Below are 47,951 nucleotides of genomic sequence, written 5' to 3'. Positions count from 1 at the left end.
AAGCCCTAACCCCTGACCCCCGCCCTTCACCCCTCCCCTCCGACAGGCTATCTCCACCCCCATGACCTCCGCCCCGCTTCCAGACGCCGGTTCGAACTGGGTGGACCGCCATGCGCCGGAACCCCTCAAACCCTGGCTCAAGCTCGGCCGCTTCGACCGTCCCGTCGGCATCTGGCTGCTGCTCCTCCCCGGCTGGCAGGGCATCGCCCTGGCCTGGGCGTCGGCCGCCGCTGGTCCGGCGGAAGCGGACGTCCTGCTGCGGCACGCCGTCACCCTCGCCGTGCTCTTCGCCCTGGGCGCCTGCCTGATGCGCGCGGCCGGCTGCGCCTTCAACGACATCGTCGACCGCAAGATCGACCGGCAGGTCGCGCGCACCGCCTCGCGGCCCGTCGCCTCCGGCCGGATCAGCGCCAGCCACGCCGGCATCTTCGTCGTCGTCTGCAGCTTCATCAGCCTGCAGATCCTGCTGGCGATGAACTGGACCACGGTGATGCTGGGCATTGGTTCGCTCGGGCTGGTCGCCGCCTACCCCTTCATGAAGCGGATCACATGGTGGCCCCAGGCTTGGCTCGGCCTGACCTTCAACTGGGGCGCCCTGATGGGCTTCGCGGCCTTCACCAGCGCCTTCCCCTGGGCCGGCATGCCCGCCTTCTGGCGCACCGGCGACCTGGTCCTGCAGACCCACGCCGGCCTGCCCGGACACCTCACGCTGGCCGCCCTTCTGCTCTACCTCGGCGGCGTCTTCTGGACGCTCGGCTATGACACCGTCTACGCCCTGCAGGACATCGAGGACGACGCCATGGTCGGGGTCAAATCCTCGGCCCGCAGGCTCGGCGACAAGGTTCCGCGCGGCGTCGCCGTCTTCTACGCCCTTGCGGTCGCCTGCGCCGCGGCGGCCGGCGGACTGGCCCGGCTCGGGCCGCTGTTCTGGATCGGCCTGGCCGGCTACGCCCTGCACCTGCTGTGGCAGGCCCGGCGCGTCCGCACCGGCGATTCCGCCCTCGCCCTGCGTCTGTTCAAATCCAACCGCGACGCCGGCTTCATCCTGCTTTCCGCCATCATCCTCGGCGCTGTATCGTGGCCGTTCTGAAGGAGTCCCGCATGACCGTTCTTCGCGCCCTGCTGCTGACCGCCGCCATCGCCGCGACCCTGTCCGCCTGCAACCGCGAGCGCGAACCCGCCGCGCCCCCGCCGGCCGCCCCGGGCGTGGCCGCCGTCGTCACCCCGGCGGCGGCCGCCGCCCCCATGGCCTTCGAGAGCAAGACGCCCTGGGCCGACGTCCGCCTGACCCTGCCCGACGCCGTCAGGGCCCAGACCGATCTCCATGCCCGCCTCTATGCCGAGGAGGTGCGCCGCCTGCGGCAGTTCACCGAGGGCGCCCAGGGCGAGCTGACCGAGGCCGGCGCCGACGCCGACCGGCCCAAATACCAGAAGACCATCACCATCACCGCCGCCGCCGAGACCGGCAAGCTGCTCAGCCTCAAGCGGACGGATTTCGACTATTCCGGCGGCGCCCACCCCAACACCCTCATGGACGGCCTGCTGTGGGACAAGGCGTTGAAGCGCCGGGTGGGGATCGCCGATCTCTTCGGCAAGGGCACGGATCTGACCGCCCTGGACCAGGCCCTGTGCTCCGCCATCAACACGGCCAAGCGCGCCCGCGTGCCCGACGGCGCCGGCGTCACCCTGGGCGGCAAGGACTTCTCCTGCCCCCGCGCCGCCGACACCCCCTTCGTCCTCACGCCGGGCGACACGCCGGGCAAGGCGGCGGGCCTGACCTTCCTGATCGGCCCCTATCAGGTCGGGCCCTATGTCGAGGGCGCCTATGAGATCGCCATCCCGGCCGCCGTCTTCCGCTCCCTGCTGGCCGTCGCCTACAGCGGCGAATTCGGCGGCCGGTTGATCAGGACCGGCGACGTCACCCCCGTGGCTCTGGCCCAGGGCTAGTCGGCCAGGAACTGGTCGACGATGGCGGCGAACCGCTCCGGCTGGTCGGCCATGATGAAATGCCGGCTGTCGTCGACCCGGATCAGGCGCACCCCGGGCAGGCCGGCGTATTCGCGGATCCACAGCGCATCGGCCATCGCCGCCGGAGCGCCGCCGTCCGCGTCCGCAGCGTAGATCGCCCAGACCGGCGTCGTCATGGCCGCCAGACCCGGCCGCAGGTCGGTCGTCATCACCTCGCGGATCGCCGAAGCCATCGCCCGCCGGTCCGAGGTCATGGACCACTCGACCATGGCGGCGCGGGTCGCCGGCGTCCGCGAATAGCCGATCGCCCCCCGCTCCTGGCCGGCGCGATAAGCCGCGTCGTCCGTCGCCATGATCCCCGCCGCCGCCTGATCCGCGAACGGCCGCGCGGTCTCGACCGTCGCCGTCGGCCCGAACAGGGCCGGAAAGAACGGCAGGCTGTCGACGCTCATCACCCGCCCGACCAGCCCGGGATGACGCTGGGCCAGCATCACCGCGCTCATCCCGCCCATCGAATGGCCGATGACCGCGGGCTGCTTCAGACCGGCCTCCCGGACATAGCGGGCCAGGTCCTCGACCGCCGGTTCGACGAACGGCCCGTCGCCATGGGTCCACGGCTCTCCGGCGAAGCCCGCCAGCTGCACCAGATGCACCCGATGCGTCGCCTTCAGCCGCTCCGCCTCGGCGCGCCAGACCTCCCGCCCCGAGGCGAAGCCGGGGATCAGGATCACGTCGGGTCCGCTCCCCGTGACCTCGACCGACAGGCGGTCCGAGGCGAAGGCGGGTGAGGCCTGGGCCACGGGCGCGGCCTCCACATGCGAGGCCAGCAGCAGCCCCCCTGCGACCGCAAATGACGCAGAGGCCAGCAACAAGGCGCGCAGGGTCGAACGCCCGACGAAGTGACGGAGGTGCAGCATGACGATGTCCTTTGAACGACGCCTGACGAGGTCAGCCGTGCGGGTTGTCGAAGATCTCTTCCACGGGCCGCGCGAACAGCACGGCGATGCGATAGGCCAGGTCCAGCGAGGGGTCGTGTTTCTCGGTCTCCAGCGCGTTCACGGCCTGCCGGGAGACCCCCAGCGCCTGCCCCAGTTGCTCCTGCGTCCAGCCGCGCTCGACGCGGAGCAGTTTCAGCCGGTTTTTCATCAGTTCGACGCCCGGATGAAGGGGGCCACGCATCCCATGATGCCCCAGAAGGCGGCGTAGACCAGCCAGCCCGGCAGATGCGGCGCCTCGGCGAAGGTCTCGGCGAATCCCCAGAACGTCGCCAACGCCATGGCCAGGCCGGCCGAGACGATGAACTGTTTGGCGGTCACGGCGCGGACGAACTCGTCGCTTTCCCGGATCAGGCTGAGGGTGGCCCAGAGCTGTCCGATCACCGGGGCGGAGACGGCGGCGGCCAGAATCCATCCCGCGGGCTTGCCGATCACTTCGTCGAAGACGTCCGTCACCATCATGGAGATGCAGATCAGCATATAGGGGACCATGAAGGCGAAGGTGCGAAGGACGTAGCGCCTGTGCGCCGCCGTTCCGGTCTTCCAGACGTTCAACATGACAAGTCCTCCTGACGCGATGTCATGCTTACCTTACATCGGGAATATGTCATGTCAACCTGACTTTTTGTCAGCTCCGACGGACATCGCTTCCGGCCGGCCCCTCCGGTTGGCGAGGCCCGGCGGCAGGCGTATCCTGCGGCCCATGCCCGCCGCTCCCCGCGTTCGCCCGACTGATCTGTTCACCCCCGATGAGTGGACGCCGTTCCAGACGCGCGCCGCCTGGGTCGGCCCGCTGCTGGTCCTCCATTGCTGGGCGGTGATCCTGCTCGCGACCCTCGCGGGCGTCCTCTGGCCGATCCTGATCCCGATCTGCGTCGCCGTCATCGGCACGCGTCAGCTCGGTCTCGCCATCCTGATGCACGAGGCCGCGCACGGCGGCCTGTCGTCGAACCGCCGGCTCAACGACGTCCTCGGCCACTGGCTGTGCGCCGTGCCGGTCGGCGCCTCCCTGCCCCTCTATCGGCCCTACCACCTGTCGCATCACAAATACGCCCAGCAGGCCGAGGACCCCGACCTCGTCCTGTCCGCCCCCTTCCCGGTCACCCGCGCCTCGCTGCGCCGCAAGATCATCCGCGACCTGACCGGCCAGACCTTCTTCAAGCAGCGCGTCCTCTACCTCTTCGAAGCCTTTCGCACCGGCCGCGACGAGGACATCGCCGAGGGGGCCGCGGTGACGGGCCGCAGCGTCGCTCCCTTCCTGCTGGTCAACGCGGCCCTCCTGGCGGCGGCCGCCCTCGCCGGCGTCTGGTGGGCGTATTTCGCCCTCTGGCTGCTGCCGCTCGCCACCTGGTTCCCGATGGTCACCCGCCTGAGGAACATCGCCGAACACGCCTGTGTCGAGGGCTCGGCGGACGACCCGTTCCGCGCCGCCCGCACCACCCGCGCCTCCTGGTGGGAGCGCGCCTTCATCGCCCCCTACTGGGTCAATTTCCACGCCGAGCACCACCTGTTCATGCACGTCCCCTGCTGGAAGCTTCCCGCCCTGCACCGGGCGGTGCGCGCCAGGCCGCAGGGCCAAGGCATGGAGGTGGCCGACGGCTATCTGGCGGTGCTGGCCAGGGCGTCGGCGAAGGCGTGATCCCCGCCCCGAGCCGGACAAGGGGAGCGGCCTTCCGGCCGCTCCCCTCCCTTCAGGCCGCCAGCGACCAGGTCGCCGCGTCGTCGGTGTCGGCGGAATAGGCCGCCATCTGCCGGGCGAAGGCCGCCGTGACCGCCGAGGTCAGCTCGTCCGCCCCCAGGCCGCCATCGCCGTCCGCATCCAGGGCGGCGAAGGCGTCGGACAGGGACGTTTGATCGTCCTCGCCGAGGGCTGTCGAGATCTCGTCGAGGCTCAGGGCCCCGCTCTCGTCCTTGTCGGCCGAGGCAAGGACGTCGGCGGCGATGTCCCCGGCCGATGGCGGCGGACCATGGGGGCGACCGGAACCAGGGGGAGCGAGGGACTTCAGTCCCGCGTCCAGTTCGTCCTGGTTGATCTGGCCATCGGCGTCTGCGTCCACCCGGGTGAAGGCCTGGCTCAGCGAGGCCTCGTCCGTGCGCAGGGACGCCGCCAATTCGGCGAGGCTGACCGTGCCGTCGCCGTTGGTGTCGGCCTCGTCGATGACGGCCGAGGCGGCGTCAGAGCCCTCCTCCTGGGTCTTCAACAGGGCCGACATTGTGTCAGCGCTGAAACCTCCGCCGCTCCCGGCGCCGGGCGGCGGACCGGGCGGCGGACCCGACGGTGGCCCCTTTGCGCTCCCGGACGCCGGACCGGCCGGCGGATTTTGCCCGGTCGGCTCCGTGGATCGGGTCTGAAACAGATCGCGCAGGGCGCTGAGCGCCATGCTCGATGTTGCAGCAGACGATGATGATATCTGCATCTCGGCTCCTTGGAAGGAAACGTCGGCGTCCCGCGACCTTATCAGGCCCCGTCCCGACACCCCGAAGGCGTGCAATATCGTCGCCGGAAACAGGGCGGACGGCCCCCGCTTGACCCCGACATTTCAGCCTTGAAACAAGTCCGCCCTGAACCTGCCCCGGGCCTTTCCGAAAGATGAAGATCGCTGACGCCGGTCGGGGCGCCGACTGCGGCGCAGGGAGATTTCCGGGAACGGCAGCGCTTGGCCCGGACGGGGTTCGCCCCCATCTTGTCGGCATGACCCGGATCCTCGCCGTCACCACCGCCGTGGCTGCCCTCGCCCTGCCGGCCATGGCCCAGGTCGCGCCCACAGCCCATCAACTCCCGCCCGGCCACGCCCGCTACCAGGCCGACCAGCACCGCTTCGAAATGGACCGGCTGCGCGCCCGGGCCGATCAGCGGGAAGCCTTCGCGCGACAGCTGGAGCTGGAAACCCGGCTGAACCGTCTCGAAATCGAGGCAGCCCGGCAGCCGGAGCCGGTCCAGCCCCCCGCCTGGCGGACCCTGCGCACCCCGGAGGATGAACGCGCCGCCCGCGAAGCGGCCACCCGCCGGCTTCGGGCCGCCACCGCCGGCGTCGGCCAGATCGACGCCTGGCTCGACCGGCCGGCCAACTAGGTCTGGCGCCACTGCATCCCTTCCCCTCCGTCCGCGTTCCGGCCTAGCTTGGATCAAAGGGACGGGAGAACGGTATGCGGTGGCAAGGCGGACGGCGTGGCGGCAATATCGAGGACAGGCGCGGCATGGGCGGCGGCGCGATCGCCGGGGGCGGCATCGGGGCTCTGGTGCTCGCGGCCATCGGCTATTTCGTCTTTGGCATTGATCCCTCCACCACGACGCAGCTGGCCAGCCAGTTCGGGGGCGTCGGCGCGGCTGAGGCGGGCAAGCAGGGCAGCCCGACCGATCAGGCCGGCGCCTTCGTCGATGTGATCGGCGCCAATATCGACGACGTCTGGAAGACAAAGCTCCAGGGCTACCAGCCGCCGACCGTCACCCTGTACGAACAGGGCACGTCGACCGGTTGCGGCTTCGGCCAGTCGGCGATGGGTCCCTTCTACTGCCCCACCGACCGCAAGGTGTATCTGGATCTCTCGTTCTGGCAGCAGCTGGAAACCGAACTGGGCGCCTCCAGCGCCGACTTCGCCCGCGCCTATGTCATCGCCCATGAATACGGCCACCACGTCCAGACCCTGACCGGCGCCTCACAGCAGGTGCAGGAGGCCCAGCAGCGCGCCTCGGGCCAGGCGGAAGCCAACCGCTATTCGGTGGCGCTGGAGCTGCAGGCCGACTGTTACGCCGGGGTCTGGGCCGCCAACGCCGCCGCCGTGTCGAACGGCGAGGTGGCGCTGGACGCCGGCGATCTGGAAGCCGGCATGCAGACGGCCTCGGCCATCGGCGACGACACCCTGCAGCGCCGTCAGGGCGGTCGCGTCCAGCCGGACGGCTTCACCCACGGCTCCTCGGCCCAGCGGGTCGAATGGCTGCGGCGGGGTTATGAATCGGGCGATCCAGCCGCCTGCGACACCTTCCAGTCGCTCTAGCCGACCGTCAGATCCAGCGGCCGGGACACGTGCAGCGTCCCGGCCCCCAGATCCAGCGCCACACGCCGGCCCGCGAACGCTTCCATGCCGACCAGCCCACCCGGAAAATTGGGCAACGGCGGCTGATCGAACACGCCGACGGGCACGCGCCGGTAGAGATGGTCCGCGAAGGTCACGGTCCGGGCTTCGACGATGGCGGTGCGGGCCGCGCCGCCCAGCACCAGATTCACCCCGCTGGTCTGGGGGCGCCCGTCCAGCAGGCCGGCCACCGTCGCCGTCTCGCGACTCAGTCCCAGCAGGGACGAGGCTCCGGTGTCGACCACGGCCTCGATCAGCGAGCCTTCGACCGTGACCTCCGCGATCAGGGCCGTGCCTGCGCGCCGCACTGGCGCCTCGCCGAGGTCCGACGGACGCAGGAAGGCCTCGCGCGACACCAGACGCGTGTGCCGCCGCGCCGGATCCAGCGCCAGCACGGCCTCGCCCAACACATCCTGTCCCAGGATCAGCGGCGTTCTCAGTCCCCGGTCTGACGCCAGCGGCCCCAGGTCGAGGATCGCCGCTCTCAGACCGCTGACCGTCAGGCCGGCCAGCTCCACATCCAGGGTCGTGCCCCGCCCCACCTGGGCGCCGCCGCCCACGCCATAGGCGACCAGGGGCATGTCGAACAGCGACCGCCCGGCGTCCGGCAGATCGGCGTGGAGGGCGCGGTCGATGACGGAATACTGGGCGCCGCTGTCGATCAGGGCGGCGGCCTGGCGCCCGCCCAGCCGCACCATGACGGTCGGCGCCACGCCGGGCCGCGCATAGGGCATCCAGGGCGTCGCCCCGCCGCTCGCAAAGGCCAGGGCGGGATCCGGCCACAACAGATGCTCGCGCGCCCACCAGGCGCCGCCCAGAACGGACGCGAGACCGGCCGTGCGGATCAGGAGGGAGCGGCGGTTCATCCCGGTGAAGATGGCGTGCAGGCCGCCCGGACGCCAGCGGCGCCGTTGTCGCGGTGGTGGGAGACGGCCCGGCCCGCGCCCCCCGACGCAGACCGGACCGCCACCGCGCGCCCATCCCCCGAAGGACGCGGTGCTGGCGGGGTCCCGAAGGACGCACCCGCTCGCTGCCCGCATCTGGCCCGGGGATTGGACGGGAGTCGATACGGTTCCCCGGCCGGGCGAACCGATGACGATCTACCTGTGGCCGAAGGGAACCACCTTGTTGTCGCGGTCGTGGCCGATGTCGGCCGGACCCAGATACGGAATCCCCGATCGCTGGCACCAGTACCGGACGATCTCCTCCGGCGTCAGGCCGAAGTCGGGCTCGTTGTAGGTGATGTCCGACACCCGCCCCATCCGTATGCCGGCCACCCGGCGGATCGACGCCTGGCCGGTCAGGTGGAACATCATCCGGTCGATCCGGTACAGCGGCTCGGAAACGTCCTCCAGCATCAGGACATGGTCCGTCAGGTCGGGCTCCAGGGCGGTTCCGACCAGGGCGTCGAGGATGCTGAGGTTGAAGGCGGCGGCCGGACGCGAATCCTCCGCCAGCGACGGCTCCCACGACGAAGGATCCCCTGACTTCAGCCAATTGATCGCCCGCCACGCCGTCGCGTCGTTGCGCACCGCGTCCGAGGCCATCGGCCCGTGCGCCAGATGCGGGAACCCGGCCTTGTAGAGCAGGGCCAGGATGCTGCCGGCGTCGGAATAGCCGAGATACCGCTTCTTGCGCGCGACCGGCTCCAGCCGCGGCAGCACCGCCTCGGCGATCCGGCACGAACCATAGCCGCCGCGCGCGAACCAGACGGCGTCCAGCCGTGGATCATTGGCGTATTCGACGAAGGCGGCGGCCCGGCTGGCGTCGTCGCCGCCGAAATGACCGTGCTTGCCGAAGCTGGCCGGGTGGAACACGACCTTGACCGACCCGTCCGGAATATTCGCTTCGAACCAGGCGTGCACCGCGTCGGCGCGCTCCCGGTTGAAGCGCGAACTGGCGTTGACGATGCCGATCTTCATGGACGTGTCTGGCCTCAGGCGTCGCCCGTGCTAGTCAGGCCGCCGGACATTCCCCGGTTTCGCCCTCATGAATCAAGACGACTATTTCTTCTGCGGCATCGGCGGGTCCGGAATGCTGCCCCTGGCCCTGATCGTTCAGGCGCAGGGAGGGCGGATAGAAGGCTCCGACCGCTCCCGCGACCAGGGCCGCACGCCCGAGAAATTCGCCTGGCTGGAGGCGCACGGCGTCACCCTGCATCCCCAGGACGGCTCGGGCGTCACCCGCGCCGGCCAGACCGTCGTCGCCACCGGGGCCATCGAGGACACGGTCCCCGACATCGGCGCAGCGAAGCGCGCCGGCGCCCGCATCGTCACCCGGCCGGAACTGCTGTCGCAGCTGTTCAACGCCGCCCCGGCGTCGATCGGCGTGGCCGGCACCAGCGGCAAGTCGACCATCACCGGCATGATCGCCTGGATCCTGCACCGGGCCGGCCGCGAGCCCACGGTCATGAACGGCGCGGTGATGAAGAATTTCGCCGACGCCGACCACCCCTTCGCCAGCGCCCTGATCGGCGGACCCGGGCTGTTCGTCTCCGAGGTCGACGAGTCCGACGGCTCCATCGCCCGCTACGATCCCACCGTCGCCGTGGTCTCCAACATCTCGCTGGACCACAAGTCGATGGAGGAACTGCGCGAGCTGTTCGGCGGCTTCACCGGCCGCGCGGCGAAGGCCGTGCTCAACCTCGACAACGTCGAGACCCAGGCGCTGGCCCAGTCCCTGTCCGCCGGCACGGTGATCACCTTCGCTCTCGGCGAGGAGTCCGCCACCCTGAACGCCCACGACCTGGAGCCCCTGCCCGCCGGCATGCGCTTCACCCTGACCGAACTCGGCGGCGAAAAACACGCCGTCGTCCTCAACGTCCCCGGGGCCCACAATGTCGCCAACGCCCTGGCCGCCCTCGGCGCCGTGCGCGCCATCGGCGTGCCGCTGGCGCAGGCGGTCGAGGCGCTGGAGGCCTTCGCCGGCATCCGCCGCCGCATGGAGGTGGTCGGGACCGCGAACGGCGTCACAGTCATCGACGACTTCGCCCATAACCCCGACAAGATCGCCGCCACCCTGAAGACCCTGCACGCCTTCGACGGCCGCCTGCTGATCCTGTTCCAGCCGCACGGCTTTGGCCCCCTGCGGCTGATGAAGGACGAATTCATCGACGGCTTCGCCGGCCTGCTGCGCGCGGAGGACGTCCTGCTGATGCCCGAGCCCGTCTATTTCGGCGGCACGACCGACCGCAGCGTCGGCTCGGAAGACATCGCCTCGGGCGTCCGCGCCGCCGGCCGCAGCGCCGAGGCCCTGCCCACGCGCGAGGCCTGCGGCGACCGGCTGGTCGCCCTCGCCCGCCCCGGCGACCGCATCGTCGTCATGGGGGCCCGGGACGACACCCTGTCGACCTTCGCCGCCGGCCTGGTCGACCGCCTGAGTCGTCCGCTTACAGATTGATTTTCAAGACAATCTCGCAAAACATTCATATACGGCAAAGCTCGCGTTAAGGGCTGCCCCCTATCCGTTCCGGCCAGGCAGGAGTTGCATATGGCCCGGATCGGAGACTTCGCGAGCGCCCCGGACCCCATCGGTCCGGACACGCCCGGCGCTGACGTTTTCGACCGTTTCCAGCGCGAGCCCGACACCCTCGTCATCGCCGTCGTCGACGCCGACCGGCGGCCCGTCGGGCTGATCGAGCGCAACACCTTCACCCTGCGGATGGCCGCCGAGTTCGGCCGCGCCCTCTACGCCAAACGGCCGGCGGCGACCTTCATGGACGCGGCCCCGCGCGTGCTCGACGCCGACGCCGACGCGGACATCCTGTTCCAGAGCGTCGACGCCGCCAATCTGGGCGCCCTGCTGAACGGCTTCGTGGTCACCTCGAACGGACGCTACGTCGGCGTCTGCGCCGGCGTGCACGTGCTCCAGGCCGGCAGCGCCATCCACCGCCGCCGGGCCGAGGAGATGGGCGCCCTGGCCCGGGACCTCGCCCGGGCCGAGGCCGAGGCCCGCGCCTCCAGCCGGGCCAAGTCCGAATTCCTCGCGGTGATGAGCCATGAGATCCGCACGCCGCTGAACGGCGTGCTGGGCGTCGCCGCCCTGATGGAGCGCGAACTGACCCAGAAGGCGATGAAGCCCTATGTCCGCACCATCCTGGACTCGGGCCAGAATTTGTTGCGGCTGCTGACCGACGCGCTCGACATGTCGCGGGCCGAGGCCGGGCAGATGGGGCTGGAGCCCGCCCCCGTCCATCTGGATACGGTCGCCGCCGACCTGCTGGCCCTGTGGAGCCCCCGCGCCCAGGAGAAGGCCCTGGCCCTGACCGTCGTACATGAGACCGACGGCCCCGACTGGGTTCTGGCCGACGAGATGCGGCTGAAACAGCTGCTCAACAACCTCATCGGCAACGCCCTGAAATTCACCCCGTCCGGCGGGGTCGACGTCGTCATCTCCAGCCGCTGGCAGGACGGCGCGGTCGCCATCACGGGCCGGATCGACGACAGCGGTCCGGGCATCGCCGACGACGTCGCCGAGACCGTCTTCCAGCCCTTCAACACCGGCCGCCCGGGCCGCGAGGGCGCCGGCGCCGGCCTGGGCCTCGCGATCTGCCGTCAGATCGTCGAGCGGATGGACGGCGACATCGGCGTCGAGCGTTCGCCCCGGGGCGGGGCGCGGTTCCAGTTCACCCTGTGCCTGCCCGGCGCGGGTCCCGAGGTGCTCGCCGCCTCGGCCAGGGCCGCCGAGCCCACGCCGCACGAGACCCTGCATGTCCTGGTGGTCGACGACAATGCGACCAACCGGTTCGTCGCCGAACGGGTCCTGACGCTGTTCGGCTGCACCTCCGACAGCGCCGAGAACGGCCTCGAGGCGGTCCGGAAGGTCCAGTCCCGGCCGTACGATCTGGTGCTGATGGACATCAAGATGCCGGTGATGGACGGGGTCGAGGCGACCCGGGCCATCCGGGCCCTGCAGGATCCCGTCAGCCGCATCCCGATCCTGGCCCTGACCGCCAACGCCGATCCCCGGGACGAGATCGAATATATCGCCGCCGGCATGGACGGCGTGTCGCAAAAGCCGATCCAGCCCGACGCCCTGCTCAACGCCATCCGTCTGGTGTTCAGCGACGTCGCGGCGCGGGCCGTGGTGTCGCAGGCCGCTTGAACCCGACGACGCCGTCTGGCCTAGGGTGGCGGCGATGCAGATCCCTCCTCCAGCCCCGCTTCCCGATATCGTCGTCACCGCCGCCCGCCTGCCGCCCGCGGCGGGAGAGGCGGCCTTCTCGGTCATCCGCCTCGACGCCGATGACCTGCGTCCGCAGCAGCGGCTGGACGAGGCCCTCGCCTCCGTGCCGGCCGTCTCGCTGTTCCGCCGCAACTCCAGCCTGGCGGCGAATCCGACGACCCAGGGGATCAGCCTGCGCGCCATCGCCCCTTCGGGCGCGGGCCGCACCCTGGTCACGCTGGACGGCGCGCCGCTGAACGATCCCTTCGGCGGCTGGGTGATCTGGTCCCAGGTTCCGACCGAGAGCCTGTCCGGCCTCGACATCGTCCGCGGCTCGGGCGCGGGCCCGTACGGCGCCGGCGCCCTGACCGGCGTCATCGCCCTGCGCGAACGGGATTCGGGCTCCGTGCTGGACGCCTCGGTCGCCGAAAGGGGCGGCGTCCGCCTCGCCGGCTCCGGCGCGACGACGCTGGGCCCGGTCCGGATCGTCGCCTCGGGCCTGTACGAGACCGGCGACGGCTACGTCCCCGTGCGCGGCTCCGTCGCCGGCGCCGCCGATGCGCCGCTGGACCTCGAGGTCCGCAGCGCCGCCCTGCGCGCCGACCTCCCGCTCGCCGAGGCCGTCGTCTCCCTCCGCGCCGCCGCCTTCGAGGAGGATCGCGGCTCCGGCCTCGACGGCGCCCGCGCCGCCGCCAGCGGGAACAGCCTGTCGGCCACGGCCGCCCTGCAGCCCCGCGCCGACCGCGCGGGCTGGCGGCTCCAGGCCTGGCGGCGCGAGAGCGATCTGGCCAACACCTCCGTCGCCGTGGCCGCCGATCGCGCCTCAACCACGCCCGCCAATGACCAGTACGAAACTCCGGCGACCGGCTGGGGCGTCAACGCCGCCCTGCGCCGCATCGCCGTCACCGGCGTCGCCCGGGTGGAACTGGAGCTGGGCGCCGACGCCCGCTTCAACGAGGGCGAGACGCGCGAGCGCTTCCGCTACATGGCGGGCGCCTTCACCCGCGACCGCGTCGCCGGGGGCGAGACCTCGGTCGCCGGAGTCTATGCCGAGGGCTCGTGGGACAGCGGCCCGTGGCTGGTCGCGGGCGGTCTGCGCTACGACGGCTGGCGCAACGGGAACGGCCGCCGTCGCGAACGCGATCTCGCCACCGGCCTGCCGACCCTGGACGAAGGCGATCCCGACCGCTCGGGTCAGGTGGTCAGCGCCCGTCTCGCCGCCCGCAGGGACATCGGAGGCGGCCAGGCCCTGCGCCTCGCCGCCTACACCGGCTTCCGCCCCGCCACCCTGAACGAGCTCCACCGCCCGTTCCGCGTCGGCAATGACCTGACCGAGGCCAACGCCGCTCTCGAGCCCGAACGGCTGGCCGGCGTCGAAGCCGGCTGGGCCTGGACCCGCGACCGCGCCTCCCTGACCGCGACCGCCTTCTGGACCCGGATCGAGGACGCCATCGTCAACGTCACCATCGGCCAGGGGCCGGGGACCTTCCCCCGCGCCGGCTTCGTGCCGGCGGGCGGCGTCCTGCGCCAACGCCAGAACGCCGGGACGATCGAGGCCACCGGGATCGAACTGGACGGCCGGGTCGAGCTGACCGGGGCCCTGTCCCTGCGCGCGGCCCTGTCCGCCACCGACGCCCGCGTCGACGGCGGAGCCCAGGCTCCGCAGCTCACCGGCCTGCGTCCGGCCCAGGCCCCGATCTGGAGCGCCGTCGCCGGCGCCGACTGGCGACCCGTCGAGCGGCTGACCCTGACCGCCGACCTGCGCTGGGAGAGCCGCCGGTTCGAGGATGACCTGAACAGCCGCGTCCTCGACGCCGCCCTGACGGCCGACGTCCGGGCCGAGTGGGCGCTGTCCCCGTCCGCCGCCGTCTGGATCGCCGCCGACAACCTGTTCGACGCCGGGATCGAGACGGGCGAGACCGGAACGGGCGTCGCCTCCTTCGGCCCGCCGCGCACCCTGTCCATCGGCGTCAGGCTGTCGCGCTGAACGGCCCGGCCAAAGTCATTGCAAATCGTTCGCAACTTCGGCACAAGCCGGGAGTGACCGAAACCGCCGCCCCGACCAAGCCCAAGCCGGCCCTGAACGCCAAGCGGTCGTTCTGGCTGAAGCAGTTGCATCAGTGGCACTGGATCTCGGCCGCCGTCAGCCTGATCGGCCTGCTGCTGTTCGCGGTCACCGGCATCACCCTGAACCACGCCGCCCAGATTCCCGCGACGCCCGATACGATCGAGCAGACGGGCCAGCTGCCCGCCCCCCTGCTGGCGCGCCTGTCCACCCTGCCCGAGGACACCACAGCCCCCGTCCCAGACGCGGTCGCGCGCTGGGCCTCGGACGCCTTCAAGGTCCGGATCGCCGGCCGCCCCACCGAGACCACGGCCGACGAGGTCTATGTCTCCCTGCCGGAGCCCGGCGGCGACGGCTGGCTGACCATCGACCGCGCCACCGGCGAGGCCCTGCGCGAGCGCACCACCCGCGGCGCCATCGCCTGGCTGAACGACCTGCACAAGGGTCGGAACACGGGCGTGGTCTGGTACTGGTTCATCGACGTCTTCGCCGCCGCCTGCATCGTCTTCGCCGTCACCGGTTTCGGCCTGACCTGGCTGCACGCCCGCCAGCGCCCCTCGACCTGGCCCCTGCTCGGCCTCGGTCTGCTGATACCCGCCGTCATCGCCCTTCTGTTCATTCACTGAGTTCCAGATGCGCCAGCTTCCCCTGATCCTGACCACCGCCGCGGCCGCCGCCATCGCCGGCCCCGCCCTGGCCGCGGACATCACCGTCGCGGTCGAGATTCCGCGCCTGTCGGTCGCCGCCTATCATCGCCCCTATGTCGCCGTCTGGATCGAGCGTCCCGACAACACCGCCGTCCGCACCCTCGCCGTCTGGTACGAAGTCTCCAACGTCGCCGAGGGCAAGGACTGGCTCAAGGACATGCGCACCTGGTGGCGCCGCGGCGGCCGCGCCCTGACCCTGCCCATGGACGGCGTCTCCAGCGCCACCAAGGCCCCGGGCCGCCATGCCGTGACCGTCCCCGCCGCCCGCCTGCGCGGCCTGCCCGCGGGCGACTACGTCATGGTGGTCGAGGCCGCCCGCGAACTGGGCGGCCGCGAGGCCGTCCGCGTGCCCTTCCGCTGGGGCGCCGCCAACACCGCCCGCGCCTCGGGCTCCACCGAACTGGGCGCCGTCAGCGTCACTGTCACCCGCTAAGGACTCCGCACCATGAAGAAGCGCATCGCCCTCCTCGCCGCTCTCGCCGCCTTCGCCCTGCCGATGTCGGCCCAGGCCCACCGCGCCTGGCTGGCCCCGACCTCGACCGTTCTGTCGGGAACCGAGGCCTGGGTCGGCTTTGACGCCGCCATGTCGAACGGCGTCTTCATCCCGGACCACGCCGCCATGCGGCTGGACGGTCTGACCATCACCGCGCCGGACGGATCCACCGCCGCGCCCGTCAACACCATGGTCGGCAAATACCGTTCGACCTTCGACCTGCATCTCACCCAGGCCGGCACATACCGGATCGCCAACGTCTCGGGCGGCGTCATGGTCAGCTACAAGCAGGGCGGCGAGAGCAAGCGCTGGCGCGGCGCCGAGGCCGACATGGCCGCCAATATTCCGGCCGACGCCACCGAGGTGGTCGCCACCCGCTCGAACAGCCGCACCGAGACCTTCGTCACCCTGGGCGCGCCTTCGGACATCATCCTGACCAACCAGGGCCTCGAACTGGCGCCCGTCACCCACCCCAACGACCTGGTCGCGGGCGAGGCCGCCACCTTCAAACTGGTCCGCGACGGCCAGCCGGCCGCCGATCTGGAAGTGACCATCGCCCGCGGCGGCACGCGCTATCGCGACAACCCCGAAGAGATGACGGTCCGCACCGGCGCGGACGGCTCCTTCACCGTCACCTGGCCCGAAGCCGGCATGTACTGGATGAACGCCTCGATCCGCACGCCCGCCTCGGGTTCGCAGCTGGCCGCGAGCGCCGCATACAACGGCGTCGTGGAAGTGCTGCCCTGACCGGAACACCACGAGACCCGCGGGGCGCGCCGCCGCCGGTCGCCATCGGCGAGCCGGCGGCGCAGCCGGACAACCGCGTCCTGATCCCGACCCACGGCCGGACGCCCGTCCTGCCGACGGGCGATGTTCTCTGGGACTTCGCCGGCGAGACCATGGGCACGGACTGGGCCGTGCGGCTGGTTCCGCCCGAAGGGCTGGACCGCACGGCGTTCCAGACGGCGATCGAGGACGAACTGACGGCCATCATCGCCCTGTTCAGCCATTGGGACCCGACCTCCGAACTGGCCCGCTTCAACGCGGCGCCGGCCGGTTTCTGGGCCGTGTCCGAGCCGTTCTGGGCGCTGCTGAACACCGCCCTCGATCTGGCTGACGACACCAACGGCGCCGTCGATCCGACGCTCGGGGCCCTGGTCGACCTGTGGGGTTTCGGCCCGCCCGGTCCGCGCCCCGACGTCCCGTCCGACGAGGCTGTCGCCGCCGCCCGCGCCCTCAGCGGCTGGGGCGTCCTGCGCCTCAACCGCGAGGCCCGCGCGGTCCAGCAGCTGGGCGGCGTCAAACTGGACCTGTCAGGCATCGCCAAGGGCCACGCCGTCGACCGCGTCTCGGACCGCCTGACCGCCCTCGGCGCCGTCCATCACCTGGTCGAGATCGGCGGCGAATTGCGCGGCGCCGGGGTCAAGCCGGGCGGCCACCCGTGGTGGGTCGAACTGCAACAGGCCCCCGGCACGCCCGCGCCGCGCACCGCCGCCGCCCTGTTCGACATGGCCGTCGCCACCTCGGGCGACTGGGTCCGGCGGTTCGAGGTCGCCGGCCAGTCGTACAGCCACACCCTCGACGGCCGCACCGGCCGGCCCGTCGACCACGGCGTGGCCTCCGTCACAGTCCTCGCCGACACCGCCCTCTACGCCGACGCCATGGCCACCGCCCTGACCGTCATGGGCCCCGAGGAGGGCCCGGCTTACGCCGAGGCGCTGAACATCGCCGCCGCCTTCGTCATCCGTACGGACACCGGCGTGACCGAGGTCGTCTCGCCCGCCTTCGCCGCCATGGCCGCCGAGGGCGCGTGACCGCCGATCCCGTTCGCTGGCTGTGGACCGGCGTCGCGGTCGGCCTCTGGCTGCTGGTCGTAGCCGCCGTCGCCTGGAGCGGAGCCCGCGCCCGCCGCGCCGCCGCGTCCCGCGCGGGGGCCTTGGACTCCTCCGGCTCGGACGCGGCCACCGTCGCCTTCGCCAGCCAGACCGGACTTGCGGAGGAACTGGCCTGGATGACCGCGCGCAGCCTGTCCGACGCCGGGACCAGCGTCCGCGTCATGCCGCTGGGCGACCTCGACGCGGCCGCGCTCAAGGCCGCGGGCCGGCTGCTGGTCGTCGCCTCCACCACCGGAGAAGGCGATGCGCCGGACGGCGTCTCGCGCTTCGTGCGTCAGACCATGGGCGCCCCCGTCGATCTTTCCGGCCTGGGCTACGGCCTGCTGGCGCTCGGCGACCACACCTACAACGACTTCTGTGGCTTCGGCCGCGCTCTGGACGGCTGGCTGCAGCGGTCAGGGGCTGAGCCCCTGTTCGACCGGGTCGAGGTCGATAACGGCGACGCCGGCGCCATCCGGGACTGGCAGCATCAGCTGGGCCTGCTGACGGGCTCCACCATCCAGCCCGACTGGACGCCGCCGGCTTTTGATCGCTGGACCCTGGTCGAGCGCCGCCACCTCAATCCGGGCAGCCCGGGCGGCGAGGCATGGCTGTTGGCCTTCGCGCCTGACGGTCACGCCCCGGACTGGGTCGCGGGCGACATCGCCGAGATCGGCCTGCCGGCGCGCGCCGACGGGACCGACCCCGGCAGCCGCGAATACTCCGTCGCCTCCCTGCCGGGCGACGGCCGCGCCGAGTTCATCGTCCGCCGCCTGACCCGCCCCGACGGCTCGCCCGGCCTTGCCTCGGGCTGGCTGACGCATCACCTCGCGATCGGCGACGCCATCGACATGCGCATCCGCCCCAACCGGAGCTTCCACGGCCCCGCGCCCGAAACCCCGCTGATCCTGATCGGCAACGGCACGGGTCTGGCCGGGCTCCGCGCTCACTGGAAAGCCCGCGCCGGCCGGCCGCACGGCGGCGTCTGGCTGATGTTCGGAGAACGCACCCGCGCCCATGACGCCTTCCTCGACGACGAGCTTCAGGCAGCCCTCAGGACCCGCGACCTGACCCGTCTCGACCGTGTCTTCTCGCGCGACGCCGCGGACGGCCGCTACGTCCAGCGCCTGATCGCTCAGCACGCGGACGAACTCGTTTCCTGGGTGGATCGCGGCGCGGTCATCCTCGTCTGCGGCAGTCTCGAGGGGATGTCCCGCGGCGTGCACGCGGCGCTCGAATCCGCCCTCGGAGCCGAACGCCTTCCCGTCCTGACCGAAACCGGCCGCTACCGTCGCGATGTCTATTAGGCGCGTGTCGCGGATGTCGCGGATGTCACGACCCGATGTGTCGGACGTGTCATCGATGTACCGGCGGATTGTGTCGCATGTCTCGCCGGATTGTCGCGCATATCCCGGCCCGTAGTGGTCGAAATAGCCGGTTTTCGCGCCCCGGGCGTTGTCGAAATGGTCAGGCCTCGGCCCAGCGCCGCAGCAGGTTGTGATAGACGGCCGTCAGCTCCAGCACCGCGGCGTCCTGCGGCCCCTTGTCGGCGCTGATCCGCTGGATGGCCACGTCCAGCCGGAACAGGGTCTCGCGATCCGCGTCGTCGCGCACCAGGCTCTGGATCCAGAAGAAGCTCGAGACCCGCGCGCCCCGCGTCACCGGCGTGACCTGGTGCAGGCTCTTGGACGGATAGAGGACCATGTCCCCGGCCGGCAGTTTGACGCTCTGCGGGCCGTACATCTCCTCGACGATCAGCTCGCCGCCGTCGTAATCCTCCGGCTCCGACAGGAACAGGGTCGCCGACAGGTCGCTGCGGATCCGGACAGGGCCCCGCTGGCGAATGGCGTTGTCGACGTGCAGGCCGAACCGTTCCCCGCCCTCATAGCGGTTGAACAGCGGCGGAAAGACCGTGTGCGGCAGGGCCGCCGAGACGAACATCGGATTGGCGTTCAGCGCCTGCTGGATCAGCGCCCCCACCTCGCGCGCCTCGGCGCTGTCCTCGGGCAGTTGCCGGTTGACCTTGGCCCCGGCCGACTGGTGGCCCGAGGTGACGTTGCCGTCGACCCACGGCCCGGCGTCCAGCCGCGCCCGCAGGGTTGCGACCTCGTCCTTGGTGAAGACGCCGGGGATGTGCAGCAGCATGGGCGGATCAGTACCTCAGATTCAGCGTCAGGATAGCCTGCCGCGCCGGCGCCACATCGGCGTGGTGCACGCCGTTGGTGCGCAGGATGTATTCCTCGTCGCCCGCGTTCTGGACGTTCAGCTGCAGCGAGGCGGTGTCGTTCAGGTCGTAAGACGCGAACAGGTCGACCCGGGTCCAGGCCGGGGCATAGACGCGGTTGGTCCCGCCGCCCGCGCCGCCCTGATTGCCCCCGAAGCTGTCCGACACATGGTAGACGCCGCCACCCAGGCTCAGTTTCGGCGTCACGCGGTAGGTCGAGAACAGGCTGAACGAATGCTCGGGCGTATTGGCCAGCGGGTCGCCGACATTGACGTTGCTGTAGGCGCCCGAAACCAGCTCGCTGTCCATCCAGGTATAGCCGCCGAACACCTGCCACTGGCGGGTGACATTGCCGGACACGCCCAGTTCGATCCCCTTCACCTCGGCCTCTCCGGCCTGTTCGAAGACGCCGGGCGAGACCTGGATCTGGGCGTTCTCGCGCGTCAGCAGGAAGGCCGCCGCCGAGACCGAGAGGCGGTCGCCGAACAGATTGGCCTTGGCCCCGACCTCATAGCTGATGGTCTCTTCCGGATCGAGCACGGCGCCGGCCAGGTTGCCCGAACCGGTTCCGTTGCCGCCGGTGCTCTGATCTCCGCCCGCGGTGATCGGCGGCGTGGCGGAGGTGGCGTAGGAGACGTAAAGGCTCGAACCGGCCGTCGGCTTGTAGACCAGCCCGACCTGGTAGTTGAGGAAGTCCCAGTCGCCGCCGACCGGCGTATAGACCGGAGCCGCCGCATTGCCCGACGCGCTCAGGCCTTCGACCGAATAGCCGTCATGGCGCAGACCCAGATTGACCACGAACCGCTCGCCGAGCTCGATCGAGTCGAGGGCGTAAAGACCGACCGTGTCGGTGGTCGCGTCGCTGATCAGGCCCCGGACAATGGCGCCCGTCCACGGATCCTGAGGGTTCGGGGCGTACACCGGCGTGCAGTCAAAACCGGTCAGGGGTGCAGGACAGGCCGAGCCGCTCGTCGTGGTGACAGTGTAGGACGCATTCTTGTTGGTCTCGCTCGCCAGCTCCAGGCCGATGTCGAAGCTGTGGCGCAGGCCGCCGGTCGAGAACCGCCCGGTCAGGTCGGTGACGTTGGCGATGGTCTGGGTCGGGTTCCAGCGCGACTTGGTCCCGCGCTTCATCCACCAGGTCCCGCCGATCAGGGCCGCGCCGCCGTTGGCGACATTGCCGCCGTCGCCGGGGTTGGTCACCACATAGTCGTTCAGGGTTTCGGACCAGCGGCTGACGTTGCGAAGCGTCAGATTGTCATTGAACGCATGCTCGAAATCGAAGGTGAAGGTGTCGACCGTATTGGTCAGATAGTCCCGCGCCTCCAGGCCGTAGAAGCTGTCATGGGGCACATCCAGAATGCCGCTGTCGGTCGTGCGCACGCCGATCTTGGTGAACAGCGGGACGCCGTAGTCGGGCATCTGGTTCGAGGTCAGGTGATAGTAGCTGAAGGTCGCGGTCGAGCCCGTGCCCAGACCCGCCGCCAGCGACAGGCCGACGCCCCATTTGTCGTAGTCGACGCTGTCCCGCCCGGGCACGTCGCCCTCCGAACCCATCAGATTGATCCGCAGGCCGGCCGTCTCGCCGAGGTTCCAGTTCTGATCGACCGTCGCCCGCAGATAGCCGTCGGTCCCGGCGCCGAGGCCGAAGCGGGTGAAGTCGGTCAGCCGCGGGGCCTTGGACCCAAGGTTGATGCTGCCGCCGCCCGAACCCCGGCCGGAATAGACCGCGTCCGGCCCCTTGATGACCTCGACCTGCTCGAGGTTGAAGACCTCCCGCTGCTGGCCGCCGCTGTCGCGAATGCCGTCGACGAAGATGTTGTTGCCCGAGGACTGGCCCCGGATGAACGGCCGGTCGGCCAGCGGCTGGCCGCCTTCGCCGGCGCCGAAGGTGATGCCCGGCGAGGTGCGCAGGATGTCCTGCAGCGAGGTCGCTCCCGTTTGTTCGATGATCTGCTGGGGAATAATGGTGACCGAGCGCGGGGTGTCGACCAGGGGCGCCACGAATTCGGAACCCGTCGGTTCACGCCTCACCGGGCGACCATCGACGGTGACGGTCTCCAGCGTCGTCGCCTCCTGAGGTTCTCCGTCCGGTCCCGGTTCGGCCAGGACCGGGCCCGCCATCAACATTCCAGCGGCGCTGGAGGCGAACAGAAGGGCGCGAAGCGCGTCGGCGCGGGAGGTCATGGGGCGATCCGGGAGGCTTGAAGTTGCGATCAGCTCGCAATATCAGCTTCACCGGACCACGCAATCAAAATTGCGAATAAGTCGCAATATTATTCGCTGACGCTACCGCGTGACGATGTCCCGGCGCATCGGAGCCAGCCTGGCCAGGAACCGGTTCTGGGTCCGGAAGGGTATGTTCTCCGCATCCATGGCGTTCTGCAGGTGCTCGATCAGGGCCCCCATGTCAGCGGGTTGCAGGCCCAGGTCGTCGTGCGCATCGACCATCGACCGCCCGGTGTAGCCACAGTCGCCGCCCAGCACGTAACAGAACTGTTCCTTGAGCGTCCGCCGCAGCCGGACCATGTCGGTGGCGACGAAGATGCCCGCCGTCCGGGGATCGGCTTTCGCCCCGTCCAGCATGCTGTCGACCATCCGGTCGATGCCGGCCCGCCCGTGGAAGGCCTCGAACATGGCCGTGCCGGTGAAAGGGGTTGCGCCCGCGTTCGCATCGGCGACGGCATAGGCGTCGACGGCTTCCTCGCCCGGGCCATGCGCCGGGTCCTGGGCGACGGCGGCGCCCGCGGCGAGGACGGAACCGACGAGGACCGCCATGAACAGGGATCGGCCGATCATCTCAGAACCCCGCCTGTAGCGAAACATAGAGGCCCCGCTGGTCGTCGAAGGTGGCGATGGAGCCCAGATCCGCCCACGCCGCCGTCACCGACAAATGCTTGTTGATCGCATACGCCGCATAGACGTCGAACCAGTCGTCCTCCGCGGCGAAGGACAGATTGTCCGGCTTGGTCCGGTATTCCGCCCCCACCACCAGATTGCGGCTCAGCAGCCAGCCGACCGATCCCTCGAACTGGGCCTCGCGGTCGTCATTGGCGTCCCCGCCAAAGCCCAGCAGGCCCGTCTGGTTGGCGTTGGTCAGCCGCACTGTCCCGGACACCAGCACGCTTTGAGCCAGAAACAGTTTTGACGCCGCGATATAGAATTCCGTGCCCTGATCGTCCTGTCCGCCGACCGCCGCGATGACCGCGCCCTGGTCGTTCGTCTTGTGCTGCACGCCCACCGCGATCTGCGGCGCCCAGCGGTCCTGGTCATAGACCGCGTCGCCCGTCAGCCGGACCTTTACCCCGATCACGTCCTGGGTGAAGGTGAAGCCCTGACCCAGCCCCAGCAGGGCGCCGGCGGCGCCGGTGTCGAACGCCTGTCGCGCCGCCGACAGCTCGACCCGGTCCCACAGGCCGACAGCGAAACCCGCCGTACGAAACTGGTAGTCCGGCAGATCGACGAACGTGGCATGGACGTTCGCGCCGATCCCGTCCTCCTCGCCATAGCCGGTCACCGTGGCCCAGGTCGCTATGCCGCCGCCGCCCGACCCCTCGATGCTCGAAACTCCGCCGGTCAGCAGCAATTTGCCCCCGGCCCGCGCTTCCGGAATGAAAGACTGGGCCTCGGCGCCGCCGGTCACGGCCGAGACAAGCAGCGTCAATGCAATCACTCGTCGGTCCACGCCCTGATCTCCACCCGTGACATCGCCGATACGGAAACGTGGTTAAGGCCGAGTAAAATCCAACAAGCTTGACTGTATGTGCATTCGAAAAATATGTAATGAGAATCAGGGATCTCGCAGATCAATGTGATTTACCTCGATTTCATCTTGAGTTTGTACAAGCTGACGGATGCGTCTCCTCCTCACCCTTCTCGCTGCGCTCTCGTTCGCGGCTCCGGCTGTCGCGGGGGACCTGACGGTGAGCGTGCGCGACGCCGCCGGACGGCCGGTCCGGGACGCCGTCGTGACCGTGCACCCGGCCGCGGGGGTTCCCCGCGGACCGATCCGCTTCCCCTGGGCCTCACGCATGGCGCAGCAGGATGTCCGGTTCCTGCCCTATGTGCTGATCGCGCCCGTCGGCGGGGCCGTCGCCTTTCCCAACCTCGATCGGGTCCGGCACCACGTCTATTCCTTCTCGCGCGGCGCCCGCTTTGAGCTTGAGCTCTACGGACGTGACGAAACCCGCAGCCATACCTTCACCACCCCGGGTGTGGCCGCCTTGGGCTGCAACATCCACGACGAAATGCTGGCCTACATCAAGGTGGTCGACACGCCGTGGGCGATGAAGACCGACACGGCCGGCGACGCGATACTGCGCGGCGTTCCTGCGGGCGGGGCCACGCTGCGGGTCTGGCATCCGCGGCTGGCGGGCCGCGGAAACGAGCTCGCCCGGCCCCTGACCGTTTCCGCCGCCCCCGCGCGCCACACGATCTTCGGCGACTTCACGGCGCGCGCGGTCGTGAGATGACCCTTTCCGGCCTGTTCCATCGCTTTTCGACGTTCCGCAATCTGCGGACGCGTCTGACCTTGCTCTACATGGGACTGTTCGGGCTGGCCCTGACCCTCAGCGGCATCGCCGTCGTCACCGCCGTGACCAGCAGCGCGCGCCACATGGTCCGCGATGAAATGGCTGCGGCGGGCGCCGTCTATGGACAGCTCTGGGAAGCCCGCTCATCGCAACTGCGGCAGGGGGCGAGCGTCCTGGCCCGGGACTACGGCTTCCGTGAAGCCGTCGCCACCGACGACGCGCCGACGGTGCGTTCGGCGCTGGATAATCTGCGGACTCGCCAGGGCGTCGACGGCGCATTGATCCTGGGCATCGACGGCCACGCAACCCAGGTCGGCGTCCAGCCCGACGCCGCCGCTCTGGATCTGCTGCTCAGGGGCCTCGATTCCGGCCTGGAAACGGGCGTGCTGACGATCGACGGTCAGCCGTTCCAGGTGGTGGCCGCACCGGTCAACGCCCCCGTGCTGATGGGCTGGGTCGTCTTCGCGGAGCGGCTGGACGCCGGGCAGATGCGCAATCTGGAGCGTCTCTCCGCCATTCCCCTGTCCGCTGCGGTGGTCCTCAACCCTTCACAGGCTTCAACGGACCGGCCGGTCACCATCGACACGCCCGAGGGGCCGTCGATGCAGCTGGCGCGCGCGCTTCCCGACTTCGACCCCACGGCGAAGGCGGCTCTGCTGCTGACCTATCCGCTGCACCGGGCGATGAAACCCTATGAATCCCTGTTCCTGTGGCTGGCGGCCATCGGGGCCGCCGGTCTCGCGCTTCTGCTGGGCGGGACCTGGGTGCTGTCGCGGGGCCTGACCCGGCCCATCACCGCCCTGGACGAGGCCGTCCATCGCCTGCAGCACGGCGAATATGTGCAGGCCCCGGTCACCTCCGCCGACGAGATCGGCCGTCTCGCCGCCAGCTTCAACGCCATGGTCGGCGACCTGAAGGATCGCGAGGCGAAACTGACCCACATGGCGCTGCACGATCAGGAGACGGGCCTTCCCAACCGTCTCTCCCTCGAACGCCAGGCCGGGGCCCATACCGACGCCTGGGTGGTCCTGTTCGGCGTCGATCGCTTCGAGGTCGTGCGCAACGCCATCGGCTACGATTCCATGGGCCGCTTGCTGGCCGTGCTCGGAGCCCGGCTCTCCGCCCTCGCCGACGGCGCGCCGATGGCCCGGGTCGGCGCGGGCTCCGTGGGTCTGGTCATCATCGCCAGGAACAAGGCCGAAGCGCTCGAGGCGGCCGAACATCTGGCCGGTACGGCCCAGGCCCCGATCAACGTCAACGGCGCGCCGGTCGACATCACCCTGACCGCCGGCGTGGCGGGCCACGGCGCGGCCGGTTCCGCCCTGACCTCGCCGGTCGACCGCGCCGCCATCGCCCTCGATCAGGCGCGCGCGGCCCGCCGCGCCGCCGCCGCCTTCGACGAGATCGCCTACGGCGACCCGGGCGGCAACCTGTCGCTGATCTCGGAGCTGATGACCGCGCTCAGCGAGGGCGAGGTCTCCCTCGCCTATCAGCCGAAATACGATTTCCGGGCCGAGGGGATCACCGGCGTCGAAGCCCTGATGCGCTGGACCCATCCGCGCCGGGGCGTCGTCTCGCCCGACCTGTTCATCGGCATGGCCGAGGAGACGGGCCACATCCGCCCCCTGACCGAATGGGCGATCCGTCGCGCGATCGAGGACCAGAAGACCATGGCCGCCGCCGGTCACGTCCTGACCGTGGCGGTCAACATCTCGGGCCGCCTGCTGTCCGACGAAAGCTTCGCTGACTTCGCCGTCAACGAGGTCGCGACCTCCGGCGCCGACCTCTGCTTCGAGATCACCGAGACGGCGGTGATGGACAATCCCGAGACGGCCCTGCGCATCGTCGACCGGTTCGCCGACGCCGGTATTTCCGTCTCGCTGGACGACTATGGCTCGGGTCTGTCGTCCCTGACCTATCTGAAGCGAATTCGCGCCGACGAACTGAAGATCGACAAGAGCTTCATCCTCGGCCTCGACGACTCGGCGCGCGACGGCCTGCTGGTCAAGTCGACCATCGATCTGGCGCACGGTCTCGGGCTGAAGGTGACGGCCGAAGGGGTCGAGACGCCCACCGCCCTCGCCCTGCTGCGCGGCATGGGTTGCGACCTGGCGCAGGGCTATCTGATCGGCCGCCCCGTGCCGATGGCCGCCCTGCTGGAGCGGCTGGCCGCGCCGGCCGACGCGGCCAAGGCCGTCATCCGCTAGCCGGCGGCCACCATCTTCATCGACACCGACTGATCGGCCAGCTTCTCCGCATCCACCGGCGTGGCCTTGCCGATCATCATCCGCCCCGCCATGAATTCGGCCGGCGCATTGACAGCCTCGACACAGAGAATCCGGTCGCCCGCCAGATGGAAGACGGCGAACGACGCCCCCGCTCCGATCACGCCCGGATCGCCGCGCACGATCTGGCGATCGGCGCCGTCGGGCAGGCCGGCGATCTGAAGCTTGAGGTCGTACTGATCCGACCAGAACCACGGGACCTCCGGCGCCGGCGCCGGCCGCCCGACGATGGCCGCGGCCGCCTGTTTCGCCTGCTCCAACGCATTGGGCACGCTCTCCAGACGATGCCGCCGCCCGCCGTGCGCGGCGACCGGACGGAAGGTCGCGTCGCCGATGGCCCAGATGGCCGGGTCCGAGGTCCGCGCGTGTTCATCCACGACCACGCCGTTCTCGCAGGCCAGACCCGCCGCCCGCGCCAGCGCATCGCAGGCCAGGGCCCCGACGCCGACCAGCACCGCATCGGCCTCGATCAGCCGCCCGTCCGCCAGCCGCACCCCCGCCTCCTCGAACGCCGTGACCTCGGCCCCGGTCAGGATCTCCACACCCTCCGCGCGATGGCGGGCGGTGAAGAAGGCCGACAGGGTCTCCGACGCGACCCGGGCCAGCACCCGGTCCATCCGTTCGATCACCACCGCTTCGGCCCCCAGCGCCCGGGCCGAGGCCGCGGCCTCCAGGCCGACATAGCCGCCGCCGACGATGACCAGCCGCCGTCCGGGGGCCAGCGCCGCCTTCAACCGCCCGGCGTCGGCCAGGGTCCGCAGTTCCAGCAGCCCGGGCCGGTCCGCGCCCGGAATCGTCAGCCGCCGGGCGGTCGAGCCGGTCGCCAGGATCAGGGCGTCATAGGGTTCCACGGTCCCGTCGGCGAAGGTCACGGTCCGCGCCGCCGCATCGATCGCCGTGGCCGTGACGCCGGTGCGCAGGTCAATGTCGTGCTCGGCGTAGAAGACCTCGGGCCGCAGCAGCAGCGCCTCGAGATCGGCCTCGCCCTTCAGCCACGCCTTGGACAGCGGCGGCCTCTGATAGGGCGGCGCCGGCTCCTCGCCCGCCAGCACGATCGGGCCGTCATGCCCGTACTGCCGCAGCAAGGCCGCCGCCGTCCCGCCCGCATGGCCCGCGCCGATGATCACAACCCTGGTCATGGCGTTCAGATAGAGGGCTCGGAGGCGGGGGGCTAGGGGCCGGGGATGAGGGATGAGGGATGAGGGACTAGGGATCAGGTAGGAAAGAATGGCGGCGCTGTCTGGTCCCTGCCCGGAACCTCATCCCTCATCCCTCATCCCTCGCTTGACTGTTCCATTGTTACAGCATAGTGGAACGCGCCATGGCCGACACCCTCTCCCGCGAAACGCTCGCCAAGGCAGCCGACGACCGCATCGCGCTCTATGACGCGCTGCTGTCGCTACGGTCGCGCGAAGAGCTCGACGCGTTTCTCGCCGATCTCTGCACCCCGGCGGAACTGCGCGCCTTCGCCGAGCGCTGGGCGGTGGCGCGCCTGCTCGACGCCGGCGGCAAATCCTATCGCGAGATCGCGGCCGAAGCCCGGGCCAGCCCCACCACCGTCGTCCGGGTCGCCCGGTTCCTGAAAGAGATGCCGCACCAGGGCTATCGCCTCGTCCTCGACCGCATCAAAACCTGAGTAGAAAACATGAGCACCGTCCAGGGCCGGCTTCGCATCGCCGTCCAGAAATCCGGCCGCCTGTCCGATCGCAGCCTCGACCTCGTCCGTGACGCGGGCCTGCGCGTGGTCAAGGGGAACAACGACCTCCTGTACCGGGTCGAAAACTATCCCATCGACCTGCTGCGGGTGCGCGACGACGACATCCCGACCTTCGTCGCCGACGGCGTCTGCGACCTGGGCATCGTCGGCGAGAATGTGCTGGAGGAGGTCCGCAATGGCGGCCCCGTGGCTGAAGTCCTGATGCCGCTCGGCTTCGGCCGCTGCACCCTGAAGATCGCCACGCCCCCGACCCTGGCCTATGACGGCCCGGCCTCGCTGGACGGCCTGAGGATCGCCACCTCCTATCCGAAGATCCTGCGCCGCTGGCTCGACGCCCAAGGGGTCCAGGCCGACATCGTCACCATGCGCGGCGCCGTCGAGGTGGCCCCGCGGCTGAAGCTGGCCTCGGCCATCTGCGACCTCGTCTCCACGGGCGCGACGCTCGAGGCGAACGGCCTGTCGGCCAAGGACACGGTTCTCGAAAGCCAGGCGGTGCTGATCAGGTCTCCGGTCGCGCCCGAACCCGGCCTGCAACACCTGCTGGACAGCATCATCGAACGCATGTCCGGCGTCGTCTCTTCCCAGGGCGCCAAATACGTCATGCTGAACGCGCCGCGTTCGGCCCTCGACGAGATCACCGCCATCCTCCCCGGCGCCGGCGCTCCCACCGTCATGCCCCTGTCCGGACGCGACGACGCCGTGGCCGTGCACGCCGTCTGTCAGGAGGCCGTCTTCTGGGAAACCCTGGAACGGCTCAAGGCCGCCGGCGCCTCGGCCATCCTCGTCCTCCCGATCGAGAAGATGATGTGATGAAGCGTTTCGACTGGAGCACGCTGGACGCCGCCGGCCGCGCCGCCGCCCTCGCCCGCCCGCGCCAACGCACCGAGGCCCGCGTCACCGACACGGTGCGCGACATCCTCGAGGATGTGGCCACGCGCGGCGGTCAGGCCGTCACCGACTGGAGCGTCAAACTGGACGGCGCCCCGCCGCGTCGCATCGCCCTGACCGCCGACGTCGTCGCCGCCGCCCGCGATCAGCTGCGGCCCGCCGACACCCGCTCCATCCGCATCGCCGCCGAGAACGTCCGCATCTTCCACGAGGCGACCCGCCCCGCGGACAGCGACTGGGTCGAGATCACGCCCGGCGTCCGCTCGCGTCTGGTCTGGCGACCGCTGCGGTCCGCGGGCCTCTATGTCCCCGGCGGCTCGGCCCCCCTGTTCTCGTCCCTGCTGATGATGGCCATCCCCGCCGCCGTCGCGGGCGTCGATCGCCGCGTCGCCGTCACCCCGCCCTCGAAGTCGGGCGCGCCGCACCCGGCCATGATCTACGCCGCCGCCGAGGCCGGGCTGGAGGAACTCTGGCTCATCGGCGGGGCCCAGGCCATCGCCGCCCTGACCTTCGGCGCCACGCTGGAAGACGGCGTCATCGCGCCTTGCGACAAGCTGTTCGGTCCCGGCAACGCCTGGGTCGCCGAGGCCAAGAAACAGGCGGCCGCCCGCCCCGGCGGTCCGGCCGTCGACATGCCCGCCGGCCCGTCCGAGCTGCTGGTCATCGCCGACCGCCGGGCTGATCCTGTGCTGGCCGCCGCCGACCTGCTCAGCCAGGCCGAGCACGACCCCGACGCCCAGGTCGTTCTGGTCTGCGACAGCGAGCGGATGATCGACGAAATCCTCGCCGAAGTGGACGCCCAGCTGCCCTCCCTGCCCCGCGCCGCCATCGCCCGCGCCTCCCTGGCCGAGGGCTGCGCCATCCGCGTGCCCGATCTCGACACGGCCTGCGCCGTCGCCAACGCCTACGCCCCCGAACACCTCGCCCTCCAGACCGAGGACGCCGAGCACCGCGTGGCGAAGATCACCGCCGCCGGGGCCGTCTTCCTGGGCGCCTTCGCGGCCGAGACCCTGGGCGACTACGCCGCCGGTCCCAGCCACGTCCTGCCCACCGACGGCGCCGCCCGCACCCTGGGCGGCCTGACCACGGCCAGCTTCATGACCTCCATGTCGGTCCAGAGCGTCACCGAGGCCGGCGCCGCCGAACTGGCCCCCATCGCCGCCCGTCTCGCCCGGCTGGAGGGCCTCGAGGCCCACGCCCGCGCCGCCGATCTGAGGACGGGCGAATGAACAACCTCCCCGCCCCTTTCGCACCGCTGGTCGCCGGCGGCGACGGCCTCGACCGCTACCCGGCCGAGCCCCGCGCCCTCGCGGCCCGCATGGCCGGGATCTATGGCGTGGCTGCCGATCAGGTCCTGCCGGTGCGCGGCCTGACCCACGGTCTGGAGCTGGTCTTCCGCCTCGCCGCCCGCGACGGTCAGGCGGTCGAGGCCCCCGACGCCGAGCCGTACCGCGCGCTCGCCGGACTCTACGCCGTCCCGCCCGTCGGCGCCCCCGTCGCCGTCGTCGTCCTGCGCGCCCTCGGCTCGCCCGAGGCCGTGGCCGAAATGGCCGAACGCGTCGCGCCGGCCCTGCTGGTCATCGACGAGGGCATGGCCGAGTTCGCCGACGCCGCCTCCGCCGCGACCGTCGTCGCCGACCACGCCAATCTGATCGTTCTGCGCAGTCTGTCGCTCGCCTACGGGCTCGCGGGCGCCCGGGTCGGCGCCGCCCTCGCCCAGCCCGCCAGCCTCGCCCGGCTGACCTCCGTGCTCGAGCCCTACGCCCTGCCCGAGGTCTCCATTCGGTTGGCCCTGCAGGCGCTCGACCCGTCGCGGATGATGGAGAGCGGCGAACGCGTCGCCGCTGTCCGCCGCGAGCGCGAGCGACTGGTCAAGGCGTTGAGCCGTGACATGCCCGTCGAGCCCGGCTTCGGCCCGGTCATCATGGCCCGCCCGTCGGACCCGGACGCGGTCACCGCCGCCCTCGCCCGCCTCGGCGTCGCCGCCGAACGCGCCGGCGAGCGCATCCGCCTCCCGGTCTCCGCCACGGTCGAGGTCAACGACCGGCTTCTGGCCGCCCTCGGCCTCGGCTCCACGTTCGGCCGCCCACACCGCACCGGTCAGGCCGTCCGCGACACGAAGGAGACCCGCATCGTCTGCGCCGTCGACCTCGACGCCACGGGCCCCGTATCCATCGTCACCGGCGTCGGCTTCTTCGACCACATGCTCGAACAGGTCGCGACCCACGGCGGCTTCTCCCTGCGTCTCGCCTGCGAGGGCGATCTGCACACCGATCCGCACCACACCATCGAGGACTCCGCCATCGCCCTGGGCCAGGCGCTGAAACAGGCGCTGGGCGATCGCAAGGGCATCGCCCGCTACGGCTTCACCGTGCCGATGGACGAGGCCAACGCCTCGGTCTCGATCGACCTGTCGGGCCGGCCCTACCCCGTGTTCGAAGGCACGTTCTCGACGCCCTTCATCGGCGACTACCGCACCGATCTGACCGCCCACGTCTTCCGCTCCCTCGCCGAGGCCATGGGGGCGGCGGTCCACGTCTCGGTCACCGGCGTCGACGATCACCACAAGACCGAGGCCGTCTACAAGGCCTTCGGCCGCGCCCTGCGCCAGGCCATCCGCATCGAGGGCGACGCCATCCCCTCGACCAAGGGCGTCCTGTGAGCGAGGTCGCCATTCTCGCCTATGGCGCGGGCAACGTCGCCTCCGTCCAGTTCGCGCTGGAGCGTCTCGGCGCCACCGTTCGCCTGACCGCCGACCCGGCCGCGGTCGCGGACGCCGAGCGGCTGATCCTGCCCGGCGTCGGGGCGGCCGGCTTCGCCATGTCCCGCCTCCGCGACCTTTCGCTGATAGAGCCGATCCGGGCGTTCGAGCGGCCGTTGCTCGGAGTCTGCCTTGGTCAGCAATTGCTGTTTGACTCCAGTGATGAAGACGGATCGACCGACCTGCTCGGCTTGATCCCCGGTCGGGTCCGGCCCCTTTCGCCCGGCCCCGGACTTCCTGTCCCACATATGGGATGGTCGCGGCTGTCCCGGCTCAGGGACGACCCGCTTCTGGACGGCGTCGAGGACGGCGCCTGGGCCTATTTCGTCCATGCGTTCGTCTGCCCGGACGGTCCGGCGACTCTCGCCCGCGCCGATTACGGCGGGCCGGTTCCGGCGGTGGTCCGCGCCGGGAACCGCTGGGGCTGCCAGTTTCACCCCGAGCGCTCGGCGGCGGCCGGAGCCCGCATCCTGAAGAATTTCCTGGAGCTTCCCGCGTGATCGTCTACCCCGCCATCGACCTGCGTCAGGGCGTCTGCGTGCGGCTGATGCACGGCCGGTTTGACGCCGTCACCCGCTATGACGACAAGCCGCCCGCGCGCCTCGCCGCCTTCGCCGCCAGCGGCGCCGCATGGGCTCACATCGTCGACCTCGACGGCGCCGAGGCCGGGCGCCCCATGCAGCACGCCCTGATCGGGGAGCTGGCCGGGGCGGTCGATATCCGTATCCAGTCGGGCGGCGGGGTCCGCTCCGCCGACGACGTCCAGACCCTGCTCGACGCCGGCGTGGCCCGGGTCGTGGTCGGCTCCCTGGCGGTGTCGCAACCCGCGACCGTCGCCGACTGGCTGATCCGGTTCGGCCCCGAACGCCTCACCCTCGCCATCGACGTCAAGGCCGACGGCGACCGCTGGATCCCCGCCCTCAAGGGCTGGACCGAGGCCGCCGAGGTCGATCTGTGGGCCGCTCTGGATCGCTATCCCCCCGGCCTGGCCCGCCATCTGCTGGTCACCGATGTCGGCCGCGACGGCGCCCTGACCGGTCCCAATATCGAGCTGCTGGGCGAGATCGTCCGCCGCCGTCCCGACCTGAAGGTCCAGGCCTCGGGCGGGGTGTCGCAGCTGTCCGACCTGACCGCGGCCCGCGCCGCCGGCTGCGACGGCGTCATCGTCGGCCGCGCCCTCTACGAAGGCCGCTTCACCGTCGCCGAGGCCGTGGCGGCCATCGCATGACCGCCCGCCGCATCATCCCCTGTCTCGACGTCAAGGACGGCCGCGTGGTCAAGGGCGTCCGCTTCCAGGGCCACACGGACATGGGCGACGCATCGGAACTGGCCGCCCGCTACCGCGATCAGGGCGCCGACGAACTGGTCTTCTACGACATCACCGCCAGCCCCGAGGGCCGCACCCTGGACTACGGCTGGGTGAAGGACATCGCCCGCCTGCTGGACATCCCCTTCAGCGTCGCCGGCGGCATCCGCTCGGTCGATCAGGCCGCCCGCTGTCTCGACCACGGCGCGGACAAGGTCTCGATCAACTCCCCCGCCCTCGAACGCCCGGAGTTGATCGGCGAGATGGCCGAACGGCTGGGCGGCCAGTGCGTCGTCGTCGGCGTCGACTCCAAACGCGCGGGCGACGACTGGGTGGTGCACCAGTACACGGGCGACCCGACCGCCAGCCGCGGCGCCGGCCGCCGCACCATGGACTGGATCGTCGAGGCCCAGACCCTCGGCGCCGGCGAGATCGTCCTCAACTGCATGGACGAGGACGGCGTCCGCCGCGGCTACGACATCGCCCAGCTGGCCGCCGCCCGCGCCCTTCTGACCATCCCGCTGGTCGCGTCGGGCGGCGCCGGCGCCCCGGTTCACTTCCTGGATGTCTTCGAACAGGCCGACGTCTCCGGCGCGCTCGCCGCCAGCGTCTTCCACACCGGAAGCCTGACCATTCCCGACCTCAAGGCGTTCCTCTCGGACGCCGGGCAGGAGATAAGACTGTGATCGATCCCGCCACCCTCGATTTCGACAAGTCCGGCGGCCTGATCCCCGTCGTGGTGCAGGACGCCGCGACCCTGCAGGTGCTGACGCTCGCATACATGGACCGGGCCGCCCTTGAGGAAACCATCGCCTCGGGCGAAGCCACCTTCTTCTCACGCTCGCGCGGCGGCCGCTGGCGCAAGGGCGAGACCTCGGGCGACCGGTTGCACGTCGTCTCCATCACGCCCGACTGCGACGCGGACTCCCTCGTCCTCAAGGTCCGCCCCGTCGGCAACGCCTGCCACCTGAACCGCATCAGCTGCTTCGGCGACGAGGATGCGCCCGGTCTGGGCCGCATCGCCCGCCTGGAGGCGACCATCGCCGCCCGCGCCGCGGCCGACCCCGCCGAAAGCTGGACCGCCCGCCTCCTCGCCGAAGGCCCCAAACGGGCCGCGCAAAAGGTCGGCGAGGAAGGCGTCGAGACGGCCCTGGCCGGCGCCGCCGGACCGGATTCGGAACTCGCATCCGAGGCCGCGGATTTGGTCTATCACCTGTTGGTGCTTCTCCGCGCCCGTAACATGGTGTTTCAGGACGTCCTCGACGTCTTGGCTCAGCGGGCGGAAGCGGCCAGACAAAGCCCCGGTCCAGCCGGGACCTGAACGAAGGAGAGCGCATGGCGGCCCTGGTGCTGTTCGGCGGCGGTGGCGACCTCGCCATGCGGATGCTTCTGCCCTCGCTCTACTTCCTCGAGCACGACGGGCTGCTGCCCGACGGCCTGAAGATCATCGGCGCGGCCCGCTCGGACGAAAGCCGTGAGGAATACGTGGCCAGGGTCCGCGCCGCGGTCGAGGGCAAGGCCCGGGCCGACGACGCCTGGTCGGACGAGGCCTGGAACCGCATGGCGGCCCGCCTCGACTATCTGGCCGTCGACGCCACCAACGCCGAAAGCCTGAAGCCGCTCAAGGACAAGGTCGGCGACGGCGCCTGCACCTCCTTCCTGGCCGTGTCGCCTTCGCTCTACGCCCGCATCGTCACGGCCATGCGCGCGGCCGGCCTGGCCGAGGCGGACGATCGCGTCGTGCTGGAAAAACCCGTGGGCCGCGATCTCGAAAGCTTCCGCGAGATCGACGACGCCGTGGCCGACGCCTTCTCGGAACAACAGGTCTTCCGTATCGACCACTACCTCGGCAAGGAGACGGTCCAGAACCTGATCGCCCTCCGCTTCGGCAACACCATCTTCGAGCCGCTGTGGAACAACCTCAGCATCGACCACGTCCAGATCACCGTCGGCGAAACCGTCGGCGTCGGCGACCGCTGGCCCTATTATGACGAGTACGGAGCATTGCGAGACATGCTCCAGAATCACATGCTCCAGCTTCTCTGCCTCGTCGCCATGGAGCCGCCGTCCGACCTCGATCCGGACTCGGTGCGCAACGAGAAGGTCAAGGTCCTGCGCTCGCTTCGCAGGATCAGTCCCGAGGAAGCCGAACGGGTCACCGTGCGCGGCCAGTACGTCGCCGGAACGGTCGAGGGCAAGGCCGTTTCCGGCTACGACGAGGAGCGCGGCGCCCCGTCCGACACCGAGACCTTCGTCGCCGTCCGCGCCGACATCGACAATTGGCGCTGGGCCGGCGTGCCCTTCTTCATGCGCACTGGCAAACGCCTGCCCGAAAAGCGCACCGAGATCGTCATCCAGTTCAAGCCGCTGCCGCATTCCATCTTCGACAACGACCGCGGCCAGGTGCAGGCCAACCGCCTCGTCATCGCGCTCCAGCCCGAGGAGGACATCTCCCTGTCGGTGATGAACAAGAAGCCGGGTCTCGACCAGCGCATGCAGCTTCAGCCGATCCAGATGTCCCTGTCATGGGGCCAGAACGACAAATCGGCCCGGCCGCCGCGCCGCCGCATCGCCTATGAACGCCTGCTGCTGGACGCCCTGAACGGCGACTCCACCCTGTTCGTGCGCCGCGACGAGGCGGAACAGGCCTGGAAATGGGTCGACGAGGTCTCCGAGGCCTGGGAAGGCGCGGCCTTCAAGCCGAAGGACTACGCCGCGGGAAGCTGGGGCCCGCCGGAGTCCGGCTATCTGCTGTCCCGCACCGGCCGCCACTGGAACACGGGCGATGCGTGAGCCTCCCGCCATCCAGACCTTCGGCAACCTCGCCGACTGGGCCGATGCGGCGCAGGACCTGATTGTCGACGCCCTTGATAACGGCCGACGAAACGAAACCGGTTGGGCGAGCTTCGCCGGTTGCGGAGGATCGACGCCGACGCCCATCTATGAGCGGCTGTCGAAACGGCGGACCTATGAGGCTTGGCAGCATACGTTCGTCACGCTGGTCGACGAGCGCTACGTCCCTGAGGATCATCCCGATTCCAACGCGGCTCTGATCAAGCGGACCTTGCTGCGCAGGGAGGCGGCGGGAGCGGAGTTCATTCCCCTGTATCGCCCGGAAATCACCGTAGACCGGGCCGCCGCGCTGGCCGCCCACAATCTTGCCGTAGAACTCGATGGCCAAGGCTTCGACGCGGTCCTTCTCGGCATGGGGGAGGATGGCCATATCTGTTCGATGTTCCCCGACAGCCCGACCCTCAAGACCCTGCTATCCCCGACCCTGCCGCCCACCGTCCTGGGCGTCCCCCACGGTCGCGACGGCGCCGCCCCGAGCCTCGAGCGGCTGTCGATCAACCTCCCTTATCTGATGAGCGCGCGCCGCGTGGTCCTGGCCCTGACCGGCGCCGCCAAGCGGGCGGTGTTCGAGCGCGAGGCCGCCGGCGACCCCCGCATCCAGCCTATCGCCGCCCTGATCGCGGCCGACGTCCCGCTCGACGTTCTGTGGACGGAGAAAGCCTGATGGCCCAGTTGAATCCCGTCGTCGCCGCCGTCACCGCCCGCATCGTCGAGCGCTCCAAGGCCACCCGCGCCGACTACATCCGCCGCATGGACGCCGCCCGCGACTCGGGCGCCGGCCGCGCCAAACTGTCCTGCGCCAACTGGGCCCACGCCTTCGCCGGCGCCCCGGTCAAGGACAAGCTCAACGCCATGTCCGGGACCCAGCCCAATGTCGGCGTCATCACCGCCTACAACGACATGCTGTCGGCGCATCAGCCGTTCGAACGCTTCCCGCAGATCATCCGCGACGCCGTGCGCGAGGTGAACGCCACCGCCCAGGTCGCCGGAGCGACCCCCGCCATGTGCGACGGCGTCACCCAGGGGCGGCCCGGCATGGAGCTGTCGCTGTTCAGCCGTGACGTCATCGCCATGTCGACCGGCGTCGGCCTGACCCACGACGCCTTCGACGCCGTCATCGCCCTGGGCGTCTGCGACAAGATCGTGCCGGGCCTGTTCATGGGCTCGCTCGCCTTCGGCCACCTGCCCGTCGTCTTCGCCCCGGCCGGTCCCATGCCCTCGGGCATACCCAACGCCGAAAAGGCCCGCGTCCGCGCCCTCTACGCCCAGAACCAGGTCGACCGTCAGACGCTGCTCGAAAGCGAGATCGGCAGCTACCACTCCCCCGGCACCTGCACCTTCTACGGCACCGCCAACTCCAACCAGATGATGATGGAGCTGGGCGGCCTGCACCTGCCCTCGACCGCCTTCGTCCATCCCGAGACCGGACTGCGCGACGCCCTGACGGCGGCGGCGGCGAAGCGCGCCGTCGAACTGGCCCGCAGCGGTCAGGGCCGGATGGCTGACGTCATCTCCGAGAAGTCGATCATCAACATGATCGTCGCCCTGCTGGCCACCGGCGGCTCGACCAACCACGCCATCCATCTGGTCGCCATGGCGCGTTCGGCCGGGGTGCTGATCGACTGGACCGACATGGACCAGCTGTCGTCGGTCACGCCGCTGCTGGCCCGGGTCTATCCCAACGGCTCGGCCGATGTGAACGCCTTCCAGGCCGCCGGCGGCGTCGCCTTCGTCGCCCGCGAACTGGCCGGCGCCGGCCATATCCATTCCGACGTCGTGACCATCATGGGCGAGGGCATCCACCACTATTTCCAGGAGCCGGTCATGATCGACGGCGAACTGGTCTGGAAGGACGGCGTCACCGAAAGTCTGGACACGGACATTCTGCGCCCGGCCTCCAACCCCTTCGACACCGAGGGCGGTCTGCGCCTCGTCCAGGGCGACCTCGGCCGGGCCGTCATCAAGGTCTCGGCGGTCAAGCCGGAGAACCGCATCGTCGAGGCCCCCGCCGCCGTCTTCGAAACCCAGGAGGACGCTCTCCAGGCCTTCCGCGACGGCCGGCTGGATCGCGACGTCGTGGTGGTCCTGCGCTTCCAGGGCCCCAGGGCCAACGGCATGCCCGAACTGCACAGCCTCTCGCCCGCCCTCTCCGTGCTTCAGGACAAGGGCTTCAAGGTCGCCTTCGTCACCGACGGCCGCATGTCCGGCGCCTCGGGCAAGACGCCGGCCGCCATCCACGTATCTCCCGAAGCCCTCGCCGGCGGACCGCTGGCCCATGTCCGCGACGGCGACATCATCCGCCTCGACGCCGACGCGGGCGTGCTGACCACCGTAGGCGTATCCGACCTGGCCGCCCGCCCGCCCGTTCCCCGCTCGACGGTTCACGCCGAGGGCTCGGGCTGGGGCTATGGCCGTGAACTGTTCGCCGCCTTCCGCCACGTCGTCTCGACCGCGGAAGAGGGCGCATCCGTCTGTTTCGCCCCGCCCGTCGGCGCTCCGGCCCAGGTCGATACGCCCCCCGACAACAATGTCGTAGACCGCGCGGTCGACGCATGACGCGCCTTCAAGCCGTGAGCCGCCGCGCGGCGAACGTCAGGGAAAAAAGGATGTTCCGATGACCATCGCCTGGGACAAGACCCTGCTCGTCGGGGACGTCGGCGGCACCAACGCCCGCTTCGCCCTCGCCCATATGGTCGAGGGAAAACCGGTGCTCGAACACCACGAAAGCTTCCCCGCCGCGACCTGGCCCACCTTCCTCAGCGGGGTGAAGGCCTTCATCGACGGCTGCGAGGTCAAGCCGACCGGCGGCGTCATCGCCGTCGCCGGCCCGGTCACGGACGGCGAGATCGACCTGACCAATTCCCCATGGCGGGTGTCCGAGGCCGAACTCCAGACCCTCGGCCTCAACCCCGTCCGCCTGATCAACGATTTCGAGGCTCTCGCCTGGGGCGCGCCGGTCGTGCCCGACGACATGCTGGCCTCGCTCGGCGGCCCCGCCGAGGGCGAGCCCCACACGGCCATCGCGGTGCTGGGCCCCGGCACCGGCTTCGGCGTCTCCGCGCTTTTGCGCGACGGCCGGGGCGGCGAGATGGCCATGCCGTCCGAGGGCGGACACGCCTGTTTCGCTCCGGGCGACGCCGTCGAGGACGAGATCCTGCGCATCCTGCGCCGCCGCTACGACCGGGTCTCGATCGAGCGACTGATCTGCGGCCCGGGCCTTCTGAACATGCATCGCGCCCTGGCCGAGATCGACGGCCGCGAGAGCCACATCGAGGACCCCGCCCAGATCACCACCGAGGCGATGGAGAACCCGGCCAGCCCGTGCGGCGCCACCCTGGCCCGCTTCTGCGCCATCCTCGGCGCCGTGGCCGGGGACATCGCCCTGACCACCGGCGCGCGCGGCGGCGTCTATATCGCCGGCGGCATCGCCCCCCGCATCCTGCCCTTCCTCAAGGCTAGCCCCTTCCGCGAGCGGTTCGAGCGCAAGGGACGGTTCCAGGACTATATGGCCGCCATCCCGACGAACGTGATCCTGCACAAGCACGCCGCCCTGCTGGGCGCCGCCCGTGTGGCGTTCGCCGAGGAAAAGTGACGCGCCAACACTTTTTTCTCACGGTCGCGTGAACCCAAGCGGCGCGGCAGAGTTATGGGGTCTCCACTTTGGAAGGAATATCCCATGCGTAAACTGATCATCGCCGCCGCCGCCACCTTCGCCCTGGCCGGCGTCGCCGCCTGCGAAAGCCAGGCCGACAAGACCGCTGAAGTCCAGGCCGACGCCTTGGAAGAGCAAGCTGCCGCCGCTCCGACCGAAGCCGCTGAAACGGCTCTGAACGAAAAAGCCGACACGATCGAGCAGCAAGCCGGCAACGCTGACGGCGGCATGACCACCGAGAACACGCCGAACACCTCGCCTTCGGCGGCCAACCCGAACCAGTAAGACCTGGACCGCCGGGGCCCTCATGACCCCCGGTTTTTCCTTCGGAACGTCAGCCCCCGTCGCGCAAGCGGCGGGGGTTTTCGTTTGGCGAAGCCGGCTTGGAGCGCAGCCCGGCAGCAGACGATCGCCGGATCCGAAATGGGTGGAAAGCGGAACTAACGAACTTCGGCCGACCGGCCCCTTCGGATCGCGAGCACGACCATCACCGCCGCGATGACGACGAAGACCAAACCCGTTTCGTGAGGATGCATGTCTGTCCAACTTGGAGAGAAGGCGTCGCGACGCTCCGCCACCGTTGTCGCAAGCAAGCAGAGAAGCCCGGCGTTCAGGAACATCATTGCGGCCGCAACCAGTGAAATAGTCCGCCCCGCGAGCGTACCTCCTCGAAGTCCAATCAGGCCCGCAATGGCGATGGTAGGAAGGCCTAGGGCGGGCACATAGAACTGCCATACGACGTCGGTCGATGCGCCTCCTTGCATCCCCCACTCAAAGGCTCTGAGCAGCCATTGGACCAAGGAGGAGATAAGAATGATCGCTGCAGCTGACCATGCAGCAACCGGATGCAAGCGGCTGAGCCTCCCGATGTCCGGCAGAATGCGCGGCATATCCTCTCCTCGGCGGCTTCAGCCATGATCTATCGTCCCCCCAGTTGAGCGTTCAAAGCGGGCGTCCGCAACGGGTCGAGAGCCGACCGTCGCCTGAGGGTGGCAAGCGGAACTCGACCATGCACAATGGGGAATGGCTCGTTCGACCCGAAATCGCAGTGGAGTGCCGTCCGAAGCAACCCTGTCCGGGTTGTCGGACGCTGAGCTTGAGAAGGAAGCTGCGCGGGTGGCGAGCCGGTTGGCGACACCTCTATCACCGCTTCTCTCGAAGCTGTTTCTGAAGAAGCGCCTCGCTATCCAAGCCGAACAGGCGCGGCGCGTAGACTAAGGTCCGCAACGGGTCGGGACCGGACTTCCGCTTGGAGCCGTAGTGGGCACCCGCCGCTTCTACAGCCTCAAACCTTCTTCGGCGGCCACGGCACGAAGGCGCTGGTGCGCCGCACATAGTCCTCGTAGCCGGGCTTCGATTTCGCCGTGGCCTTTTCGGTGATGCCGATCCCGGACCAGCGGGTCAGGGTGAAGGTCAGGAAGACCGGCCCGAAAATGGCCCAGACGCCCGGCCCCGTCTCGGCGGCGATCAGATACAGACCCCACCACACGCAGGCGTCGCCGAAATAGTTGGGGTGCCGGGTCCAGCGCCACAGGCCCGTGTCCAGCACCCTGCCCTTGTTGGCCGGGTCCTTCTTGAACGCCGCCAGCTGGGCGTCGCCGATGCTCTCGAAACCGATGCCGATCACCGCCAGGACCGCCCCGGTCCAGCCGATCCAGCCCACCGTCGGGGCGAAGGCGACCTGTCCCAGCTGCACCGGCAGGGACGTCAGCCAGGCCAGCACCGCCTGCGGCAGGAAGACGAACAGCAGGGCCGTCTTGCCGAACGCCCAGCCCTTGGCCTTCTCCTGGGTCTCCACCAGCTCGACATAGCGGCCGTCGGCGCCGTTGCGCCGCCACCGGCGCAGCAGGTGCCAGCCCAGCCGGATCGCCCACACCCCGACCAGCCAGACCAGCAGCCATTTGCGGATCGGATCGCCGTCGGTGCGCGGGAAGGTCGCCAGCGCCAGCATCAGCATGCCCAGCGGCCAGACGCCGTCGATGAAGCTGACGTCCTTCAGCCGCAGGGCGACCAGCCACAGCCCCAGCATCACCGCGACGATCAGGGCCAGGTTCAGGCCCAGCAGGGCGACGATCTCGGTCAGGCTCATGGTTCAGGAACGGCCCGGCTCTGGCTGCGGATGCAGGGTCAGTCGACGCACAGGGTGGCCTCGGCCTTGCCGTCCTCGACGCGGGTGAAACAGCCGAAGCGGTTGCTGTCGGCCTGACAGATCCCCGCCACCGCCGCACCCTGGGCCGGGCGCGCCGTGACGTCGGCCGTACGGCACTCGCCCGCGCACTGGTCGCTGTCGGTGCAGCGCTTGCCCGCATCGGCGTAGCGGACGACGCACTGCATCGTCTGCATCCGGCCGACCGGCTGCATCGTCCCGTTGCGGGCGATGCAGTCCGCCGCCGCCGCGCTTTCAGAGACGGCCACCGGCGCGGGCTCAGGGCCGAAGCCGAGGTCGCCCTTCTCCGCGACCGGCTGGCAGGCGGCGGCCAGAAGGACGGCCGCGATCACCACAAGACGCTTCATTTCACCTGTCCCTTCTGGAACCCGGTCCAGACGTCGTCATAGTCGAGCTGCATCGTCGGGCTGGTTTGCGCCCATTCCGTGGTCCGGATCGGCAGCCGGGTCTCGAACATGAAGGCCAGGGTGTCCTCGATCTTCACCGGCTTCAGCTCCGCCGCGACGGCCTTGTCATAGCTCGCCTGGTCCGGCCCGTGCCCGCTCATGCAGTTGTGCAGCGAGGCCCCGCCCGGGGCGAAGCCGCCCTCCTTGGCGTCGTATTCGCCGGTCACCAGCCCCATGAACTCGCTCATCACGTTGCGGTGGAACCACGGCGGCCGGAAGGTGTCCTCGCCCACCATCCAGCGCGGCGGGAAGATGACGAAGTCGCAATTGGCCACGCCCGGCGTGTCGCTGGGCGAGGTCAGGACCGTGAAGATCGACGGGTCCGGATGGTCGAAACTGACCGTGCCGATCGTGTTGAACCGGGCGGTATCATATTTGTACGGCGCGAAATTGCCGTGCCAGCCGACCACGTCCAGCGGCGAATGCGGGAAGGTCGTCGTCCACAGCCGCCCGCCGTATTTCTGCACGCACTCCGTCGGCCGGTCGATATCCTCGAAGGCGGCCACCGGCGTCTGGAAATCGCGAGGGTTGGCCAGGCCGTTGGAACCGATCGGCCCCAGGTCCGGCAGGCGGAAGGCCGCCCCGTAGTTCTCGCAGACATAGCCGCGGACCGGCCCGGAACACTCGACCCGGAACCTCACGCCGCGCGGGATGACCACGATCTCGCCGGGGCGAGCCTCGATCCGCCCCATCTCGGTGACGAAGACCTGGTCGCCCGCTTGCGGCACGATCAACAGCTCGCCGTCGGCGCAATAGAACACCCGGTCCGTCATCGACCGGTTGGCGGCGTAGAGGTGGATGCCGATCCCCGACAGCGCCTCTGCGTCGCCGGTCCCGCCATAGGTGACCAGACCCTCGACCCAGTCGGTCGGCGCCTCCGGCATGGGCAGAGGGTCCCAACGCATCCGGTTCGGCGACGGCGGCGCATCCTGGAACGGCCCCGACCGCACCCGCCCCTGGGCGAAGGGCTGATAGGCCGGATGCTGGGCGCTGGGCCGCAGCCGGTACAGCCACGACCGCCTGTTCTCGCTGCGCGGCGCCGTGAAGGCCGTCCCCGACAGCTGTTCCGCATACAGCCCCATCGGCGCCCGCTGCGGCGAGTTGCGCCCTTCCGGCAGGGCGCCGGGCACGGCCTCGGTCGCGAAGTGATTGCCGAAGCCGGACTGGTAGAGGGGCGCGTTGGTTCGCGTCGTCATGGTGCGTTGTCTCCCGTGGGAGATGTTTAGCGGGACCGGTCGGGTCCGTCACCCGTCGTCTCCTCAGAGACTTGCTCGTCCGGAGCCAGCCGGACGGTGAACCATATTTTCTGCGCCCCGATCAGATCTTCGGCCGGCGGCCGGCGCCCGGAAACCGGGAGCCTCTCCACAAGCTGCTCGGCCCGTCGACGGGTGTCGGGGGTATCAGGACTGACAGAGAGGAGTTTGCACCGTTCGAACGGCCTGTCACGAGGGGCGTTTGGCCGCTGGAGGCATTCGATCCTGACCGCCGGCCTGATGTCATCGACAGGTTCGGCCGGGGCATTTGCACAACCCGCCAGCGCCACAGTCGCGAAAATACCGGCAGTCCTGCCCATCCTGGCCTCCTTCAGAATCCCTGGCTCCTCGCCATCCGCTCCTGATGGAACCCGGCATCGCCCAGCAGCTCGTTCAGCACCCGCACCCGCTTCATGAACAGGCCGACGTCGAACTCATCGGTCATGCCGACGCCGCCGTGCATCTGCACCGCCTCCTGCACCGCCAGTTCGGCGACGCGTCCGGCCTTGGCCTTGGCGACGGACACGACCAGCCCGGCGTTCTCCCGGCCGGTGTCCAGAGCCGTCAGCGCCCCCATCACCGCCGCCCGGGCGATCTCGATCTCGCTGAACAGATGGGCCGAGCGGTGTTGCAGGGCCTGGAACTCGCCGATCAGCTTGCCGAACTGCTTGCGTGTCCGCAGATAGGCCATCGTCGTCTGGAAGGCCTGATCCCCCGCCCCGTTCAGCGACGCCGCCGCGCAGGCCCGGCCGAGGTTCAGCGCCCCTTCCAGCAGGGCCTCGCCGCCGTCGACCGCGCCGATCACGGCGTCCGCATCGACCTCGACATCGGTCAGCGTCACCCGCGCCGCATTGTGCGCATCGACCATGACCGTGCGCTCGACCTCGACGCCCGCCGTCCCGGGATCGACCAGGAACAGCGTCAGGCCGCTCTCCGTGCGGGCCGCCACGATCAGGGCGTCCGCCACATGGCCGTCCAGCACGAAGCCCTTGGCCCCGTTCAGCCGGAAGCCGTTGCCCGACCGTTCCGCCGTGGTCGCGATCCGCGACGGGGCGTGCTTGGGCCCCTCGTCCACGGCCAGCGAAACGATGGCCTCGCCCGCGGCGATGCGGGGCAGCCACGCCGCCTGCTGCGCGTTCGAGCCGCCCTCGACCAGCAGCTTCGCCGACAACACGCCGGTCCCGAGGAAGGGCGACGGCGTCAGCGTCCGGCCCAGCGCCTCGGCCATCACCCCGGCCTCGACAGCGCCCAGGCCGGAGCCGCCGTGTTCCTCGGGGATGATGACCCCCGCGAACCCCATCTCCCCGAACGCCCGCCACAGGTCGCGCGACACCCCGTCGGCGTCCTGACTGTCGCGCAGCTTGCGCAGATGGGCGATCGGCGCGTGCTCGTTGAGGAAGCCGTCGGCGGCCGCCTTCAGCATGGTCTGCTCTTCGGTCAGGATCAGGGGCATGGGCTCAGGCTCCCGGCAGTTGCAGCAGGTGTTTGGCGATGATGTTCAGCTGGATCTCGCTGGTCCCGCCCTCGATCGAATTGGCCTTGGTGCGCAGCCAGTCGCGCGCCGCCGCCCCGTGGCGCGACCGGTCGCTCTCCCACTCCAGCGCGTCCGAACCGCCCGCCGCCATCAGCAGCTCGTGCCGCCGTTTGTTCAGCTCGGAGCCGTAGTATTTCAGCATCGAGGCGATGGCGGGATGCGCCTGCCCGGCCTTCACCTGATCCCCCGTCCGCTCCATGGCCAGACGGAAGGCGGCGGCGTCGACTTCCAGCTCGGCGATCCGTGCACGGAGCATCGGCTCGTCGAGGCGGCCGTCATCGTCCACGCCGATCGATCCGGTGGCGACCTGACCCAACGGCCGGCCGCCGCCGATCTCGCCCATGGCGCCGATCATGGTCCGCTCATGCGCCAGCAGCGCCTTGGCCACGTCCCAGCCGCGGTTCAGCGTGCCGACGAGGTTTTCCTTCTCGACCCGCACGTCGTCGAAGAAGGTCTCGCAGAACGGGCTCTTGCCCGAAATCAGGGTGATCGGCCGGGTGGAGACGCCCTGGGTCGCCATGTCGAAGAGGACGAAGGAGATGCCCAGATGCTTGGGCGCCTCCGGGTCGGTGCGCACCAGACAGAAGATCCAGTCGGCCTTGTCAGCGTAGGAGGTCCAGACCTTCTGGCCGTTGACGATCCAGTGGTCGCCCCGGTCCTCGGCCCGCGTCTGGATCGCCGCCAGATCGGACCCCGCGCCCGGCTCGGAATAGCCCTGGCACCAGCGGATTTCGCCGCGCACGATCTCGGGCAGGAACCGCTTCTTCTGCGCCTCGGTCCCGAACTGCAGCAGGGCCGGGCCCAGCATCCAGACGCCGAAACTGGCCAGCGGCGACTGGGCGTCGATGCGTCGCATCTCCGACGCCAGCACCTTGGCCTGTTCGCGGCTCAGTCCGCCGCCGCCGTATTCGGCCGGCCATTCCGGGGCGGTCCAGCCGCGCGCGCCCATCCGCTCCAGCCAGGCCTTGTGCGCGGGGGTGGGGAATTCGGCCTTGCGCCCGCCCCACACCCGGGCCTCGTCGCTCTCGACCGGCCCACGGCATTCGGCCGGGCAGTTCGCCTCCAGCCAGTCGCGGGTCTCCGCGCGAAAAGTCTCAAGATCGGTCATGTCGGCCTCCGTCCGGCGACGTTATCAGCGATTCACGGGTGACGCTGCGTCAGCCCCCGCCCGGCAGGAACGGCGAGAAGGTGATCACCGTGAAGGTGTCGCGGATGTTGGCCCGGGTCTGCACCGACTTGGTCACGAAGGTGCCGATGTCCATCTCCTTCGGCAGCTGGAACTTGGCCAGCAGGTCGTACTGGCCCGAGGTCGAATAGACCTCCGAGACGTATTCGACATTGTCGACCATGTCGGCCGCCACGTCGTTGGCGTGGCCCAGCTCGCATTTGATGAAGACGAAGATGGCGGTCATCATGGCGGCGGTCCTTCCGGGGTTGGGAGGTGTGTAGCGGATGGATTCGTGACAGGCGAGATCGACCTCGAGGCCGAATACAACAACCGCGCCCGCGTGCCCGATCATCCGGCCGTCATGGCCGGGTGGCGTGAGACCGCCGAAGCGGCCCGCGCCGCCTGTCCGCCGGTCGGGATCGCCTACGGCAAGGGCGAGCGCGAGGTCATGGACCTGTTCGACGCCGGACCCGACGCGCCCGTCGCCGTCTTCCTGCACGGCGGCTACTGGCAGGCGCTGGACAAGGACTGGTTCAGCGGCCTCGCCCCCGCCTTCCTCGCCCACGGCGTCAGCCTGGCCATCCCGTCCTACGATCTCGCCCCCGCTGTCCGCCTCGGCCCCATCCTGCGTCAGGTGCGCGCGGCGGTGGACACGGTCCGCGCCCGCTCCGGCGTTCGCCCCCTGGTCTTCGGCCATTCCGCCGGCGGGCATATGGCGGCCTGCATGCTGTCGGAAGGCCGCGCTTCCGCCGCCGTCGCCATCAGCGGCGTCTTCGACCTGCGCCCCCTGATCCCGACCTCGCTGAACATCGCCCTCGACCTCGACGAGCGCGAGGCGGCCGCCCTGTCGCCGCTCTTCTGGCCCGTCCCCAACGGCTCGACCCCGGGCGGCACGGTCCTCGATTGCATCGTCGGCGGCGAAGAAAGCCCGGAGTTCCTGCGCCAGTCGCGCATGATGGCCGACCATTGGGCCGCCAGCGGGGTCGAAACCCGCTACCAGGCCCTGCCCGGCCTGAACCATTTCACCGTGCTGGACCCGCTCTTCGACGCGGACAGCGCGCTGGTGAAGCGGATCGCCGACCTGGCCCGGTCCGGCGCCTGACACCGGTCGCCGCCCGCGACAGGCCCAAAGCGTCGCCGGCGGCGATTCATCGCTCTTCATCCCGAATTCATCGCTTGACCAGGACGGCGAATGATTGTGATAGCGCGGTTGGCCAGCACTCCCGCGCGGCCCGGTTGCGTCTTGTAGAGCTCAATGTTTCGCGCTTTTCGAAAGTTCTTCCGTCAGCTTCGCTGCCGCCGCCATCGCTGGCGGCCTGACCGCCGGGTGTCGGGGCGTGAGTTCTGCGACCTCTGCGGCGCCAGGCGGCAGACGGCCTGAGCGCTTTCCCCGGTTCCGGAACCCGAAATGACCCGGTGTCCAGTGGGAGCGCGGGCTGATGAGGGGGATCATGGACCGCCCCCACTGACCTATGCGCCGGAGTCCGGCCTCAACGCCGCCAGCGCGGCCCGTTGCAGTTCACGCGCCACCGCCTCCCCGTCCTGACCGGGAAAGGCGAAGCTGTACAACATCGCCATGTGCACCGAGTAGGACAGCCAGGCCGTGGTGGTCGCCGCCGCGGTCGCTGGGTCGGGAGCCCTGACCCCGTCCTCCGCAGCCAGCAACCAGTCGGAGATCAGCGCTACGCTCCGCGCATTCAGAGCCGCCGGTCCGGCGTTCAGCGCGGCCGATTGCGACAACAGCCGCCCGAACACGGCCCGGATCAGCCCCGGATTGGACCGCGCGCTGGCCTGCAGGGTCTCGACCAGCCAGGCCAGCCGTGCGG

48 protein-coding genes (1 of these 48 cut by a window edge) are annotated in these 47,951 nt (G+C 70.1%); 29 read left to right on the top strand and 19 right to left on the bottom strand.

Annotated features, from left to right (window positions below; genetic code table 11):
- Nucleotides 1-61 precede the first annotated feature (61 nt).
- Together WC555_RS01330 and WC555_RS01325 are read left to right on the top strand one after the other, a co-directional pair.
- Nucleotides 62-1,090, top strand: coding sequence for a UbiA family prenyltransferase (locus tag WC555_RS01330; protein WP_373250458.1), 1,029 nt, complete (start codon nt 62-64; stop codon nt 1,088-1,090).
- 11 nt (nt 1,091-1,101) lie between these two features.
- On the top strand, nt 1,102-1,947 hold the full coding sequence (locus tag WC555_RS01325; RefSeq protein ID WP_373250457.1) for a DUF3298 domain-containing protein: 846 nt from the start codon (nt 1,102-1,104) through the stop codon (nt 1,945-1,947).
- On the opposite strand, the gene WC555_RS01320 is transcribed toward WC555_RS01325, so the two are convergent.
- The 3 genes from WC555_RS01320 to WC555_RS01310 are packed head-to-tail and all read right to left on the bottom strand — an operon-like array spanning nt 1,944 to nt 3,521.
- On the bottom strand, nt 1,944-2,885 hold the full coding sequence (locus WC555_RS01320) for an alpha/beta fold hydrolase (protein WP_373250456.1): 942 nt from the start codon (nt 2,883-2,885) through the stop codon (nt 1,944-1,946). The genes WC555_RS01325 and WC555_RS01320 overlap by 4 nt on opposite strands.
- A gap of 31 nt (nt 2,886-2,916) precedes the next feature.
- Entirely contained in the window at nt 2,917-3,114 is a 198-nt protein-coding gene (locus WC555_RS01315; RefSeq protein WP_373250455.1) for a helix-turn-helix transcriptional regulator, read from the bottom strand.
- Nucleotides 3,114-3,521 (bottom strand): hypothetical protein, encoded by a 408-nt coding sequence (locus WC555_RS01310; protein ID WP_373250454.1) that lies wholly within the window; start codon nt 3,519-3,521, stop codon nt 3,114-3,116. The genes WC555_RS01315 and WC555_RS01310 overlap by 1 nt, the downstream gene beginning before the upstream one ends.
- Nucleotides 3,522-3,666: 145 nt before the next feature.
- On the opposite strand from WC555_RS01310, the gene WC555_RS01305 reads away from it, so the two are divergent.
- Entirely contained in the window at nt 3,667-4,602 is a 936-nt protein-coding gene (locus WC555_RS01305) for a fatty acid desaturase family protein (protein ID WP_373250452.1), read from the top strand.
- A gap of 52 nt (nt 4,603-4,654) precedes the next feature.
- Here WC555_RS01305 and WC555_RS01300 read toward each other — a convergent pair whose 3' ends face one another.
- Nucleotides 4,655-5,344 carry an EF-hand domain-containing protein gene (locus WC555_RS01300; RefSeq protein WP_373250450.1) on the bottom strand — a complete coding sequence of 230 codons (690 nt, stop codon included), beginning with the start codon at nt 5,342-5,344 and terminating at the stop codon, nt 4,655-4,657.
- Nucleotides 5,345-5,655: 311 nt separating this feature from the next.
- Between WC555_RS01300 and WC555_RS01295 the strand changes: the two genes are divergently transcribed.
- Nucleotides 5,656-6,036 carry a hypothetical protein gene (locus tag WC555_RS01295; protein ID WP_373250448.1) on the top strand — a complete coding sequence of 127 codons (381 nt, stop codon included), beginning with the start codon at nt 5,656-5,658 and terminating at the stop codon, nt 6,034-6,036.
- 74 nt (nt 6,037-6,110) lie between these two features.
- The gene (locus WC555_RS01290) at nt 6,111-6,959 is read left to right on the top strand and encodes a neutral zinc metallopeptidase (RefSeq protein ID WP_373250446.1); all 849 of its coding nucleotides are present in this window, start codon (nt 6,111-6,113) and stop codon (nt 6,957-6,959) included.
- Here WC555_RS01290 and WC555_RS01285 read toward each other — a convergent pair.
- Nucleotides 6,956-7,903, bottom strand: a complete 948-nt coding sequence (locus WC555_RS01285) for a retropepsin-like aspartic protease (RefSeq protein WP_373250443.1) — start codon at nt 7,901-7,903, stop codon at nt 6,956-6,958. The two genes, WC555_RS01290 and WC555_RS01285, sit on opposite strands and share 4 nt — an antisense overlap.
- Before the next feature lie 234 nt (nt 7,904-8,137).
- Nucleotides 8,138-8,959: an LD-carboxypeptidase gene (locus tag WC555_RS01280; protein ID WP_373250441.1), complete on the bottom strand. Its 822-nt coding sequence runs from the start codon at nt 8,957-8,959 to the stop codon at nt 8,138-8,140.
- Nucleotides 8,960-9,026: 67 nt separating this feature from the next.
- On the opposite strand from WC555_RS01280, the gene murC reads away from it, so the two are divergent.
- From murC to WC555_RS01240, 8 genes are all read left to right on the top strand, one after another.
- Nucleotides 9,027-10,436, top strand: a complete 1,410-nt coding sequence (murC, locus tag WC555_RS01275) for a UDP-N-acetylmuramate--L-alanine ligase (protein WP_373250439.1) — start codon at nt 9,027-9,029, stop codon at nt 10,434-10,436.
- A 90-nt stretch (nt 10,437-10,526) separates the two neighbouring features.
- Entirely contained in the window at nt 10,527-12,140 is a 1,614-nt protein-coding gene (locus WC555_RS01270; RefSeq protein ID WP_373250437.1) for a response regulator, read from the top strand.
- A gap of 34 nt (nt 12,141-12,174) precedes the next feature.
- Nucleotides 12,175-14,187: a TonB-dependent receptor gene (locus tag WC555_RS01265; RefSeq protein ID WP_373250436.1), complete on the top strand. Its 2,013-nt coding sequence runs from the start codon at nt 12,175-12,177 to the stop codon at nt 14,185-14,187.
- 53 nt (nt 14,188-14,240) lie between these two features.
- Nucleotides 14,241-14,891, top strand: coding sequence for a PepSY-associated TM helix domain-containing protein (locus tag WC555_RS01260; RefSeq protein WP_373250435.1), 651 nt, complete (start codon nt 14,241-14,243; stop codon nt 14,889-14,891).
- 7 nt (nt 14,892-14,898) lie between these two features.
- Nucleotides 14,899-15,405, top strand: coding sequence for a DUF2271 domain-containing protein (locus tag WC555_RS01255; protein WP_373250434.1), 507 nt, complete (start codon nt 14,899-14,901; stop codon nt 15,403-15,405).
- Between the two features lie 12 nt (nt 15,406-15,417).
- Entirely contained in the window at nt 15,418-16,212 is a 795-nt protein-coding gene (locus tag WC555_RS01250; RefSeq protein ID WP_373250433.1) for a DUF4198 domain-containing protein, read from the top strand.
- A 152-nt stretch (nt 16,213-16,364) separates the two neighbouring features.
- Nucleotides 16,365-17,279 carry an FAD:protein FMN transferase gene (locus WC555_RS01245; protein ID WP_373250431.1) on the top strand — a complete coding sequence of 305 codons (915 nt, stop codon included), beginning with the start codon at nt 16,365-16,367 and terminating at the stop codon, nt 17,277-17,279.
- Nucleotides 17,276-18,646, top strand: coding sequence for a sulfite reductase subunit alpha (locus tag WC555_RS01240; protein WP_373250430.1), 1,371 nt, complete (start codon nt 17,276-17,278; stop codon nt 18,644-18,646). The genes WC555_RS01245 and WC555_RS01240 overlap by 4 nt, the downstream gene beginning before the upstream one ends.
- A 160-nt stretch (nt 18,647-18,806) precedes the next feature.
- Here the strand turns inward: WC555_RS01240 and WC555_RS01235 are convergent, their stop codons facing one another.
- The 4 genes from WC555_RS01235 to WC555_RS01220 form a co-directional block, all read right to left on the bottom strand.
- Nucleotides 18,807-19,484, bottom strand: a complete 678-nt coding sequence (locus tag WC555_RS01235) for a Fe2+-dependent dioxygenase (RefSeq protein WP_373250429.1) — start codon at nt 19,482-19,484, stop codon at nt 18,807-18,809.
- Between the two features lie 7 nt (nt 19,485-19,491).
- Nucleotides 19,492-21,750: a TonB-dependent receptor gene (locus WC555_RS01230; RefSeq protein ID WP_373250428.1), complete on the bottom strand. Its 2,259-nt coding sequence runs from the start codon at nt 21,748-21,750 to the stop codon at nt 19,492-19,494.
- Nucleotides 21,751-21,852: 102 nt separating this feature from the next.
- Nucleotides 21,853-22,362, bottom strand: a complete 510-nt coding sequence (locus WC555_RS01225; RefSeq protein WP_373250426.1) for a group 1 truncated hemoglobin — start codon at nt 22,360-22,362, stop codon at nt 21,853-21,855.
- A gap of 1 nt (nt 22,363) precedes the next feature.
- Entirely contained in the window at nt 22,364-23,236 is an 873-nt protein-coding gene (locus WC555_RS01220; protein ID WP_373250425.1) for a DUF3034 family protein, read from the bottom strand.
- 181 nt (nt 23,237-23,417) lie between these two features.
- Here WC555_RS01220 and WC555_RS01215 point away from each other — a divergent pair, with 181 nt between their 5' ends.
- Both WC555_RS01215 and WC555_RS01210 read left to right on the top strand, forming a co-directional pair.
- A complete protein-coding gene (locus WC555_RS01215; protein WP_373250423.1) occupies nt 23,418-24,035 on the top strand; it encodes a methylamine utilization protein in 618 nt (205 codons plus the stop codon).
- The gene (locus WC555_RS01210) at nt 24,032-26,302 is read left to right on the top strand and encodes a putative bifunctional diguanylate cyclase/phosphodiesterase (protein ID WP_373250421.1); all 2,271 of its coding nucleotides are present in this window, start codon (nt 24,032-24,034) and stop codon (nt 26,300-26,302) included. Before WC555_RS01215 ends, WC555_RS01210 begins: the two co-directional genes overlap by 4 nt.
- On the opposite strand, the gene WC555_RS01205 is transcribed toward WC555_RS01210, so the two are convergent.
- Nucleotides 26,299-27,519 (bottom strand): NAD(P)/FAD-dependent oxidoreductase, encoded by a 1,221-nt coding sequence (locus WC555_RS01205; protein WP_373250419.1) that lies wholly within the window; start codon nt 27,517-27,519, stop codon nt 26,299-26,301. The two genes, WC555_RS01210 and WC555_RS01205, sit on opposite strands and share 4 nt — an antisense overlap.
- A 182-nt stretch (nt 27,520-27,701) precedes the next feature.
- On the opposite strand from WC555_RS01205, the gene WC555_RS01200 reads away from it, so the two are divergent.
- The 13 genes from WC555_RS01200 to WC555_RS01140 all read left to right on the top strand — a co-directional run bounded on the left by WC555_RS01200 (nt 27,702) and on the right by WC555_RS01140 (nt 39,842).
- Entirely contained in the window at nt 27,702-28,016 is a 315-nt protein-coding gene (locus tag WC555_RS01200) for a YerC/YecD family TrpR-related protein (RefSeq protein WP_373250417.1), read from the top strand.
- Nucleotides 28,017-28,025: 9 nt separating this feature from the next.
- On the top strand, nt 28,026-28,907 hold the full coding sequence (gene hisG, locus WC555_RS01195; protein WP_373250415.1) for an ATP phosphoribosyltransferase: 882 nt from the start codon (nt 28,026-28,028) through the stop codon (nt 28,905-28,907).
- Nucleotides 28,907-30,214 (top strand): histidinol dehydrogenase, encoded by a 1,308-nt coding sequence (hisD, locus tag WC555_RS01190; RefSeq protein ID WP_373250413.1) that lies wholly within the window; start codon nt 28,907-28,909, stop codon nt 30,212-30,214. The genes hisG and hisD overlap by 1 nt, the downstream gene beginning before the upstream one ends.
- Nucleotides 30,211-31,647: an imidazoleglycerol-phosphate dehydratase HisB gene (gene hisB, locus WC555_RS01185; RefSeq protein ID WP_373250411.1), complete on the top strand. Its 1,437-nt coding sequence runs from the start codon at nt 30,211-30,213 to the stop codon at nt 31,645-31,647. The genes hisD and hisB overlap by 4 nt, the downstream gene beginning before the upstream one ends.
- Nucleotides 31,644-32,246, top strand: coding sequence for an imidazole glycerol phosphate synthase subunit HisH (hisH, locus tag WC555_RS01180; RefSeq protein WP_373250410.1), 603 nt, complete (start codon nt 31,644-31,646; stop codon nt 32,244-32,246). The genes hisB and hisH overlap by 4 nt, the downstream gene beginning before the upstream one ends.
- Complete coding sequence (gene hisA, locus WC555_RS01175) at nt 32,243-32,974, top strand: 1-(5-phosphoribosyl)-5-[(5-phosphoribosylamino)methylideneamino]imidazole-4-carboxamide isomerase (protein ID WP_373250408.1); 732 nt, start codon at nt 32,243-32,245, stop codon at nt 32,972-32,974. Before hisH ends, hisA begins: the two co-directional genes overlap by 4 nt.
- Nucleotides 32,971-33,738, top strand: coding sequence for an imidazole glycerol phosphate synthase subunit HisF (gene hisF / locus WC555_RS01170; RefSeq protein ID WP_373250407.1), 768 nt, complete (start codon nt 32,971-32,973; stop codon nt 33,736-33,738). Before hisA ends, hisF begins: the two co-directional genes overlap by 4 nt.
- Nucleotides 33,735-34,373: a bifunctional phosphoribosyl-AMP cyclohydrolase/phosphoribosyl-ATP diphosphatase HisIE gene (gene hisIE, locus WC555_RS01165; RefSeq protein WP_373250406.1), complete on the top strand. Its 639-nt coding sequence runs from the start codon at nt 33,735-33,737 to the stop codon at nt 34,371-34,373. The genes hisF and hisIE overlap by 4 nt, the downstream gene beginning before the upstream one ends.
- Before the next feature lie 14 nt (nt 34,374-34,387).
- Nucleotides 34,388-35,845, top strand: a complete 1,458-nt coding sequence (gene zwf / locus WC555_RS01160) for a glucose-6-phosphate dehydrogenase (protein ID WP_373250404.1) — start codon at nt 34,388-34,390, stop codon at nt 35,843-35,845.
- Entirely contained in the window at nt 35,838-36,569 is a 732-nt protein-coding gene (gene pgl, locus WC555_RS01155; protein ID WP_373250402.1) for a 6-phosphogluconolactonase, read from the top strand. Before zwf ends, pgl begins: the two co-directional genes overlap by 8 nt.
- Nucleotides 36,569-38,461 carry a phosphogluconate dehydratase gene (gene edd / locus WC555_RS01150; protein WP_373250400.1) on the top strand — a complete coding sequence of 631 codons (1,893 nt, stop codon included), beginning with the start codon at nt 36,569-36,571 and terminating at the stop codon, nt 38,459-38,461. Before pgl ends, edd begins: the two co-directional genes overlap by 1 nt.
- 58 nt (nt 38,462-38,519) lie before the next feature.
- Nucleotides 38,520-39,497 carry a glucokinase gene (glk, locus tag WC555_RS01145; protein ID WP_373250398.1) on the top strand — a complete coding sequence of 326 codons (978 nt, stop codon included), beginning with the start codon at nt 38,520-38,522 and terminating at the stop codon, nt 39,495-39,497.
- A gap of 84 nt (nt 39,498-39,581) precedes the next feature.
- Nucleotides 39,582-39,842, top strand: coding sequence for a hypothetical protein (locus WC555_RS01140; protein WP_373250396.1), 261 nt, complete (start codon nt 39,582-39,584; stop codon nt 39,840-39,842).
- Between the two features lie 155 nt (nt 39,843-39,997).
- On the opposite strand, the gene WC555_RS01135 is transcribed toward WC555_RS01140, so the two are convergent.
- The 7 genes from WC555_RS01135 to WC555_RS01105 all read right to left on the bottom strand — a co-directional run bounded on the left by WC555_RS01135 (nt 39,998) and on the right by WC555_RS01105 (nt 46,372).
- Nucleotides 39,998-40,447 carry a hypothetical protein gene (locus tag WC555_RS01135; RefSeq protein ID WP_373250395.1) on the bottom strand — a complete coding sequence of 150 codons (450 nt, stop codon included), beginning with the start codon at nt 40,445-40,447 and terminating at the stop codon, nt 39,998-40,000.
- A 395-nt stretch (nt 40,448-40,842) separates the two neighbouring features.
- Nucleotides 40,843-41,646, bottom strand: a complete 804-nt coding sequence (locus tag WC555_RS01130; protein ID WP_373250393.1) for a DUF1295 domain-containing protein — start codon at nt 41,644-41,646, stop codon at nt 40,843-40,845.
- A 38-nt stretch (nt 41,647-41,684) separates the two neighbouring features.
- A complete protein-coding gene (locus WC555_RS01125; RefSeq protein ID WP_373250391.1) occupies nt 41,685-42,071 on the bottom strand; it encodes a hypothetical protein in 387 nt (128 codons plus the stop codon).
- Complete coding sequence (hmgA, locus tag WC555_RS01120; protein ID WP_373250389.1) at nt 42,068-43,366, bottom strand: homogentisate 1,2-dioxygenase; 1,299 nt, start codon at nt 43,364-43,366, stop codon at nt 42,068-42,070. The genes WC555_RS01125 and hmgA overlap by 4 nt, the downstream gene beginning before the upstream one ends.
- Nucleotides 43,367-43,754: 388 nt before the next feature.
- Nucleotides 43,755-44,876: an acyl-CoA dehydrogenase family protein gene (locus tag WC555_RS01115; RefSeq protein ID WP_373250388.1), complete on the bottom strand. Its 1,122-nt coding sequence runs from the start codon at nt 44,874-44,876 to the stop codon at nt 43,755-43,757.
- Between the two features lie 4 nt (nt 44,877-44,880).
- Nucleotides 44,881-46,065, bottom strand: a complete 1,185-nt coding sequence (locus tag WC555_RS01110; protein WP_373250386.1) for an acyl-CoA dehydrogenase family protein — start codon at nt 46,063-46,065, stop codon at nt 44,881-44,883.
- A gap of 49 nt (nt 46,066-46,114) precedes the next feature.
- Nucleotides 46,115-46,372: an Lrp/AsnC family transcriptional regulator gene (locus WC555_RS01105; protein WP_056618579.1), complete on the bottom strand. Its 258-nt coding sequence runs from the start codon at nt 46,370-46,372 to the stop codon at nt 46,115-46,117.
- A gap of 45 nt (nt 46,373-46,417) precedes the next feature.
- Between WC555_RS01105 and WC555_RS01100 the strand changes: the two genes are divergently transcribed.
- Entirely contained in the window at nt 46,418-47,227 is an 810-nt protein-coding gene (locus WC555_RS01100; RefSeq protein WP_373250384.1) for an alpha/beta hydrolase, read from the top strand.
- Between the two features lie 368 nt (nt 47,228-47,595).
- Here the strand turns inward: WC555_RS01100 and WC555_RS01095 are convergent, their stop codons facing one another.
- Nucleotides 47,596-47,951: the 3' portion of a TetR/AcrR family transcriptional regulator gene (locus WC555_RS01095; RefSeq protein ID WP_373250382.1), read on the bottom strand. The gene runs 286 nt beyond the window's last position; only the last 356 of its 642 coding nucleotides appear in the window; its start codon lies beyond the right edge, outside the window — the gene reads right to left on this strand; its stop codon occupies nt 47,596-47,598.

Source organism: Brevundimonas sp., assembly GCF_041648615.1.
Lineage (GTDB): Bacteria > Pseudomonadota > Alphaproteobacteria > Caulobacterales > Caulobacteraceae > Brevundimonas.
The sequence above is the reverse complement of the archived record's forward strand: the minus strand, read 5'-3'. Positions and strand labels throughout refer to the sequence as shown.

Bases quoted from the DNA above. Each gene is read 5' to 3' on its own strand.
- WC555_RS01330 (WP_373250458.1), top strand. From the start codon at position 62: ATGACCTCCGCCCCGCTTCCAGACGCCGGTTCGAACTGGGTGGACCGC.
- WC555_RS01325 (WP_373250457.1), top strand. From the start codon at position 1,102: ATGACCGTTCTTCGCGCCCTGCTGCTGACCGCCGCCATCGCCGCGACC.
- WC555_RS01320 (WP_373250456.1), bottom strand. From the start codon at position 2,885: ATGCTGCACCTCCGTCACTTCGTCGGGCGTTCGACCCTGCGCGCCTTG.
- WC555_RS01315 (WP_373250455.1), bottom strand. From the start codon at position 3,114: ATGAAAAACCGGCTGAAACTGCTCCGCGTCGAGCGCGGCTGGACGCAG.
- WC555_RS01310 (WP_373250454.1), bottom strand. From the start codon at position 3,521: ATGTTGAACGTCTGGAAGACCGGAACGGCGGCGCACAGGCGCTACGTC.
- WC555_RS01305 (WP_373250452.1), top strand. From the start codon at position 3,667: ATGCCCGCCGCTCCCCGCGTTCGCCCGACTGATCTGTTCACCCCCGAT.
- WC555_RS01300 (WP_373250450.1), bottom strand. From the start codon at position 5,344: ATGGCGCTCAGCGCCCTGCGCGATCTGTTTCAGACCCGATCCACGGAG.
- WC555_RS01295 (WP_373250448.1), top strand. From the start codon at position 5,656: ATGACCCGGATCCTCGCCGTCACCACCGCCGTGGCTGCCCTCGCCCTG.
- WC555_RS01290 (WP_373250446.1), top strand. From the start codon at position 6,111: ATGCGGTGGCAAGGCGGACGGCGTGGCGGCAATATCGAGGACAGGCGC.
- WC555_RS01285 (WP_373250443.1), bottom strand. From the start codon at position 7,903: ATGAACCGCCGCTCCCTCCTGATCCGCACGGCCGGTCTCGCGTCCGTT.
- WC555_RS01280 (WP_373250441.1), bottom strand. From the start codon at position 8,959: ATGAAGATCGGCATCGTCAACGCCAGTTCGCGCTTCAACCGGGAGCGC.
- murC (WP_373250439.1), top strand. From the start codon at position 9,027: ATGAATCAAGACGACTATTTCTTCTGCGGCATCGGCGGGTCCGGAATG.
- WC555_RS01270 (WP_373250437.1), top strand. From the start codon at position 10,527: ATGGCCCGGATCGGAGACTTCGCGAGCGCCCCGGACCCCATCGGTCCG.
- WC555_RS01265 (WP_373250436.1), top strand. From the start codon at position 12,175: ATGCAGATCCCTCCTCCAGCCCCGCTTCCCGATATCGTCGTCACCGCC.
- WC555_RS01255 (WP_373250434.1), top strand. From the start codon at position 14,899: ATGCGCCAGCTTCCCCTGATCCTGACCACCGCCGCGGCCGCCGCCATC.
- WC555_RS01250 (WP_373250433.1), top strand. From the start codon at position 15,418: ATGAAGAAGCGCATCGCCCTCCTCGCCGCTCTCGCCGCCTTCGCCCTG.
- WC555_RS01245 (WP_373250431.1), top strand. From the start codon at position 16,365: ATGGGCACGGACTGGGCCGTGCGGCTGGTTCCGCCCGAAGGGCTGGAC.
- WC555_RS01235 (WP_373250429.1), bottom strand. From the start codon at position 19,484: ATGCTGCTGCACATCCCCGGCGTCTTCACCAAGGACGAGGTCGCAACC.
- WC555_RS01230 (WP_373250428.1), bottom strand. From the start codon at position 21,750: ATGACCTCCCGCGCCGACGCGCTTCGCGCCCTTCTGTTCGCCTCCAGC.
- WC555_RS01225 (WP_373250426.1), bottom strand. From the start codon at position 22,362: ATGATCGGCCGATCCCTGTTCATGGCGGTCCTCGTCGGTTCCGTCCTC.
- WC555_RS01215 (WP_373250423.1), top strand. From the start codon at position 23,418: ATGCGTCTCCTCCTCACCCTTCTCGCTGCGCTCTCGTTCGCGGCTCCG.
- WC555_RS01210 (WP_373250421.1), top strand. From the start codon at position 24,032: ATGACCCTTTCCGGCCTGTTCCATCGCTTTTCGACGTTCCGCAATCTG.
- WC555_RS01205 (WP_373250419.1), bottom strand. From the start codon at position 27,519: ATGACCAGGGTTGTGATCATCGGCGCGGGCCATGCGGGCGGGACGGCG.
- WC555_RS01200 (WP_373250417.1), top strand. From the start codon at position 27,702: ATGGCCGACACCCTCTCCCGCGAAACGCTCGCCAAGGCAGCCGACGAC.
- hisG (WP_373250415.1), top strand. From the start codon at position 28,026: ATGAGCACCGTCCAGGGCCGGCTTCGCATCGCCGTCCAGAAATCCGGC.
- hisD (WP_373250413.1), top strand. From the start codon at position 28,907: ATGAAGCGTTTCGACTGGAGCACGCTGGACGCCGCCGGCCGCGCCGCC.
- hisB (WP_373250411.1), top strand. From the start codon at position 30,211: ATGAACAACCTCCCCGCCCCTTTCGCACCGCTGGTCGCCGGCGGCGAC.
- hisF (WP_373250407.1), top strand. From the start codon at position 32,971: ATGACCGCCCGCCGCATCATCCCCTGTCTCGACGTCAAGGACGGCCGC.
- zwf (WP_373250404.1), top strand. From the start codon at position 34,388: ATGGCGGCCCTGGTGCTGTTCGGCGGCGGTGGCGACCTCGCCATGCGG.
- pgl (WP_373250402.1), top strand. From the start codon at position 35,838: ATGCGTGAGCCTCCCGCCATCCAGACCTTCGGCAACCTCGCCGACTGG.
- edd (WP_373250400.1), top strand. From the start codon at position 36,569: ATGGCCCAGTTGAATCCCGTCGTCGCCGCCGTCACCGCCCGCATCGTC.
- glk (WP_373250398.1), top strand. From the start codon at position 38,520: ATGACCATCGCCTGGGACAAGACCCTGCTCGTCGGGGACGTCGGCGGC.
- WC555_RS01140 (WP_373250396.1), top strand. From the start codon at position 39,582: ATGCGTAAACTGATCATCGCCGCCGCCGCCACCTTCGCCCTGGCCGGC.
- WC555_RS01135 (WP_373250395.1), bottom strand. From the start codon at position 40,447: ATGCCGCGCATTCTGCCGGACATCGGGAGGCTCAGCCGCTTGCATCCG.
- WC555_RS01130 (WP_373250393.1), bottom strand. From the start codon at position 41,646: ATGAGCCTGACCGAGATCGTCGCCCTGCTGGGCCTGAACCTGGCCCTG.
- WC555_RS01125 (WP_373250391.1), bottom strand. From the start codon at position 42,071: ATGAAGCGTCTTGTGGTGATCGCGGCCGTCCTTCTGGCCGCCGCCTGC.
- hmgA (WP_373250389.1), bottom strand. From the start codon at position 43,366: ATGACGACGCGAACCAACGCGCCCCTCTACCAGTCCGGCTTCGGCAAT.
- WC555_RS01115 (WP_373250388.1), bottom strand. From the start codon at position 44,876: ATGCCCCTGATCCTGACCGAAGAGCAGACCATGCTGAAGGCGGCCGCC.
- WC555_RS01110 (WP_373250386.1), bottom strand. From the start codon at position 46,065: ATGACCGATCTTGAGACTTTTCGCGCGGAGACCCGCGACTGGCTGGAG.
- WC555_RS01105 (WP_056618579.1), bottom strand. From the start codon at position 46,372: ATGATGACCGCCATCTTCGTCTTCATCAAATGCGAGCTGGGCCACGCC.